This window comes from Brevibacillus soli (assembly GCF_044759095.2).
Taxonomy (GTDB): domain Bacteria; phylum Bacillota; class Bacilli; order Brevibacillales; family Brevibacillaceae; genus JBIYSM02.
In genome coordinates, this window is record NZ_JBIYSM020000002.1 from 115343 (window position 1) to 159119 (window position 43777).

The 43777-nt window shown below is 53.0% G+C and carries 46 protein-coding genes and 1 pseudogene (1 of these 47 only partly in view); 4 read left to right on the plus strand and 43 right to left on the minus strand.

The window, feature by feature from the left end:
* The 9 genes from topA to ACE99V_RS01515 form a co-directional block, all read right to left on the minus strand.
* Positions 1-1453, minus strand: partial view of a type I DNA topoisomerase gene (gene topA / locus ACE99V_RS01475; protein ID WP_400489185.1) — the 5' portion only. 623 nt of this gene lie to the left of the window's left edge; 1453 of the gene's 2076 nt are visible here — the first part of the coding sequence; the start codon lies at positions 1451-1453; its stop codon lies beyond the left edge, outside the window.
* A 124-nt stretch (positions 1454-1577) separates the two neighbouring features.
* Positions 1578-2645, minus strand: coding sequence for a DNA-processing protein DprA (gene dprA, locus ACE99V_RS01480; RefSeq protein WP_400489186.1), 1068 nt, complete (start codon positions 2643-2645; stop codon positions 1578-1580).
* Between the two features lie 110 nt (positions 2646-2755).
* The gene (gene sucD / locus ACE99V_RS01485) at positions 2756-3658 is read right to left on the minus strand and encodes a succinate--CoA ligase subunit alpha (protein WP_400489187.1); all 903 of its coding nucleotides are present in this window, start codon (positions 3656-3658) and stop codon (positions 2756-2758) included.
* Between the two features lie 80 nt (positions 3659-3738).
* A complete protein-coding gene (sucC, locus tag ACE99V_RS01490) occupies positions 3739-4899 on the minus strand; it encodes an ADP-forming succinate--CoA ligase subunit beta (protein WP_400489188.1) in 1161 nt (386 codons plus the stop codon).
* Positions 4900-5089: 190 nt separating this feature from the next.
* The gene (locus ACE99V_RS01495) at positions 5090-6148 is read right to left on the minus strand and encodes a hypothetical protein (RefSeq protein ID WP_400489189.1); all 1059 of its coding nucleotides are present in this window, start codon (positions 6146-6148) and stop codon (positions 5090-5092) included.
* 40 nt (positions 6149-6188) lie between these two features.
* A complete protein-coding gene (locus tag ACE99V_RS01500; RefSeq protein ID WP_400489190.1) occupies positions 6189-7082 on the minus strand; it encodes an AlbA family DNA-binding domain-containing protein in 894 nt (297 codons plus the stop codon).
* Between the two features lie 60 nt (positions 7083-7142).
* Positions 7143-7328, minus strand: coding sequence for a hypothetical protein (locus ACE99V_RS01505; protein ID WP_400489191.1), 186 nt, complete (start codon positions 7326-7328; stop codon positions 7143-7145).
* 108 nt (positions 7329-7436) lie between these two features.
* Positions 7437-7766 (minus strand): SCP2 sterol-binding domain-containing protein, encoded by a 330-nt coding sequence (locus ACE99V_RS01510; protein WP_400489192.1) that lies wholly within the window; start codon positions 7764-7766, stop codon positions 7437-7439.
* Positions 7767-7785: 19 nt separating this feature from the next.
* Positions 7786-8103, minus strand: a complete 318-nt coding sequence (locus tag ACE99V_RS01515) for a YbjQ family protein (protein ID WP_400489193.1) — start codon at positions 8101-8103, stop codon at positions 7786-7788.
* Positions 8104-8249: 146 nt separating this feature from the next.
* Here ACE99V_RS01515 and ACE99V_RS01520 point away from each other — a divergent pair, with 146 nt between their 5' ends.
* Together ACE99V_RS01520 and ACE99V_RS01525 are read left to right on the plus strand one after the other, a co-directional pair.
* Positions 8250-8384 (plus strand): hypothetical protein, encoded by a 135-nt coding sequence (locus ACE99V_RS01520; RefSeq protein ID WP_400489194.1) that lies wholly within the window; start codon positions 8250-8252, stop codon positions 8382-8384.
* A gap of 223 nt (positions 8385-8607) precedes the next feature.
* Positions 8608-9783: a CapA family protein gene (locus ACE99V_RS01525; RefSeq protein WP_400489195.1), complete on the plus strand. Its 1176-nt coding sequence runs from the start codon at positions 8608-8610 to the stop codon at positions 9781-9783.
* Positions 9784-9834: 51 nt separating this feature from the next.
* Here the strand turns inward: ACE99V_RS01525 and ACE99V_RS01530 are convergent.
* Positions 9835-9987 (minus strand): annotated as a pseudogene (locus ACE99V_RS01530) (magnesium chelatase subunit ChlI family protein); the annotation flags it as partial.
* A gap of 352 nt (positions 9988-10339) precedes the next feature.
* Here ACE99V_RS01530 and ACE99V_RS01535 point away from each other — a divergent pair.
* The gene (locus ACE99V_RS01535; RefSeq protein ID WP_400489196.1) at positions 10340-10795 is read left to right on the plus strand and encodes a GNAT family N-acetyltransferase; all 456 of its coding nucleotides are present in this window, start codon (positions 10340-10342) and stop codon (positions 10793-10795) included.
* Positions 10796-11349: 554 nt separating this feature from the next.
* Here the strand turns inward: ACE99V_RS01535 and cyoD are convergent.
* The 5 genes from cyoD to ACE99V_RS01560 form a co-directional block, all read right to left on the minus strand.
* Entirely contained in the window at positions 11350-11673 is a 324-nt protein-coding gene (cyoD, locus tag ACE99V_RS01540) for a cytochrome o ubiquinol oxidase subunit IV (protein ID WP_400489197.1), read from the minus strand.
* 1 nt (position 11674) lies between these two features.
* Positions 11675-12289 (minus strand): cytochrome o ubiquinol oxidase subunit III, encoded by a 615-nt coding sequence (gene cyoC / locus ACE99V_RS01545; protein ID WP_400489198.1) that lies wholly within the window; start codon positions 12287-12289, stop codon positions 11675-11677.
* On the minus strand, positions 12289-14259 hold the full coding sequence (locus ACE99V_RS01550) for a cbb3-type cytochrome c oxidase subunit I (RefSeq protein WP_400489199.1): 1971 nt from the start codon (positions 14257-14259) through the stop codon (positions 12289-12291). Before ACE99V_RS01550 ends, cyoC begins: the two co-directional genes overlap by 1 nt.
* Before the next feature lie 23 nt (positions 14260-14282).
* Positions 14283-15230, minus strand: a complete 948-nt coding sequence (gene coxB, locus ACE99V_RS01555) for a cytochrome c oxidase subunit II (RefSeq protein ID WP_400489200.1) — start codon at positions 15228-15230, stop codon at positions 14283-14285.
* 284 nt (positions 15231-15514) lie between these two features.
* On the minus strand, positions 15515-15727 hold the full coding sequence (locus tag ACE99V_RS01560; protein WP_400489201.1) for a hypothetical protein: 213 nt from the start codon (positions 15725-15727) through the stop codon (positions 15515-15517).
* A gap of 114 nt (positions 15728-15841) precedes the next feature.
* Here ACE99V_RS01560 and ACE99V_RS01565 point away from each other — a divergent pair, with 114 nt between their 5' ends.
* Positions 15842-16084: a cation:dicarboxylate symporter family transporter gene (locus tag ACE99V_RS01565; RefSeq protein WP_400489202.1), complete on the plus strand. Its 243-nt coding sequence runs from the start codon at positions 15842-15844 to the stop codon at positions 16082-16084.
* Between the two features lie 178 nt (positions 16085-16262).
* On the opposite strand, the gene ACE99V_RS01570 is transcribed toward ACE99V_RS01565, so the two are convergent.
* The 28 genes from ACE99V_RS01570 to ACE99V_RS01705 all read right to left on the minus strand — a co-directional run bounded on the left by ACE99V_RS01570 (position 16263) and on the right by ACE99V_RS01705 (position 43346).
* The gene (locus tag ACE99V_RS01570) at positions 16263-17798 is read right to left on the minus strand and encodes a YifB family Mg chelatase-like AAA ATPase (protein WP_400489203.1); all 1536 of its coding nucleotides are present in this window, start codon (positions 17796-17798) and stop codon (positions 16263-16265) included.
* A gap of 296 nt (positions 17799-18094) precedes the next feature.
* Positions 18095-19027, minus strand: a complete 933-nt coding sequence (locus ACE99V_RS01575) for an ABC transporter permease (protein ID WP_400489204.1) — start codon at positions 19025-19027, stop codon at positions 18095-18097.
* Between the two features lie 325 nt (positions 19028-19352).
* A complete protein-coding gene (locus ACE99V_RS01580; RefSeq protein ID WP_400489205.1) occupies positions 19353-19715 on the minus strand; it encodes a YraN family protein in 363 nt (120 codons plus the stop codon).
* Positions 19712-20008 carry an EscU/YscU/HrcU family type III secretion system export apparatus switch protein gene (locus ACE99V_RS01585; RefSeq protein WP_400489206.1) on the minus strand — a complete coding sequence of 99 codons (297 nt, stop codon included), beginning with the start codon at positions 20006-20008 and terminating at the stop codon, positions 19712-19714. Before ACE99V_RS01585 ends, ACE99V_RS01580 begins: the two co-directional genes overlap by 4 nt.
* Complete coding sequence (locus ACE99V_RS01590) at positions 20005-21894, minus strand: TP0910 N-terminal domain-containing protein (protein ID WP_400489208.1); 1890 nt, start codon at positions 21892-21894, stop codon at positions 20005-20007. Before ACE99V_RS01590 ends, ACE99V_RS01585 begins: the two co-directional genes overlap by 4 nt.
* A gap of 32 nt (positions 21895-21926) precedes the next feature.
* On the minus strand, positions 21927-22703 hold the full coding sequence (rnhB, locus tag ACE99V_RS01595; protein ID WP_400489209.1) for a ribonuclease HII: 777 nt from the start codon (positions 22701-22703) through the stop codon (positions 21927-21929).
* 78 nt (positions 22704-22781) lie between these two features.
* On the minus strand, positions 22782-23675 hold the full coding sequence (gene ylqF / locus ACE99V_RS01600) for a ribosome biogenesis GTPase YlqF (RefSeq protein WP_400489210.1): 894 nt from the start codon (positions 23673-23675) through the stop codon (positions 22782-22784).
* Between the two features lie 39 nt (positions 23676-23714).
* Positions 23715-24272 carry a signal peptidase I gene (gene lepB / locus ACE99V_RS01605; protein ID WP_400489211.1) on the minus strand — a complete coding sequence of 186 codons (558 nt, stop codon included), beginning with the start codon at positions 24270-24272 and terminating at the stop codon, positions 23715-23717.
* A 179-nt stretch (positions 24273-24451) separates the two neighbouring features.
* A complete protein-coding gene (rplS, locus tag ACE99V_RS01610; RefSeq protein WP_400489212.1) occupies positions 24452-24799 on the minus strand; it encodes a 50S ribosomal protein L19 in 348 nt (115 codons plus the stop codon).
* A 150-nt stretch (positions 24800-24949) separates the two neighbouring features.
* Complete coding sequence (gene trmD / locus ACE99V_RS01615; RefSeq protein ID WP_400489213.1) at positions 24950-25702, minus strand: tRNA (guanosine(37)-N1)-methyltransferase TrmD; 753 nt, start codon at positions 25700-25702, stop codon at positions 24950-24952.
* Positions 25703-25717: 15 nt separating this feature from the next.
* Positions 25718-26236, minus strand: a complete 519-nt coding sequence (gene rimM / locus ACE99V_RS01620; protein ID WP_400489214.1) for a ribosome maturation factor RimM — start codon at positions 26234-26236, stop codon at positions 25718-25720.
* Positions 26237-26442: 206 nt separating this feature from the next.
* Positions 26443-26670 (minus strand): KH domain-containing protein, encoded by a 228-nt coding sequence (locus ACE99V_RS01625; protein WP_400489239.1) that lies wholly within the window; start codon positions 26668-26670, stop codon positions 26443-26445.
* Between the two features lie 23 nt (positions 26671-26693).
* Complete coding sequence (rpsP, locus tag ACE99V_RS01630) at positions 26694-26966, minus strand: 30S ribosomal protein S16 (RefSeq protein WP_198829599.1); 273 nt, start codon at positions 26964-26966, stop codon at positions 26694-26696.
* 109 nt (positions 26967-27075) lie between these two features.
* Positions 27076-28485, minus strand: a complete 1410-nt coding sequence (gene ffh, locus ACE99V_RS01635; protein ID WP_400489215.1) for a signal recognition particle protein — start codon at positions 28483-28485, stop codon at positions 27076-27078.
* 10 nt (positions 28486-28495) lie between these two features.
* Positions 28496-28834 (minus strand): putative DNA-binding protein, encoded by a 339-nt coding sequence (locus ACE99V_RS01640; RefSeq protein ID WP_400489216.1) that lies wholly within the window; start codon positions 28832-28834, stop codon positions 28496-28498.
* Between the two features lie 134 nt (positions 28835-28968).
* Positions 28969-29970 carry a signal recognition particle-docking protein FtsY gene (gene ftsY, locus ACE99V_RS01645; protein ID WP_400489217.1) on the minus strand — a complete coding sequence of 334 codons (1002 nt, stop codon included), beginning with the start codon at positions 29968-29970 and terminating at the stop codon, positions 28969-28971.
* A gap of 12 nt (positions 29971-29982) precedes the next feature.
* Positions 29983-33555: a chromosome segregation protein SMC gene (gene smc, locus ACE99V_RS01650; protein WP_400489218.1), complete on the minus strand. Its 3573-nt coding sequence runs from the start codon at positions 33553-33555 to the stop codon at positions 29983-29985.
* A gap of 124 nt (positions 33556-33679) precedes the next feature.
* Positions 33680-34381 carry a ribonuclease III gene (rnc, locus tag ACE99V_RS01655; RefSeq protein WP_400489219.1) on the minus strand — a complete coding sequence of 234 codons (702 nt, stop codon included), beginning with the start codon at positions 34379-34381 and terminating at the stop codon, positions 33680-33682.
* A gap of 40 nt (positions 34382-34421) precedes the next feature.
* A complete protein-coding gene (fabF, locus tag ACE99V_RS01660; protein WP_400489220.1) occupies positions 34422-35666 on the minus strand; it encodes a beta-ketoacyl-ACP synthase II in 1245 nt (414 codons plus the stop codon).
* 147 nt (positions 35667-35813) lie between these two features.
* Entirely contained in the window at positions 35814-36047 is a 234-nt protein-coding gene (gene acpP / locus ACE99V_RS01665; RefSeq protein WP_400489221.1) for an acyl carrier protein, read from the minus strand.
* Positions 36048-36146: 99 nt separating this feature from the next.
* Positions 36147-36887 (minus strand): 3-oxoacyl-[acyl-carrier-protein] reductase, encoded by a 741-nt coding sequence (gene fabG / locus ACE99V_RS01670; protein WP_400489222.1) that lies wholly within the window; start codon positions 36885-36887, stop codon positions 36147-36149.
* Positions 36881-37831 carry an ACP S-malonyltransferase gene (gene fabD / locus ACE99V_RS01675; protein WP_400489224.1) on the minus strand — a complete coding sequence of 317 codons (951 nt, stop codon included), beginning with the start codon at positions 37829-37831 and terminating at the stop codon, positions 36881-36883. Before fabD ends, fabG begins: the two co-directional genes overlap by 7 nt.
* A 21-nt stretch (positions 37832-37852) precedes the next feature.
* Complete coding sequence (locus tag ACE99V_RS01680; RefSeq protein WP_400489226.1) at positions 37853-38860, minus strand: beta-ketoacyl-ACP synthase III; 1008 nt, start codon at positions 38858-38860, stop codon at positions 37853-37855.
* 5 nt (positions 38861-38865) lie between these two features.
* Positions 38866-39879 (minus strand): phosphate acyltransferase PlsX, encoded by a 1014-nt coding sequence (gene plsX, locus ACE99V_RS01685; RefSeq protein WP_400489227.1) that lies wholly within the window; start codon positions 39877-39879, stop codon positions 38866-38868.
* Between the two features lie 25 nt (positions 39880-39904).
* Positions 39905-40486, minus strand: a complete 582-nt coding sequence (fapR, locus tag ACE99V_RS01690) for a transcription factor FapR (RefSeq protein ID WP_400489228.1) — start codon at positions 40484-40486, stop codon at positions 39905-39907.
* A 316-nt stretch (positions 40487-40802) separates the two neighbouring features.
* Positions 40803-41765 carry an ABC transporter ATP-binding protein gene (locus tag ACE99V_RS01695; RefSeq protein WP_400489229.1) on the minus strand — a complete coding sequence of 321 codons (963 nt, stop codon included), beginning with the start codon at positions 41763-41765 and terminating at the stop codon, positions 40803-40805.
* Positions 41766-41776: 11 nt separating this feature from the next.
* The gene (locus ACE99V_RS01700) at positions 41777-42565 is read right to left on the minus strand and encodes an ABC transporter permease (RefSeq protein WP_400489230.1); all 789 of its coding nucleotides are present in this window, start codon (positions 42563-42565) and stop codon (positions 41777-41779) included.
* A gap of 1 nt (position 42566) precedes the next feature.
* Positions 42567-43346: an ABC transporter permease gene (locus tag ACE99V_RS01705; RefSeq protein WP_400489231.1), complete on the minus strand. Its 780-nt coding sequence runs from the start codon at positions 43344-43346 to the stop codon at positions 42567-42569.
* Between the last annotated feature and the right edge of the window lie 431 nt (positions 43347-43777).

Consider the following 43777-nt stretch of genomic DNA (forward strand, 5'->3'; position numbering starts at 1 on the left):
TCTCCAGTGTCGGCGCATAGGTAGACGGTCGCCCGATCCCCAGCTCCTCCAGCGTCTTGACCAGGCGCGCCTCCGTGTAGCGGGGTGGAGGCTGGGTGAAGTGCTGATTGGGTTCGATTTCTTGCAGATCGAGCGTCTGTCCTTCTTCAATCGGCGGCAGGAAGCTTTCTTCTTCCTTGCCGTCGTCAGTTCCTTCTATGTATACTTTCATGAAACCCGGGAACTTCACTTTGGAGCCGGTGGCACGGAACGTAACGCCATTTACGTCAATATCGACGCTCATTGTGTCCAAAACGGCGGAAGCCATTTGACTGGCGAGGAAGCGCTCCCAAATCAACCGGTACAGCCGAAGCTGGTCGCGGGAGAGGTATTCCTTGATATCGTCCGGCGTACGCAGCACCGACGTCGGGCGGATCGCCTCATGTGCATCCTGGGCCCTTTCGTTTTTCGCCTGAGTGCGTGGCTCGGAAGGGATATAATCTGTCCCAAAGTTCTCCAGAATATACTCCTTGGCCTCATTCTGTGCCGTCTGCGATACCCGGGTAGAGTCGGTACGCATATAGGTAATGAGACCGACCGTACCTTCCTTTCCCAAATCGATCCCTTCATATAGTTGCTGGGCGATCATCATCGTTTTGGCAGTGCGAAAATTAAGTTTTCTTGCTGCTTCCTGCTGCAGCGAACTGGTGATGAACGGAGGAGCAGGGTTTCGCTTGCGCTCCCGCTTGGTTACTTTTTGAACCACGTACGGCTGCTTATGGATCCGCTCCAGTACCTGCTTTACATCCGCCTCCGACTTCAGTTCCGCTTTTTCGTCGCCAAAGCCTTGAAAACGCGCCTCAAACGCTTTACCCTGACTGAGCAGTTTGCTGGTTATGGTCCAGTATTCTTCCGGTGTGAACGCTTGAATCTCTTTTTCCCGATCGATGACCAATTTTACGGTCACCGATTGTACACGGCCGGCACTCAAACCTTTTCGCACCTTTTTCCACAAAATCGGGCTGATGTTATAACCCACCAGCCGGTCGAGAATGCGTCGGGCCTGCTGGGCATTCACCAAATCCATGTTGATGTGCCGCGGATGCTTGAAGGCTTCCTTGATGGCGTCCTTGGTAATCTCGTTAAAGACAACACGGAGCGGCTGGTTCAAATCAAGTCCAAGGTACTGTGCCAAATGCCAGGCAATCGCTTCTCCCTCGCGATCCGGGTCGGCCGCCAGATATACCTTTTTCACTTTTTTGGCGGCATCCTTCAGCGTCTTGAGAACGTCTCCCTTTCCGCGAATGGTTATGTATTTGGGCTCGAACCCTTGTGAAACGTCAACACCCATTTGACTTTTCGGGAGGTCTCGCACATGGCCCATTGACGCTTTTACTATATATTTGCTGCCTAAGTATTTTCCAATCGTTTTCGCTTTCGCCGGGGATTCGACAATAACGAGCGTATCAGCCAACTTTTTCCTCCCCTTTCAGTTATGAATCTCCCCTATTATTAAATACGGCAATCCAATTTGTCAAACACTTGCCGCTGCCGCTGCATTCGCGTTTAAAAGGGAGGATGGGCAAAGGGCAGGTCCGTTATTTTCGCGAATAGTACCCTCCCGGCAAGCTGCACACCAACCCTTTTGCCTCCAATCGCAGCAAACTGCGATTCAGCGTAGGACGGTCGGCCGGCCCCACCGATGCATACAGCTCATCCCAATGCGCCGCTTCATACGTGAGGCGTTCAAACAGGCGTTTTTCCTCCGGTTCGATGCCATCCAAGCGGTTGTCTGAAGCGACGGGCGCAGCCGGCAAAACCAAGTGCGTACATTCCGCCACGATGTCTGCGCTGCTTGTTACTAGCTTTGCACCTTGTTTTATCAAGTTATGCGGGCCGGCGCTCACTTCCGAAAAAATAGGTCCCGGAACAGCAAACACCTCACGCCCCTGCTCCAGGGCGCAATCGGCGGTGATCAACGAACCGCTTTGCTCTGCCGCTTCTACGATCAAAACCCCGCAGCTCAACCCGCTGACAATGCGGTTCCGTTCGGGAAACAAACCCGGCACGGGAGGAATGCCCGGCGGGTACTCCGAAAGAACCAGGCCTGAAGAGCTAATTTCCCGATAAAGGGCTCGATGGGACGACGGGTACACCTGATCGATTCCGCAGCCAAGCACCGCCACGGTGCCTCCTCCCTGGCGAAGCGCCGTTCGATGAGCTTCTCCGTCTATGCCGTATGCGAGGCCGGAGACGATGACAAAGCCCGCATCCACCAGTTGTTTCACCAGAAACCCGCACGCGGCACGCCCGTACGCCGTCGGCTTGCGAGAACCAACCACTCCGATGCAGGGCTGTTTTAGCAGGGCCAAATCGCCGCGATAGAACAAAAGGAGCGGCGGGTCCGGAATTTCACCAAGCATCTCTGGATATTCCTCGTCCAGAAAGGAGACAAACTCCACTCCGTTACGGAGTCGGGCCTGTTTGTCCAGCACGACTTGTTCACGCGTTATTTGTCCTGTGATGTCGAAGAAATGCTCGGCTACTTCTTGAAAAGAACCTCGTTCGTTGTACATATCCCGCAGCCGCCTGCGTCCCAAGCCCGGTGTGATCACCAGAGAGTACAGCCAGTCTCGTTCCCACAGTTCTGTTATCTCTTCCCGCATTGCCTACGCCTCCCATTCTTTCTCTTCCTTATAATAAAAAGAGACAGAGGCACGCTCAAAAAGAAAAGAGGACGAATGGGCTCGTCCTCTTTCGACAACTGGTTCCGTTTTTATTTGTTCAATACTTTTTCCAGAAGGCCTTTTTCTTTCAGCACCTCTACCAGGGTCTCACCGATCACAGCCGGAGTTTTCGCTACGCGAATACCGCACTCTTCCAGCTTCGCGATTTTTTCAGCCGCAGTACCTTTGCCGCCGGAGATGATCGCACCTGCGTGGCCCATGCGTTTTCCCGGAGGCGCCGTTTGTCCGCCGATAAAGCCTACAACCGGCTTCTTCATGTTGGCTGCAATCCATTCGGCTGCTTCCTCTTCCGCAGTACCGCCGATTTCCCCGATCATGATGACAGCTTCGGTGTCCGGATCTTCATTGAACAGTTTCAGTACATCGATGAACTCCATGCCTTTTACAGGGTCACCACCGATACCGACAGCGGTCGATTGACCGATGCCGCGGGTAGAGGTTTGGTGAACCGCTTCATAGGTCAGCGTACCGGAGCGGGATACAATCCCCACTTTACCCGGGGTGTGAATGTAGCCAGGCATAATACCGATTTTGCATTCGCCCGGAGTGATGACGCCCGGGCAGTTCGGTCCGATCAGGCGGGTTTTCTTGCCTTCCATGTAGCGTTTTACTTTCACCATGTCCAGAACAGGGATCCCCTCGGTGATGCAGATCACGAGATCCAGTTCCGCATCTACCGCTTCCATGATCGCGTCAGCTGCGAACGGCGGCGCAACATAGATAACGGAAGCGTTTGCCCCTGTTTTTTCAACTGCTTCTGCTACGGTGTTGAATACCGGGATACCGTCAACCTCGGTGCCGCCTTTGCCAGGGGTGACACCGCCCACCATTTGTGTGCCGTATTCCACGGCGCCGCGGGTGTGGAACAGCCCTGTTGCACCTGTAATCCCTTGCGTAATCACCTTTGTATTTTTATTTACGAGAATACTCATCGCGTATTTTTCCCACCTTTTCTCACGTATCTAGTCGACTGTTTACTACGAGAGAAGTTTTTCGTTGAAAGCGAAAAACCTTACTTCACCAAAGATACGATTTTTTCTGCGCCGTCAGCCATGGATTCTGCAGCCACGATATTGAGACCGGACTCGTTGAGGATCTTCTTGCCGAGCTCGACGTTCGTACCTTCCAGACGGACGACCAGCGGCTTGTCCAGTTTTACCTGTTTCGCCGCATTGACAACACCGTTTGCGATGACGTCGCACTTCATGATGCCGCCGAAAATGTTGACGAAAATGCCTTTCACCTTTTCGTCGCGAAGGATGATCTTGAACGCTTCCGTTACTTTCTCTTCGGTAGCGCCGCCGCCTACATCGAGGAAGTTGGCCGGTTCACCGCCATAGAACTTCACGATGTCCATGGTTGCCATAGCCAGACCTGCACCGTTTACCATGCAGCCGATGTTGCCGTCGAGAGCGATGTAAGAGAGATCGTACTTGGACGCCTCGATTTCCTTCTCGTCCTCTTCGTCCAGGTCGCGCAGCGCAACGATGTCAGGGTGGCGATACAGCGCGTTGCTGTCGAAGTTCAGCTTCGCGTCGAGAGCCATCACTTCGCCGTCTCCGGTTACTACAAGTGGGTTGATTTCCGCGATGGAGCAATCTTTTTCCACAAACGCCTGGTAGAGGCCCATCATGAACTTGACAGCCTTATTCACCAGTTCGTTTGGAATGTTAATGGCATATGCCAGTCTTCTTGCTTGGAACATATTCAGACCGGTAACCGGATCGATCACTTCTTTGAAGATTTTTTCCGGGGTATGAGCCGCTACTTCTTCGATCTCCGTACCGCCCTCTTCGGAAGCCATCATCACGACACGTCCTGTTGAACGATCCACTACAAGGCCAACGTAGTACTCTTTTTTTATGTCGCAGCCTTGTTCGATCAGAAGACGCTTCACTTCTTTCCCTTCCGGACCGGTTTGGTGAGTAACCAGAACCTTGCCGAGGATTTGTTCGGCGTATGTACGAACTTCGTCAAGATTTTTGGCAACTTTTACACCGCCGGCTTTACCGCGGCCGCCAGCGTGAATTTGTGCCTTCACCACTACGACTTGTGTACCAAGTTCCTTCGCCGCTTCCACCGCTTCATCGACGGTGAAGGCTACGCGTCCTTCCGGAACTTTTACACCGTACTGCTTAAGTATCGCTTTGCCTTGATACTCATGAATGTTCATTCTCCATCCTCCTATGGCAGATAAAGATCGGCAGATTTTGACCAATGAGAGGATTTCTGCTTCCATTGATCAAATCAACCACTATCAGTGCAACATTTCTATTCTACGACAAATTTCGCAAAAGTGGTAGTGCAATGATACTTTCTCTTTTATCCTCACCAGAAGAATGGAAGTTCATAAGAACATTCGATTATTTTCTTTTTGCATTCAGCAGGTCCAACACGCTCTGATCGACACCGCCATGGGTGTACACCTTGCCGTCGTAGACAAAATACCGATCGTACATCTGTACCGTACTTTTCGTTTCACCGCTGACAAAGATGATGCGATAGTTCTCCTGCCGCGGAAGCGCGGTCGGTTTGCTCTGGAGGATCCCGCTCTTCAAGAGACGGATGCACTGATGAGACATCCCCAGGTCAATGGTGGAGTCGGACATCTTGCGAACCTGCTGCTGAATCGCAAGGTTGGCCATCGGCTGAATGTGGATTTCATCCGCTTTGAACAGGGATTCAAATGGATCCGTGCTGACGTGATTTGGCGGCAACCACTCTGTCAATGTGGAGAACAGTGACCCTTGAATTCGGTAATAATGCGTCTCTTTTCCAAACGGAATGGACACCATCGTCGGAGTCAGAACGGTAGCCTCCAGATGTCCTGCTCCCATGTCCAGTTTCAAGCGGTAGCGGGGGTACAGCGGGTACTGTTTTTCCTCGACTGTTTCCAGATAATCCGCGGACTGAAGTGTCTGCCAAAGGGAAGCCGCTTCCTGTTCCGTCATCGATACCGAGCGGCCCAAGTCGTCTGCAACAAGGTCAGCCGTGCGTACGCTGGATTGGAGCAGCGCTTCCCCCGTCAATTGACGTACCCACCTGTAAAAATTTGCAGCACCGCTTCCCCCGTAGGTTTTGTCACCAAACCGGCTGGCTCGCTCGCCCACCTCCAGCACCAGAGGCGCTTCTACTTTCCTGTACAGGATCAGGGTATATCGAACATCTTCCCGCTCGAGCGGCGTATCCGAAAGCTCCAGCTCTTTCCCTTCAGCAGGAAGATCGTTGAGAAACGCCGCAGGGTCCAATGCGACCTCTTGTCCATCTGTTGACAGTACCGCGACTTTCTGAACTGCTCCCACTTCCAGGTCTATTTGTTCTTTCATTTCGGACAACTGGCGCTCAGATGAAGCAGAGCAGCCGGTCAATAACAAGCCGACCAACAAAACCGGATACAGGAACAGACGTAAACAAGTTCTCATGAAGAAATCCTCCCATTCGTATTCGCTGCCCATACGAATTTTACAGAAGTCCCAAGCGGCGGCTGATTTCGCTGCCCAATTTGCGCTTGACGTAGATTTCCCCAATCTGGTGTGGATCCTTAACGATGACGGAGCGATTGTTTGTACGGATGGCAACGTACTTTTCCCCATTCTTATCCAATCCGCAGATCAACTCCGATCCGACCTCGACAAAAATGGCCACCACATGCTTGTCTCCCACCTTTTTTAGCGAAATTTTCGGGAATGGCGTAAGCATTGGGGTTGTCTTGTCTTGAATATATTGTGTAAGTGCGAGAATATACTTGTCTGGATCGCCATATTGTTCCAACTCTTGGTTGACCCCGATGATCTCCCCTTCATCGGAGATACCGAGAAACAAATTCCCATTGTTGGAGTTGGCAAAAGCTACGACTGTTTTAATGATGCCGTTTTTGGAATACAAAAAGTCCCGTTTAAATTCGATCATGTCGTTTTCGCCCAGTTCGGTCGCCACTATCGGATCCTCTATCCGTCCCAGGTAGCGGAAGCGACTGATCGCCCCCAGCCGGTAGACGTATTCTTCAAATATATCGGCGGGCAGGGTAATTTCCTCGATAAACGCGTCGGCATTCTGCCACAACTTGTACGTTTGCGCAGAAAAGCACATATCGAACAGCACGTTGCTGCCCAACGATTTGATGTTCATGCCAATAGCGGCGGATTGAAGCGTCGACGGTTCATAAGATTCAGCCGCTTCTACTTCCAGAACTCCGCTGTGCAACAGAAAATCGAAGTAGTGACGCGGCAATGAAACTCCAGGTTTCAACAGTTCACGCTGTTCATCCCGCCGCTTCAGCAGATGGTACAGATCAAACTGAACCTCATGCTCACTGACTCGGTTGATGGCGGCAAGAAAATTACAGAAATATCGCATAATTCCCCTCGTTCTATTGGTGTAGTTCTTTGGTCTTATTGTAATGGGACTTTCACTTATTTACCACTTTTTTTCGTTGAGCAGAAAACGTTCTTTTACCTGGTTCATTGGAATCAGGCGTTGTTCCTCTTGACTGGGATGGATGAGAAGAATATAACGCGCATGTTCGTTACGCTGTAACAGGCGTTTGATCAGCCGGCCTGCTGTAAAGCCGGGAAAACCGGTAAAAAAATAGGTTTGGCTCATGACTGCCCTCCTGACAAGCGAATCCTTTCTCCCCCTACATTATATGCAATCTTCTAAAAAATCAGCAAGCGGCATGCCTGAATGCACAGGATGCCACTTGAAATGTTGTTATTGATATTTTTGCAAAATGGACTGGAGCTTCAAGGAAAGGGACAGGTCTCCCTTTACTTTCAGTTTGCCCATCATGAAAGCGGAAGTGGGGTTGAGTTCACCCTTGACCAACTTGATAAAGTTGGCGTCAGACATCTCCAATATGCACTTTGGTTCATCCAAAGTCCCCTGATGGAAGGAGACTTGATCGTCCGCAAATTTCACCTGGTACGTACCTCCGTCCTCTCCGCTCAAGTGGAACTGGTAGACGGCCTGAAAGCCGGATATGCCTTTCGGATTTTCATTTATTTTTTCTGCAAGTACAGACAACGTCGCTTGCACGGACATCGCTTTCTCCTCTGTAGATTCATTTTTTAAGTTTTACCGCGGTTCCCGTGGCGACGCAAATCATCATGCCGTCACGCAGTGTTTCAAAATCGAGATCAACGCCGATTACCGCGTCGGCCCCCATGCGGCGGGCCTTTGTCTTCATTTCTTCAATGGCAAGCTCACGCCCTTCGGCCAGTTTGCTCTCGTAGGCGCCGCTTCGGCCACCGATAATGTCTGTAATGCCAGCCAGGAAGTCACGAACCACGTTGGCCCCCATAATGGTTTCTCCGCTGACGATTCCAATGTACTGTTCAATCTCCTTGCCCTGAAGTGTGCTGGTGGTGCTCACGATCATGTTGATTCCCTCCTTCTTCCTTTTCCGATTCCTCTTTTCATTATGGCTGAAATACCAAAAAGATACAAAAGTTTTTCTCTACCGGTTATGATTAGGAAAAACGGTTCAACCTACGACTAACCTCACAATGAAGGTGGAGAAGCGATATGACAAGAGAAAACGACCGGCAAAGAGAGACGGAAGCATTGACACAGCTGGTGGAGCTGATCAACGCCAAAGGGGACACGGGCGAAATCAACGCCATCCTGGAGAAAGGCGACCAAAAGGAACAGGACCAGTAACAAATTGGCCAGATAGAGATACAGACACAGGCCCTCTGTCGTGTTCATTCGGCAGAGGGTCTTCGCCTCTTCCAGAAATTCATGTTGATGATAGTCATTTCTCCCCAGTCATTCTTTGACAAACTGTGGTATTTTGAACGTGGCGGATGAAAAATGGAAACATGTTGTCCATGGGAAGACAAATAGAGACAGAAGCGTTTCATTACATAAAAGAGGGAGAGCCATGTATCGAACGAGAACGGATCGAATAAAAGCCGAACGCAAGCAAAAACGACGCAGACAAAGCTGGTTGATGGTGCTAACGGGAACCTTGCTGGGTGTATTTCTTCTGATTGCCGCCTATCTGAATCTCCCTGCAAATCCTCCTAACGAGATTTCTCAACCGGGCGAAACGGATCACCCTCCTCAACCGATTGAAAACGGAGCCCTGCCAGGCAGCGAGACGCAAGCCGGCAGCGTGGAGCCGCAAGTCAATCTGACGTTTGTCGGAGATGTGATGATGTCAGGCAATGTAGAAACCATGCTGAAAGAAAACGGGTACGATTACCCGTATGCGCATGTGAGCTCGATCTTTCAGCGCGATGATTATACGATTGCCAATCTGGAAACACCAGTGACGAAAATCGGTACGCCGGCGAATAAAGAGTACGTGTATAAATCGCCTCCGGAGGCAGTCCCTCCGCTAAAAGCAAGCGGTGTCGATCTTGTGAATCTGGCAAACAACCATTCGATGGACCAAGGTGTGGATGGTCTGCTTGACACGTTTAAGGTACTGGATGCGAACGATGTGAAATACGTCGGTGCAGGTACCGACGCAAACCGAGCGTACGAACCAGTCCTGGTTGAGCGGAACGGCATCAAGCTGGCTTTCCTTGGATTCAGCAGGGTTGTCCCTGAAGTGAGCTGGTATGCCGGCAAAAACAAGCCGGGCCTCGCCGTTTCCTACGACCCGACACGGGCGATCGAAGCCATTCGAAGAGCAAAAGAGAAGGCAGACCTCGTTATTGTCATAGCGCATTGGGGCAAGGAGAAGGAGGATTATCCCGTTGACCACCAGAGGGATCTGGCCCGCCGGTACATTGATGCAGGCGCCGACCTGATCATCGGCGGACACCCGCATGTGCTGCAAGGATTCGAATGGTACAAAAACAAGTGGATCGCGTACAGCCTGGGCAACTTCATTTTCACCCGTTCCAGCTATGCAAAAACTTGGGAAACCATGGTGCTGCAGGCAACGTGCACCAAACAAAGCTGTGATTTGAAAATGCTCCCGTACCGTGCGGAGCTGGGGAGATCGGTACCGATGAACGAAGAGGACGGCAGAAAGCTGCTGGAGCGCGTAGAAGCAATCTCGACGAACGTGCGCATCGAGTCGGATGGAACGGTAAAAAAACCTTGAAATAACGGTTCGGGGTGTAGATAGAACGAAGATAGGACCCTTCGCATGGCTTCACCCCACCACTCCCCGATCCAACGCCCGGTAACGGATCGCCTCCGCTACATGAGAAGCCTCGATGCGTTCGGACTGCTCCAGATCGGCGATGGTGGGGGCTCCTTTCATGATACGGTCGTAGGCTTGGGAGCTAAGACCCAACGTCGCTGACGATAGCGTTCCAGCTGAATCTCCCGTTCTCGAAGATTTCTTCGTTTTACATATTCTTTGCTTCGCTAAAAAACCTTTTTCGCAAGTTACCTATCCTGTCTTCCAAACAATCATGGCCGTTATCTGCCCATCCCCCTACAGCTCCGCGATTGTCACGGTGTATACCCGATCCGATAGCCGTACGTCGTCGCAGATAGACGAAGATTGTGGACGATTTCAAAAAAACGCGAAACCTTGCGAGAATCGCAGGATTTTAGAGAAAAGTGAACCTACATAGAGGGAGGATGGTTGAGTATGAATAGATAAAACGTATATTAGTGATTAAAATAATAGAGACTGTGGAGTGATTTTTTTGGATATGAAACTAGATGATTTAACTGGATCTGAAGTGGCGGCATTAATCGGGGAACATCTTCAGAGTATGGCACTTCATTCCCCGCCAGAAAGTAGACATGCCCTAAATCTTGAGGGATTGAAAAGTCCAGAAATTACATTCTGGAGTGCATGGGAACAAGATGAATTAGTTGGTTGCGGGGCACTTAAGGAACTTGATGGTCAACATGGAGAGATAAAATCAATGCGAACTTCTTCATCACATCTAAGAAAGGGTGTAGCGAAGCGAATCCTTGAACACATCATTGAAGAAGCCAAGCGACGTGGCTATCAGCGGCTAAGTCTGGAAACTGGCTCAATGGATGCTTTCGAACCAGCTAGAAGACTATATGCAAGTTTTGGGTTTCAATATTGTAAGCCGTTTTCGGATTACATTGAGGACCCAAATAGTGTATTTATGACAAAGGAATTATGAGTTCGTTCTTGTGCGTCCATCCTTTTGGGGCGTTGTAAAAACTAACAGATAGCTATGTGAGGGTTAACAACTGGCTAGAAGTTTGGGATTATTTTTTGAGTTGATGTTGAACGCTTATAAACCTCGCCGCAAGCGTGCAGCGAAGACCTGTTTGCAATTCGATTTGAAATGGTCTGGACATTCTGATCCTTCCCGCTATTTCTAACAGGCGGGGTTCCGAAATCAAGTAAAAAAAGCTTCGATTGAAGCCCTCTCGAAGAAGCTGGTTCTTCGTTAGAGGAAACTTTTTATGCGTTCCGGAAAGTTTATTTCAGGACGCTTTCACACGGTGAAGCCCTTAAACTTTCCTACACGATAAGAAAACCCACCCGGCATTAGCTATCCTCAACCCACTCGGCGTTAGCTATCGCTGAGCCGAGTGGGGTCCCTTTCTTCGCCGGGCGGGGCCCCGAACACTTTCCTAGTGGCTGTATGGGATGTCCAATTTTATAAATTCCTTTATGCTAAAAAAAGCTCACCCTCGTTAAGGGGTGAGCTTTTCTCTTCCTGTCATCCTATTGAACCTGTGAGTTGAACGTCATGATCCACATGGAGCCGGCCACGATGGTAAAGACAATCACTGCCCCCAGGATCAACGCCTGCACATTGTAGCGCGGCTTTTCCCCTTCGCGGATGTGCATGAAGAAAAACAGCTGGACGAAAAGCTGCAGCACAGCCATCACCATGATCGCAACAACCAGCGCCGTACCGCTCAGGACGTGATTCATGACGAGCACCAGCGGAATAATGGTCAGCACAATCGACAAGACAAAACCGATGACATACGACTTGAGGGAACCGTGGTTCCCTCCTTGACCGTGACTGTTATGATGCGTCATCTTACATCACCCCCATCAGGTAAACAACGGTGAACAGGAAGATCCACACGACGTCGAGGAAGTGCCAGTACAGACTGAGGTTGGTTACCTTGCGGCGGGTGACCGGTGTAATGCCGCGGCGGGCGAGCTGGATCATCAAGGCAGTCATCCAGAACAACCCCAGCGACACGTGCAGGCCGTGCGTTCCGACCAGCGTGTAAAACGCGGAGAGGAACGCGCTGGTGGAGATGGCTGCTCCCTCCGCCACCATGTGCATGAACTCGGTAACCTCCAAACCGATAAACGCCAGACCCAGCAGGGCGGTTACGACCAGCCAGCCGATCAGCTGCTTCACGTTTCCTTTGTGCATGGCCAGTGTAGCCAGGCCGCTGGTGAAGCTGCTTGTCAACAGAATAAATGTCTCCGCGATAACGCCCGGCATCTGGAACAGCTCTTTTCCAGTCGGGCCGCCGGCGACATTGTTCATCAACACAACATAAGTGGCAAACAACGTACCGAACAGGATGCAGTCGGTGACCAGGAAGATCCAGAACCCGAGAACCTTGAGAGATTCGTGGTCCTCGTGCCCGTGGTCATGAGCATGCCCGTGTTCGTGATGCGTCAAGACTTGTTGCATTACACAGCCCTCCCCAGGGAAGCCTCCGTGCGTCTCACTTCGTCCACCGGGATGTAGTAATCCGTGTCATATTGGAAGGAGCGCGCCCACATGCATGCGCCCACGCCTGCCAAACCGATCACGATCATCCAGGTCCAGCCCCATACGAAGCCAAAACCGGCAATAAACCAGAAGACGGACATGATAAACGGAATTCCCGAGTTTTTCGGCATGTGGATCGGTTCGAGATGAACCGGCTCCTCTTTTGCCGTGCCATTGGCTCTTGCCTGTTTCGTCACCCACCAGTCGTCCGCTTCTTTTACCTGCGGAACGACGGCGAAGTTGTACAACGGTGCCGGAGACGGAATCGACCATTCCAGCGTCCGGCCGTTCCACGGGTCGCCCGTGGTGTCGCGCTCCCCGTGTTTGATGCTGTACGCGATCTGCCATACCTGGAAGACGAAGCCCGCCCCCATCAGGAATGCACCGATCGTGGAAACCAGGTTGAGCGGCGCCCAGCCCATGTCCCAACCGTACGTGTAGTAGCGGCGTGTCATACCCATGAAACCAAGCGCGTATTGCGGCATGAAGCACACGTAGAAACCGATGTTCCAGAACCAGAAGCCCCATTTGCCGAGACGCTCATCCAGCTTGAAGCCGAACATCTTCGGCCACCAGTAGTAAATCCCTGCGAGGTATCCAAACACGACCCCGCCGATCAGCACCTGGTGGAAGTGGGCGATCAGGAAATAGCTGTTGTGGTACTGATAATCCGCCGGAGCGACAGCCAGCATGACACCGGTAGCCCCCCCTACCAGGAAGCAGGGGATAAAGGCAATCGTCCACAGCATCGGCTGTTGGAACGAGATCCGTCCTCGGAACATGGTGAACAGCCAGTTGAATACCTTCACCCCGGTCGGAATCGCAATCGCCATCGTCGAGATCGCGAAGAACGAGTTCACGTCAGCGCCTGCACCCATGGTAAAGAAGTGGTGAACCCAGGTAAAGAACGAGAGAATACTGATGATGATCATGGCGAACACCATGGATTTGTAACCAAAAATCGCTTTCTTGGAGAACGTGGCCACGATTTCGGAGAAGATCCCGAAGGCCGGCAGAACCACGATATACACTTCCGGGTGTCCCCACATCCAGATCAGGTTGACATACATCATCGGGTTCCCGCCGCCATCCATGGTAAAGAAATGGGCGCCCAGGTAACGGTCGATGAAGAGCAGCGCCAGGGTTACCGTCAGGATCGGGAAGGCGAAGATGATGGTGATGCAGCTGGACAGAACCGACCAGGTGAACAGCGGCATCTTCATCAGCTTCATGCCCGGCGCGCGCATTTTCAGGATGGTAACGAGGAAGTTGATCCCAGTCGCCAAACTTCCGATACCGGAAATCTGAATCCCCCAGATGTAGAAGTCCTGCCCGACACCGGGGCTAAACGCCTTCTCTGACAGCGGCGGATAGGCAAGCCAGCCGGAATCCGCGGAACCCCCGATGACAAATGACAAGTTGAACAGCATCGCGCCGAAGAAGAACAGCCAGAAGCTGACGGCATTCAAAAACGGATAGGCGACGTCGCGCGCGCCGATCTGCAGCGGGACGACAATGTTAAAGAGCGCAAACATCATCGGCATCGCCATGAACAGGATCATGATCGTCCCGTGCGTGGTAAAGATGGCATTGTAGTGATCGGAGTGCAAAAACTGTATTTCGGGAAGCGCCAGCTGCAAACGCATCAAGAGCGCGTCCACCCCGCCGCGGAACAGCATCAGAAGCGACGCGATCAGGTACATGATCCCGATCTTTTTGTGGTCAACGGTTGTCAGCCATTCACGCCACAGCCATCCCCACTTTTTGTACTTGGTCAGAACAAAGATGATGGCTGCCATGGTGAGGACGATAGAAACATCCGCCCCGTAGATCAGCGGGTCACCAGTGACAAAAAACGTGGATGCGAAAGACTTGATGTTCTCCCACATTCGGTGTTCCTCCTCCCTCTCGGTTAATGATGATTCGTGTGTGTCATTCCGGACGTGTCATGCTGGTTGGCAGCTCCGGTTTCAGACTTCAGGTTGTTTTTGTAATGGTTCATGTGTTCATGGCCGTGCCCGTTTTTCTTCACGATTTCTTCAAACAATCCCGCAGGGAACGATGAGAAGGTCAATCGTTCAGACAAGCCTGGCTTGGACAGCTTCTCGTAATCGGCTTTTGTCATTGCCGGAGAAGTGTTTTTCGCCTGCTTCACCCATTCATCAAACTCGGCCTGCGGTTTCGCAATTACTTTGAACTGCATGTGCGCAAAGCCTTCACCCGTAAAGTTGGCGCCCGATCCGTAGTACTCGCCCGGTTCGTCCGCTTGCAGCCAAAGGCCCATCGCCATCCCCGGCATCGAGTAGGTCTGTCCGGCGAGCTGCGGCACCCAGAAGGAGTTCATCGGTGCATCGGATGTAAGCTCAAACTGGACGGGCACCCCGGCCGGAATCGGCACATAGTTGACTGTGGCAATATTTTGTTCAGGATAAGTAAACAACCATTTCCAGTCGAGCGATGTAACTTGAATCGTGATCGGCTTGGTTTCCTTGTTCGGCGGTTCAGTCAGTGCATAGGTATCCCTCACCGTGAAATAACCCAACAGGGCAACGATGACAACCGGAATCCCCCACCAGACCACCTCAAGTGTCGTATTGTGCGTCCAGTTTGGCTTGTAGGGAGCCTTGTTGTCCGGTGTGTCCCGATACCGCCAGACGATAAAGGCGGTAAGCGCCAGTACAGGTACCACGATGAGCGCACACAGAATGACAGAGATTTTGATGAGATTGTACTGCGTCTCGGCTACAGGTCCTTTTGGATGCAGCACCAGATATTCGCTCCCGCATCCGCTCAACAGGACGCTGGCCCATATGGCCATGCTCCAGAAAAAGACCTGTCTACCCAGCTTTTTTGTACTCATTTCTCCTCCCCCTTCTTCAATCGGGCAAGTCTCTTCTTCTATTGGTATAAAACAAACACCATGTCTTTGCTGCACCTACATCCTATCAAAGAGGGGGCATTTTGTACGTCAGTTCAAGATTTCGTTGTTTTTCTGTAACAAGGCGTTCACCAAGCATTCACAAGTTGATCAAAAGTTTGTTATGAAGTTCTTCTGCTGGCTGATCTTATCCATTACTGGGTGTTTTTTGAACAAAAAAAACCTCCCAAGAAATCTCTTGAGAGGCTGGATCTTAGATTGTTCGTTTACACTTCCTGCTTGCCGATATGCAGCAATCGGAAAACCGTGCTCAACAGGAAGATGTTCATCCCCGCGATCAAAAATCCGATTGACATCATCAGCAGGAAATTCTCGGACCTGAAATCGGTAACATTAAAAGCAAACAATACGAATCCGATCATGATGGACGTCCAAGCCATCCATCTTAGTGTGTCCGCTGCTTTTTTATCATGATTCATGGCCTATGACCCCTGTCATTGTATTTTCGTTCAACATGTTGTTTCCATTGTAACACAAAATTCACTTGTTGTTCACTTTTTGTTCAAATTATCGTTAAAAAATTGTCGTTTTTTGTGTACAGCCCTATTGAAACGGGAAAACAGCGCTACCGATGGCGGGTCGCGCTGCCGCTGTACACACCTGCTGAAGGTGTAACCCTCATGATTGGGATCGACCGAATCATTGACATGGTACGTACATCAGTGAATGTGATGGGGCCTGTATTTTCATCCGTAGCCGAGGCAAAATGGGACGAGTATGCTCTTCCCGGAAAGGGCACGGGAATGTTACGATTTTTGGTTTATCCTTATTCATAAATGCAGCTACCAAGTCCTTTACCTGCCTCACTGCTCTTGTAAAAGACTAGCGAGTTATCCTTTTCTCTGCCTACTTACCAATGATCTTCTCCCTGTTTACGGTAATTCAACTCACACAAGTCACTGATTCCGCCGAGTTTGATTTGTAAATCCAATCCCGAGCCTTTCTTCGGACAGCTCACCCCGCCACCCCGCGATCCAACGCCCGGTAGCGGATCGCTTCCGCCACGTGCGAAGACTGGATGTGATCTGACTGATCCAGGTCGGCAATGGTACGTGCCACCTTGACGATCCGATTATACCCACGTGCACTGAGTCCCAGCGTTTCAAAAGCAAGACGAAGCATATCCCGCCCATCACCGTCGATTTGGGCATGTCGTCGCAGTTCCTCCCCGTTCATCGCGCTGTTAAACGGACAGGCCGGCCGATGGGAAAACCTCTTCAACTGGATGGATCGGGCTATTTCGACCCGTTTCCGGATGGTTTCCGATGACTCCGCGTCGGTACGCTCATGAAGCAGAAGAACGGGGACACGCGGCACTTCCAGATGAAGATCGATCCGGTCCAGCAGCGGTCCGGACAGTTTGGACCGGTACTTCTGAATTTGTTGAGGCGTACACGAGCACTCGCGCTGGTCGCGCGAACCGTAAAAGCCACACGGACACGGATTCAGCGACCCTACCAGCAGGAATCTTGCGGGGAAGGTAAAAACCTGTTTGGAGCGACCAATGGTGACCAGCCCGGACTCCAGCGGCTGTCGCAGCACCTCCAAGACATGTCGGGAAAACTCAGGCATTTCATCGAGAAAGAGGATTCCGCCGTGAGACAAACTGCATTCGCCGGGCCGGGGAATTTGTGAACCTCCCCCAATCAGCGCCGTAGCCGTTATGGTGTGATGGGGCGCACGAAACGGCCGCTCCCGGATGAGTCCGCTTTTGCTCGTCAAATGACCGGCTATGCTGTATATTTTCGTCACTTCATACGACTCGTCTGTTGTCATTTGAGGCATAATGGTGGGCATGCAATTGGCCAGCATCGTTTTACCCGAACCTGGAGGGCCGACCAGCAACACGTTGTGGAAGCCGGCTGCCGCTACCTCCAATCCCCGTTTGACGTATGCCTGTCCATAAACATGACCGAAGTCGGCACGAGCGGTGCGAGAGTCGGCATGCTCACGGCAGCAGTTTGCCGGTCGTTGCGGCACCTCCCGTTCCTGCTTCCAATAGCTTACGGCTTCGGACAAGTCACTGGCTGGCATGACGATAAGATCTACGAGATAAGCCTCTGCTGCATTGGGGGTCGGCAGGATGACGTGAGTAAATCCCTGATGCTTTGCGGCAAGCAAGATGGGCAATACGCCGGAAACCGGACGCAGCGCTCCGTCAAGCGCCAGTTCGCCTAGTACAAGAACCGCTTCCGGACGAGGCGGCATTTGCTCTGAGGACAGCAGGATCCCCAAAGCGATTGCCAGGTCAAAGCCTGAGCCCTCCTTGCGCAAGTCGGCCGGTGCCAGATTTACCGTGATCCGCTGCATCGGAAACTCGAATCCGGCATTTCGCAAGGCTGCCCGCACACGGTCTCTCGCCTCTTTTACCGCCGACCCTCCCAATCCTACCAGATCGAACTGCGGCAACCCGTTCGCAATATCAATTTCCACCGTAACGACCATTCCGTCAATTCCAAAAACTGTCCCGGAATAACTGCGCGCGTACATCGCTCTCCCCCTCATCGTGGCGAAACTACGTCGAATTCGCACCCATGCGAAGCCATACCCTGATCCCCGCAGGGGGCTTTCTCCCAGCCTAAACCATGACAGCAAGCGACGCAAGAAAACCCACCCGGCATTAGCTATCCTCCACCCACTCGGCGTTAGCTATCGCTGTGCCGAGTGGGGTCCCTTTCTTCGCCGGGCGGGGCCCCGAACACTTTTCTAGCGGCTGTATGGGATGTCCAAATTTTTAAATTCTTATACGGCAAAAAAACTGGGGATCAACCCCCAGTCCTTGAAGATTACTCTTTGCCAGTATCAGACAGCTTGATCCGCGGATCGATCAGCGTGTAAGCAATGTCTACCAGAAGTACCATTACGACGAGGAAAATGGCATAAAAAACGGTTGTTCCCATGATGACAGTATAGTCTCGGTTGGTAATGGAGAGGACGAATTCGCGCCCCAGACCGGGTACCCCAAATATACGTTCCACCACAAACGTACCGGTGACGATTCCCGCGGTGAGCGGCCCCAAAAAGGTGATGACCGGCAATAAAGCGTTGCGAATCGCGTGTTTTGCCACGATGGAAAGGCTGCCAAGTCCCTTTGCCTTTGCGGTTTTGATGTAATCCTGGTTCAGCACCTCGATCATATTGGAGCGGATCAGCCGGGCGATAAACGCCATCGGTGCGGCCGACAACGCGAGTGAGGGGAGAACGGTATGTTCGAACGTCTCCCATTTTGCGATAGGAAAGACTCCCCATTTGATTGCAAAAAAGTACTGGTAGAACGAAGCGAGGATAAACGCCGGAACGGATAAACCGAGAACGGCAACCATCATGGCTGTGTAGTCCTGCCACTTGCCGTGCCGAAGAGAAGCCAGTACTCCGAGTGATATCCCGCCAAAGATGGCGATCGCCAGCGCCTGCAGCCCCAGATGTGCCGAAACCGGAAAACCTCGGTTGATCATGTCGTTGACAGTCGAAGATTTTTCCGTGAAGGACGGTCCCAAGTCCCAGGTTACGACTCGGACCAAATAATCCGTATACTGTTCAAACAACGGTTTGTCCAACTCGTAATACCGCTCCAGAGCCGCCTTGATTTCGTCGGGTACATTTCTTTCCCGCGTGAACGGCCCGCCGGGGACTGCTTTCATCAGAAAAAACGTGGCAGTGACAATTAAAAACAAAGAGAGCAGCATGAACAGAACGCGCTTGGCCAAATACTTGACCATATGAAATTCCTCCCTCTTAGTGGCGATACTGCGCCGAATTACTTCCTTGCGAAGCCACACTCAGGTGCCCGCAGGGTACTTTTTCCATTTTTCACCACAACGAGTGTAAGATATTTCATTTTAAAAAACACAGTATTTTTTAAATATTAATTTTATTTTATCTTTTTACACAAAAAAAACCCTTCCAGCTGCTCTGGAAGGGAAAGAAATGATGATTGGAGGAGTTTCATCGCGTCGAGTACACTACATCGTACGCGCATTCAACTTTCTCTGCTGTAGACGTATCCCCAGTGGGCCAGCCTATTTCTTGGATTCGTCCGGCTGCTCAAAAGGCGTGGATGATGTGGTCAATCCGGGGCTGAAGAGCCGCGGGGACGTATACAATGCCGATTACGTCGAAGCGAAAATGCTTTACCGGCTGGCTGCAGTTTTGCAAGTATGCGAGGGCCAGTTCCTGCAGTTTCCTGCGTTTCCTCCAGGTGACGGACTCTGTCGGTGTCCCGTACGCAAAACCGGAACGGGTGCGAACCTCCACAAATACGAGGGTATCTCCGTCCATCGCAATGAGATCGATTTCTCCGTGCCGGCTCCTCACATTACGGGCGACAGTCTGGTACCCCTTACTTTGTAAAAAACGCTCAGCCACACTCTCCCCTTTCTGGCCCAACTGTTTTCTCCGCAAGCTCATCGTTTCGCCGCGCCTCCTTTGTCCAATCGGTAGACGAACGCGAGGATCTCCGCCACCACTTGATACAGCTCGGGCGGGATTTGCTGCTGGACATCCAGTTTTCCCAACACTTCGACCAGGGAAGGGTCTTCCTGAACGGGAATCCGGTTTTCCATCGCAGTTTTTAAAATATTTTCCGCGACGTATCCCTTTCCTTTGGCGATCACGGTGGGAGCTTCCATCAAACCGGCCTGATAGCGCAGTGCTACCGCCTGTTTACGTTTGGGAACGTTCTCCTTGGGAGACTGGTTCATATGCGGATGTCCACCCCTTTGTATTCGCCGTACAGACTGGCTCCCGTCACTGGCTTACTGCCGGCCATGCCTCCCGTGTCGGGAATGCTTTGCACCCGCATGCCGGACAACTGGTAACCGACGTCACGGAGCTGTCCGGCCAAATAGTCCCTCATCTGAAGGGCCGCTTCCTCTACCCACGGGGTGTCGTTGTAGACTTGCACATTTACGATGCGGTTAACGATTGTGACGTCGACCATCGTAGCCCCAATCTGCTGCAGCTGCAGGTGGAAAAAGAGACGGCAGTTCTCGGGGTCCAACTGACCGCCGGCTCGCTTCTTGGACTCCACCTGAACGTAGGCCGTCTCCTCCCCCTGCTGTGTACGGATTGGAATTTGCATGACCAACTGGGATAGGAGCTGCGCAGACGGCTGGACCAACATCAACTGCTGTCCGGTTACGTGCTGCAAAAGCGTGTCCGCCGCTTCACGCAGACTTGCCGGCACCGCCTGGACGGGAGCCTGAGACAGTTGCAGCAAAAGCGACTTGACGTTCTCCAACTGCTTGCCTGCATCCGACGCCCCTGCCAACAGTCCCTGTCCCAAAATCTCCCGTTCATGGGAAAGGCCAAGCACGCGAAACAGCTCTTGAATGGGATTGGCCCGTCCGACACCACTTTGCTGCGGTTCCGTCGACATAAAAGCGGGAGGGTCTGTTGCCTGAAAAAATACCGGTACAGGAGCCTCTTGTTTCACACCTGTGCGTTCCGTCGCCGGATGGCTCTTATTCGCCTGAACATGGGCTTGCCCCGGAACATCCTTTGGGAGGTTGACAGGAGTCGGGTCAGGCGGAAGTCTCCTTCCTGCTTGAGCGGTGTTTCCTGATGGATGGGAAGACTCAACTGGCGGTTTGCCATTTGCCTTTCCCTGGATCTGGGTGCCGTCTTCCGACAGACTGTCTGCTAGAGCTGGATCGGAGGGAGGGAACGGCGGTGCTGCCGCTTTTTGATTCGTCCCTGCAGACTCCGGTACCGTTTGCTGCAACGACCTATCAACGGATGCTGCCTGTGTGCCCACTGATGCTGTTTGAGAGGATCCAGCCAAACGTGCTGCAAAGGCTGGTGCCACATTCCTGTGGCCGGTCACGGCACCATCCCCTGCCGCTTCTTCACCAGGGATCCATTCCGGCAGGGCAAGCGGCAAACCGGCTATCTTTTCCGACAGCTGTCTCACGATCTGCTGGACGGGAAGCTGTTGCGGGACCTGCTGTGTCCGGGGAACTGCTGATTGTTTTGCGGCAAGCGATTCGGCTGGTGGTATCTCGTTCTGGAGGAACAGATCCGCTTGCCGGAGGAAGGTTTGTATGGCATGGGACAGCGGCTTCTCTGACAAAAACGCCTTCAAACCGGCTATGGTCTCGGTGGTTAGTGGCAACCCGCGCTTGATGGCAAACAGAAAGGCATCTACCGTGGCGGGATCGGATCCCCCAATGCTCTTTGAGACGGCTGTAAACAGCTGTGCGATCTCTTTTCCCACAGGCAGATTGGCTTGGACCAACGCCTGCACCAAACTTCGGTTTTCTTTTGTATCCGTTATCCCAAGTGTGCGCATCAGCCCTTCAAGGGTTGCTTCCTGAACTTCGGATGACTGACCTGGCGCTGTCAACACTTTCAGCGTAACGACACCGTTCGAAGGCTGAACCTGCAGCCACGCTTTTTGCCCCACTTCCAGGTTGGTTTCCAGTTTCGCCTGTACCTCTTTGCCGCCGATCTGAACAAGCGCCATGTTGTCCGGATACAGCTTTAGCACGGTACCCTTGAACACCTGCCCGGGCTGAAGCTCAACAGGTTTAGGCGGTACGGTACCGCTCCTCGTCATGGAATGTACAAGCTGCGAGGCAAAAAACACGATCGACTCCTCCTCCTTTAATGGCACGCATGTTAAGCCTGTTGAATTACGCCGGTAAACGTCCGTCTGTGTATGGGGCATGGCCCGTAGGTTTGCAAAGCTTGCAGATGCTCGGCCGTCCCGTAGCCAGCATTTTTGTCAAATCCGTACTGCGGATACTGTCTGGCGTACTCGGCCATCATCTGGTCGCGGGTTACTTTGGCCACGATGGAAGCAGCCGCGATAGAGACGCTTTTCGCATCCCCTCCGATTATCGGCAGCTGCTCGTATGGAACGTCCGGAAGCTGAACCGCATCGATCAGACAGAGATCCGGGGAAACGGTCGCATCGTCAATCGCTTGTCGCATGGCCTCGCGCGTCGCCTGCAAAATGTTGATTTCGTCAATGCGTTCGGCAGTAACGACACCTATGCCTACAGCGACAGCCTCCCGCATGATCACATCATAAAACGCCTCGCGCATCGCTGGCGGCACTTTTTTGGAGTCGTTAAGCCCCGGCAGGATGAAATCAGCCGGAAGACATATGGCACAGGCGACGACCGGGCCTGCCAGCGGGCCTCTCCCCACTTCGTCCACCCCAAACACGTGCGTCTTCCCCTGTGAACGGTACAATCGCTCGTACTTCGTCATCTCTTCCCACTGAGCCGCAAGTCTGGCCTGCCTGGCTTGAGCAGCTTCTACCTGCCGAGCCAGTTCGTGCACGCCTTTACGCTTGTCTGCTTGAAGCAATTGTAAAAAATCTTTCGGCACTTCGTCCATTTTTTCTATGAGGTTCCGTATTTCCATTATCGACAGTTCCGCTATGTTCATTGACTGCTTTCTCCTCTTGGTATGTATGAAAAAATCCGCCTACCCTGTTGATAGACGGATATCACCTGAATACGCAGCTTACTCTGCCAGGGGAGTCGGTTTTCCGATCGGCTCCTCCATTTCCCAGTCGGCTGGACGCTCCAGTGAAATCGTACCCAGTTTTCCGGAGCGGAGTTCACGCAAAAAAATTTCCGCTGCCTTGTCGTAGTCGATCTCGCCGCCGGATACAAGACATCCCCGTTTTTTCCCGATTTCCTCCAGCATCCGGATCCGGTCTTCCGGGAGTTCCTTCAGCTTGAACCGCTCCACCAGCCGCTCCGGATAGTAATGCATCATGTAACGGATCACAAACAGGGCCACTTCAGTGAAGTCGATCAGTTCGTCTTTTATGGCGCCGCTTGCCGCCAATCGCAGACCCACCATCTGGTCTTCAAACTTCGGCCAGAGAATACCGGGAGTGTCCAACAGCTCCAGGGTATCGCCCATTTTTACCCACTGCTGAGCCTTGGTTACAGCCGGACGGTCGCCGGTTTGCGCAACAGATCTTTTGGCCAGGCGGTTAATCAACGAAGACTTGCCTACGTTGGGGATGCCGAGAATCATAATGCGGATCGCCCGCGCCTGCATGCCTCGCTCGGCCCGTTTGTTCAGCATGTCTGCCGCCAGTTCCTGACACATCGTCGGAAGCTTGTTCACGCCTTTTCCGCTCAATGCATCAATCGGCAGCGTACGAATTCCCTGTTCACGGAAGTACTGCATCCACTCTTCCGTCACTGCCGGATCGGCCAAATCCGCTTTGTTCAGCAAAATCAAACGCGGTTTGCCGCTGACGATTTCGTCAATCATCGGGTTACGGCTGGAGAGTGGCAGACGGGCATCGAGCAATTCAATCACGACGTCAATTTGCTTCAGTTTTTCCGTTACCTGTCTGCGCGCCTTTGCCATATGTCCAGGGAACCACTGAATCGTCATTCTTCTCACCACCCTTGCACTATGATTGACGCTGTCAGGTTATCGCGTTATGCGAGCCTGGTTCAACGGCCAAAAAACAAATTCTGCCCGTCCGACCACTGTATCTAGATCCACGGGGCCAATCGCCCGGCTGTCCCGGCTGTTCTGACGATTGTCACCCATCACGAAGATTTGCCCCTCCGGCACTTTCACCGGACCGAAATCCTCGGTTAGGGGAACGCCTTCTTTTTCAGCCTGTTTTCGTTTCTCTGCCAGATAAGGTTCTTCTACCGGTTTTTCATTCAGGTAGAGCTGGTCGTTACGCACTTCCACCGTGTCACCGGCAACGGCGATGACCCGCTTGATATAATCGCGCTTCGCTTCCGCGTGAAAAACGATAATATCGCCCCGCTCTGGCTCCTGCAGAAAGTAGATCGCTTTGTTGACCACGAGCTTTTCTTCGTTATGTAAGGTCGTTTCCATCGATTCGCCCTCGACGATAAACGGAGCAAACAGGAATGTGCGAATCAAAAACGCTAATGCGATGGCAATGCCGAGAGCCTTGATCCATTCCCAGGCTTCGTTTTTGCCACGGCTGGAGGTGACTTCTTCACTCATCGTTATTATCCTCCTGCTTTTGGCCTGCGTATTCTCTGCCGTTGGTTCGTATGGAGAAGTGTTCATAAATGGGAAATAACCCACCCGGCAATAGCTACCGCTGCGCCGGGCGGGGCCCCGAATTCGAAAAAAGAGGTCTGGATATCAGACCAGACCCCCTTTTTATGGGAAACAACTGCTTATCGACGAATTTCCTTAATACGTGCCGCTTTACCCACGCGGTCACGCAGATAGTACAGCTTCGCACGACGCACTTTACCATGGCGCACGACTTCGATCTTGTCGATCTTCGGAGAGTGCACCGGGAAGGTACGCTCAACGCCAACGCCGTAAGAGATCTTACGAACGGTAAACGTTTCGCTAACGCCTGTGCCGCGACGACGGATCACAACGCCTTCAAAAAGCTGAATACGCTCGCGCTGACCCTCGATAACCTTTACGTGAACACGAACGGTGTCACCAGGTCGGAACGCAGGAATGTCCTGTTTCAATTGTTCTTTTTCCAATTCACGGATCATTTGATTCATCTCAATTCCCTCCTTCCGATCAGACGTTCTTACTCGTCTCCATTACGGCTCAGTTATGTAAAACTGAGATACGAGTAGCGGACCGCCTTAGTCAGCGGGCAAAATTGCCACAAGAAGTATAATAGCATACAGTACGTTCAACTACAAGAGTTATTCCATAGATTGTCCCTGTTTTTTTTCTTCCTGTTCCAGCTCAGCCAACAGCTGCTTCATTTCCTCAGTCAAGTCCAGTTTCTCCAGCAGTTCCGGCCTCCGTTCACGGGTACGCCGCAGTGACTCCTTCAGACGCCAGCGCTCAATGTTGGCATGGTGGCCGGACAGCAAAATATCGGGCACTTTCCAGCCGCGGAACTCGGCGGGACGGGTGTAGTGGGGATACTCCAACAGTCCGGTAGTAAAGGAATCCGTTTCCGCCGACATCTGATTGCCCAGCGCCCCCGGCTGCAGCCGGACGATACTGTCGATCACAACCATCGCAGCCAGCTCGCCGCCGGTCAATACGTAATCGCCAATCGATATCTCATCGGTTACGAGAAATTGGCGGATTCGTTCATCGTACCCCTCGTAATGACCGCAGATAAAGACGAGATGCTCTTCCTTGGCCAGCTCCTCGGCCAGCCTTTGATTGTACGGCTTCCCCTGCGGACACATCAGGATGACCCGCGGCTTGGTCCCGCTTTCAATCGCTTCCACGGCACGAAAAAGAGGCTCCGGTTTCAGCACCATGCCGCCTCCTCCGCCGTAGGGCGTATCATCCACCGTCCCGTGTTTGCTTTCCGAGAACTCTCTGAAGTTGGTCACATGAATATCCACGATTCCTCTTTCCTGCGCCTTGCCCAGGATACTGGAAGAGAAGACGCCGGAGAACATCTCAGGAAACAGGGTAAGTACGTCTATGCGCATACAGGAGTCCTCCTTCTAGAGCAAGCCTTCCATCAAGTGGCAAACGACCCGCTTGCCCTCGATATCCACTTCCTTGATGCAGTCGTCGATAAAAGGGAGCAGGATCTCTCCGCGCTTGCCTTTTACCACCCAGACGTCATTGGCTCCTGGCTGCAGGACATCGACAATCTTGCCCAGCAATTCTCCTTCGTCCGTAAACACCTCACAGCCAACCAGCTGGTGTATGTAGTATTCGTCATCCTCCAGCTCCATCAGCTGTTCTTCCGAGATTTTCAACTCGCCGCCCTTGAACTTTTCCACATCATTGATCGTTGGGTATCCCTGAAAGCTGATAATTTCAAAATCCTTGTGCGACCGACGGGAAGCCACCGTCAGTTTTACAGGTTGGGAGAGGGACGGGTGAAACAAATACAGCTCGCTGCCTTTTTGAAACCGCTCGTCGGGAAAGTCGGTCGTCGAGAGCACTCTGACCTCTCCCCGCAGGCCGTGCGTGTTGACCAGCTTGCCTACCGTATAAAAACGCGTTTGGCTCACGCGTGTCTACCTCCTTGCACATCGTGCCGAATATCGAAAAGGATGCCGTCTTCTAACATGATTTCCACTGCGCCTATCCTTTCATCCCGCATTTCACCGATTTGGATCGACCCAAAATAACCCACCCGACTATAGCTAACGCTTCACCCACTCGGCGATAGCTATTCTTATCCATAAAAAAGGCTGGGAGAGCTCCCAGCCTTTTTTCATACAATTTCAACCGTGACGCGCTTGTCGGTATCGACGGAAGCGGCCGTCACTACGGTTCGCAGCGCCTTGGCGATGCGTCCCTGTTTTCCGATGATCTTGCCCATGTCGTCAGGATGCACGGACAATTCGTAAACAAGGGTACGCTCTTTCTCCACTGCGTTAACCCGAACCTCATCAGGATGATCTACGAGAGCTTTTGCGATCGTTTCGACCAACGCTTTCATCATCAGACCCCCGATTGAGTGGCTTACTTACCGTATTTGGTTTCGTGTACTTTCGCAAGAACACCGGCTTTGGAAAGCAGGTTGCGAACAGTATCGGTTGGAGCGGCGCCGTTCAAAATCCATTGAACAGCTTTCTCTGTGTCGATGTTGACAACAGCCGGTTGAGCAACCGGATTGTAGTAACCGATTTCCTCAATGAAACGGCCATCACGCGGGGAACGGGAGTCAGCCACTACGACACGGTAGAAAGGAGCTTTCTTGGAACCCATGCGCTTCAGACGAATTTTCACTGCCATGTTGTTTCACCTCCTGTATGGATCAACGCCGTAACCAACGTTGTTGACTCTTTATATCTGAACCATCACACCACGGCGAATGCGGGCGTGAAGAGAGTTCAAGCACAGATCATTTAAACGGCGGTTTGTTGTTGAACGGGAAGTTCATGCCTCCCGGGGGATTTCCGCCTTTCCCCATGAAGGGAAACCCGAAGCCTTTTTTCTTCGCCTTCTTTTTCATCTTGTCGGCCACGCCGGTGAACTGTTTCATCATCTTTTTCATTTCTTCAAACTGCTTGATGAACCGGTTCACTTCCTGGATCGAGGTGCCGCTACCGGCCGCGATCCGCTTGCGCCGGCTGGCGTTCAACAGATCGGGGTTGGCGCGCTCCGCCTTGGTCATCGACTTGGCGATCGCTTCCACGCGGGCAATTTGCTTCTCGTCCACCTTCAACTGGCCCTTCATTTTGTTCATGCCGGGCAGCATACCCAGAATGTCTTCCAGGGGTCCGAGGTTGCGCATCTGCTGCATGGAGTCCAGGAACATGTCAAAGGTGAACTCCCCTTGACGCATCTGTTTCTCCATTTCCCGCGCCTTCTCTTCATCGACGGAGGCCTGTGCTTTTTCAATCAGGCTAAGCACGTCGCCCATGCCGAGGATGCGGGACGCCATGCGGTCCGGATGGAACGGCTCCAGCGCGTCCAGCTTCTCGCCCATCGCAGCGAACTTGATCGGCTTGCCGGTCACCGCTTTGACGGAGAGGGCGGCACCGCCGCGCGTATCGCCGTCCAGCTTGGTGAGGATCACACCGGAGATCTCCAGCTGGCTGTTAAAGCTTTCCGCCACATTGACCGCGTCCTGACCTGTCATCGCGTCGACGACGAGCAGGATCTCATCGGGCTTGGCTACCTCGCGCACCTGCTTCAACTCGTCCATCAAGGCCTCGTCGATGTGCAGGCGGCCGGCGGTATCGATCAGCACGTAATCGAGGTGGTTTGCCTTGGCATGCTCAATGGCCTGCTTGGCAATCTCCACCGGACTTACCTGATCTCCCAGCGAAAAGACGGGAGCTTGCACCTGTTCACCCAGCACCTGCAGCTGCTTGATCGCAGCAGGGCGGTAAATATCGGCCGCAACCAAGAGCGGTTTGCGGTTCTGCTTTTGAAGGTACTTGGCCAGCTTACCGGTCGTGGTTGTCTTACCGGCCCCCTGCAGACCCACCATCATCACGACGGTCGGCGGTCGGTTGGCGACGGCAAGCTTGGCTACATTGCCGCCCATCAGTTCCGTCAGCTCTTCGTTGACGACCTTGATCACCATTTGACCAGGGGTCAGGCTCTTCATTACCTCTTGTCCAATCGCCCGCTCCTTGACGCGAGCGACGAACTCTTTTACTACTTTAAAGTTAACGTCGGCTTCCAACAGGGCCAGTCGAACTTCCCGCATCGCTTCGTTCACGACGGTTTCATCGATCTTGCCTCTGCCGCGAAGTCTGTCAAATGCACTCTGCAGCCGACTTGCCAAACTTTCAAACGCCATACGAGCCCTCCTAATCCATCTCTGACAGTTGGCGGAGCAAAGCTTTCAGTTCCTCTCTTGCGGCACTTTCGCCGAGCCCTTGGACCACGTGCTCCATCCTTTTCAGAATGGCGAGACGCTGCTCGTGCTTGGCTGCCAGCAACAGCTTTTCCTCGTATTCAAAAAGCTGTTTCTCAGCACGCTTGATATGGTCGTATACGGCCTGGCGGCTGACCTCATGCATCTCGGCGATTTCTCCGAGCGAGAGATCGTCGAGATAGTACAGCTCCAAATACTCTCGCTGCTTGCCTTTCAATAGCGAGGCGTAAAAGTCGAACAAGAGATTCACTTGATTGGTCTTCTCCAGCATGAAACCAATCCTTTGCCTGAGAGGTACTCGAATCGAACCTGTAAAGCTTTTTCCTTTACAGCCCGATAACTATACTACTCAATTCCCGATGCACTGTCAAGGATTTTTGTTGACAAGAGTTTTTATCTGACGAATCACGCCTGTTCTTCCTGAACTTCCTTCTCAATCAGACCGGCGAACAGCGCATGAACGAACTGCTCCGGATCAAACGGCTGCAGGTCATCCATTTTTTCTCCCAGCCCCACGTATTTCACCGGAATGTTCAGTTCGTTGCGAATGGCGATGACGATACCGCCCTTGGCAGTTCCGTCCAACTTGGTCAGCACGATGCCGGTGACACCTGCGGACTGGCCGAACGTCTTGGCCTGGGACAGAGCGTTTTGACCTGTGGTGGCATCCAGTACCAAAAGCACCTCGTGCGGAGCTCCCGGCAGTTCCCGCTGAACCACGCGATGCACTTTGCTCAGTTCTTCCATCAGGTTTACCTTGTTCTGCAGACGACCCGCCGTGTCGCACAAAAGGATGTCGACTCCGCGGGACTTGGCTGCCTGTACGGCGTCGTAAATGACCGCCGCGGGGTCGGCACCCTGTTGGTGTTTGATTACCTCGACGCCGACGCGCTGGCCCCATACCTCCAGTTGTTCAATGGCAGCCGCGCGGAAGGTATCCCCCGCGGCAAGCAGCACCTTTTTTCCTTGTTGTTTGAACATATGCGCCATCTTGCCGATGGTTGTCGTTTTCCCCACGCCGTTTACGCCGACGAACAGGATGACATTGAGTCTCCCGTCCTGTACGTTCAGCGTCGCATCCTGGGCTTCGTCGTTTTTCAGGAGGGCCACCAGCTTCTCGGAGAGAACCGGCTGCAGGTCCATCGCGTTTTCAATTTTGTGTTTTCGCACCTCGCCGCGCAGGTCGTCGATCAATTCCATCACCGTGTTGACGCCAACGTCTGCGGAAATCAAAATCTCTTCCAACTCTTCAAAGAAGTTCTCGTCAATTTTTTTATAGCGGCGAACCAAATCCTCCACTTTTTCCACCAGCAGGTCTCTGGTTTTGGTCAATCCTTCGGTGAACTTTTGCGTGACGGCTTCCGACTTTTGCACGATCGCGTCACGCAGTTTTTTGAAAAAGCTCATGGTCATCTTCCTTTATGATGCAGATTCAATCAGTTTTTTCGTATCTTCAAGCTTCACAGAGACGAGCTTGGAGACGCCACCCTCCTGCATGGTGATGCCGTACAGCACGTCTGCACTTTCCATCGTTCCCTTGCGGTGGGTGACACAAATAAACTGGGTTTGCTTGCTGAACTGGTGCATGTATTCGGCGAAGCGGTTTACGTTGGCTTCGTCCAGCGCGGCCTCCACCTCATCCAGCACGCAGAACGGCACCGGCTTCACCCGCAGGATGGCAAACAACAGCGCCATGGCGGTCAACGCCCGCTCGCCGCCTGAGAGCAAGGCAAGGTTCTGCAGCTTTTTGCCCGGCGGCTGGGCCACGATATCGATCCCGGTCTCCAGCAGGTTATCCGGCTGGGAAAGCACCAGATCAGCGCGTCCACCGCCGAACAGCTGTACGAAAACATCACGGAACTGCTCCTGAATCGCATCAAAGGTTTCTTTGAAACGCCGGGACATTTCCGTATCCATCTCTTCGATCACCTGGTAAAGCATGGCCTTTGCTTCGTTCAAATCAGCTTCCTGGGCACTGAGAAACTGGGAGCGCTCCGACAGCCGCTCAAACTCCTCAATCGCCCCCAGGTTGACGTTGCCAAGCGCGGCAATCTCCTTTTTCAACCGGTTGACGATTTGCTGCTCCGCCGCCATCTCGCCGCGGGGCGGATATTTCTGCTTCGCCAGATCATAGCTGATTTCGTATTCCTCGGACAGCTTGTTCAAGAGGTGGTCCAGCTCCACGTCAAAGCGGTTCACCTTTACTTCTTCCTGGTGCAGCTTGTCTTCCAGCGTCTTTACCTGCTTGCGGATCTCCTTCACCTCGAGCTCCACCTGTTCCTGACGGGCGAACAGCGTCGCCCGATCACCGCGCCGCTCTTGAATCAACGCTGCTACACGGTCCTTATCCTGGCGCAATTCTGCGATTTTGGCTTCCAATTCGGCGCTGGACGTTTCGTTGGTCGATTCCAGTTCGTCAAAGGAGGCGAGCATGCGGTTCAGCTCTTCCCACTCACGCAGCAGGGACTCGCGCTGTTCGTTCAGTCGCTGCACCTGCTCCATCCGGGATTGATGCTCCTGCTTCACCTGGGCGTCGAACACCTTCAGGCTGGTAATTTTTTGGTTCATCTCTTCCTTGGACTCCAGCTGTTCCTGCCGCTTGGCTTCCGCGGAAGAAATGAGTTCAGCCAGCTCTTTTTCCTCGCTTTCCAGCTGAATCAGCGCCGTTTCCAAGCCGGAGAGCTTTTGTTTGGCCTCGTCGATCTCGCGCAGGTAACCGTTGATATCCTGCTCCAAGAGCATGGCCCGCTCGGCAATGGAGCGTCCTTCGGCTTCTGTCTGCTGGAAGAGTCCTTTAACCTCCTGCTCCTTGAGACGGAGTGATTCGCCGCGGGAGCGAAGCTGTTCCTGCTCCTGTTCCATTGCAGCGAGCTCACTGGATATTTGATCCATATGTGTAGTATGCCCGGATATTGCCTGTTCGATCTCGGCCATGGCCGCTTCCAGCTCTTCCGCCTGGCGGCTGCGCCCCAACAGGTTGGCCGTATTTTTCTTCAGGGCGCCACCTGTCATGGAACCGCCAGCATTGACGATGTCTCCGTCCAGTGTCACAACGCGGTAACGGTAGCCGCAGGCACGGGCCACACGGTTTGCCTGATCCAGCTTCTCGGTGACGATGACATTGCCCAGCATGGACTCGATAATCGAGCGGTACTTCTCGTCGAAGGTGACCAATTCACTGGCGATTCCGACTACGCCCGTCTCTTTGGCAATGAGCCGCTTGTCCTCTGCCTGAATGTGTCGGGAACGAATGACATCCAGCGGCAAAAAGGTAGCGCGGCCGGCGTTGTGCTGCTTCAAGTAGGCAATCGCCGCCCGTCCCGCCGCTTCGTTTTCCACGATGACGTTCTGCAGAGCGCCGCCGAGAGCCACTTCCATCGCCGTCTCATACTTCTCTGGCACAACCAGGAGTTCGGCGACAGCGCCGTGGATACCCTGGAAGCCTTTTTCCCGCGCTTTGAGGATCTCTTTTACACCTTGCTGGAAGCCGGCAAACTCCGATTGCATTTCCTTTAGCAGATCGAGGCGGGACTTGGTCGCCTCCCGCTTTTGCTCCCACTGACGCTGCTCCCGGCGGGCGGCTTCCAGACGAGCTTGTCCTTCCCGCACGCCGTCAATCAGCGACTTGTACTGCTCCAGCGTCGACTGAATGGTCCGATCGATCTTTGCGAGCTGTTCCTGAAGATCAGCCAGTTTTTGCTGTCGTGCTGCCTCTTCCTGATCCAACCGCTCCTTCTCCTGCAGCAGGCGGTCCACCCGCGCCTGATTGGTCTGGGTCAACTGCTGCTGGTGGCGAATCTCGTTGCGAAGGTTGGCCATCTCGTTCAGCTTTTCGAAGTAGTCGCCCTTCAGCCGCTCTACGTCATCGGTCAACGACTGCACCATGGCGCTGAACTGGTCTTCCGCTTCCTTGAGGGAGTTATGCGCTTCTGCCATGCGCTGTTTGGTTTCGTCCACACGCTGCTGTTCCTCCGTCAGCTGGGCTTCCACCGCATGCTGCTTTTCGGTGATGCGATGCATCTGCTCCATCGTCTGCTGACGGTTGGCGGCCAGGTTGCGCAGACGCTCCTTCAAGACCTCCCGCTGTCCTTCCACCTTTTCCGTTTCTTCACTGACTGAAAGCAACACCTGCTGCAGCTCCTCGATCGATTGATCGATCTGGCTGACTTGAAACCGGGCTTGCTCCAGGTCGGCTTCACGCTTGGATGCCTCCGTGGAATGCTCAACCAGTCGCTCCTTAAGCTCATTAACCAGCCGACTGGACGCCTCCCACTTCTCGTGCGTGGCTTCAATCTGCTGCACGTAGAGAGAGACCTCGTGTTCCTCCAACTGCTTCTTTAGTTCCTTGAACGTTTTTGCCGTCTCCGCCTGTTCCCGCAGCGGGCCGATCTGCTCGTTGATTTCGCTGACAATATCGTGGATGCGAACGAGGTTTTGTTCCGTTTCATCCAGTTTCTTTTCCGCTTCCCGTTTACGGGTCTTGTATTTGACAATACCGGCCGCTTCTTCAAAAATGCCGCGGCGGTCTTCCGGTTTGGTGCTGAGGATCTCCTCGATTTTCCCCTGTCCGATGATGGAATACGCTTCCTTACCCAAACCGGTATCCATGAACAATTCCATGATGTCTTTCAGCCGACAGGGGCGTTTGTTTATGTAGTACTCGCTTTCGCCGGAGCGGTAGACGCGCCGGGATATGGACACTTCGGAATACTCCAAATCCAGCGAGCGATCCGTATTGTCCAACGTTAACGTCACTTCCGCAAAGTTAACCGGCTTGCGCGTGTCACTTCCGGCGAAGATGATGTCTTCCATCTTCGCTCCGCGCAAAGACTTGGCGCTTTGTTCGCCCAACACCCAGCGGATGGAATCGGAGACGTTGCTTTTGCCGCTGCCGTTTGGTCCGACGACAGCGGTGACACCCGGAACGAATTCCATTTCTGTTCGGTCGGCAAACGACTTAAACCCTACCAATTCGAGGCGTTTTAAATACATGGAAGGATCCCCCTAGAAATTGGCCAAAGTGGCTAAACTGCTATAACTGTCTTATTTTATCACAGAACAAGGATTCGCGCAGAAAAAAGAAAAAGAGCGGGAATCGTGCCCCCGCTCCTGCTATTCACTTTGCTCCCAGCTTGATCAGCGCACGCGCTGCTGCCTGTTGCTCCGCTTCCTTCTTGGAACGGCCGGTGCCGATGCCGAGCGGACGATTGTTCAGCAGCACTTCAGAAACGAATTCCCGGTTGTGAGCCGGCCCTTTCTCTTGGACGATGCGGTAATGGATTTCGCCGAGGTTGTCCTGCTGGACAAACTCCTGCAGCTGGCTCTTGAAGTCGGTTACCTGGGTAAACTCGCCCTTGTCGATGCGGGGATAAACGTACTTCTCCATAAACTGGAAGACAGCTTCCAACCCCTGATCGAGGTACAGGGCGCCAATAAACGCTTCAAACACGTCCGCCAACAGGGCAGGCCGCTGTCGGCCACCCGTCAGTTCCTCTCCTTTTCCCAACAGGACCAGATCCCCAAACTGCAGCAGTTCGGCAAATTTGACAAGAGAAGGCTCGCAAACGATCGCAGCCCGCAACTTTGTCATCTCACCTTCGCTCATCTTGGGAAACGTCTTGTAAAGAAACTGGGAGACGGTCAGCTCCAGCACAGCGTCACCGAGAAATTCCAGCCGTTCATTATCCTGAATGCGTTTGCCACGCTGTTCGTTTACGTAGGAAGAATGGGTGAATGCTTGCCGCAATACGTTTTCGTCGCGAAAGTGAATGCCGATATTCTCTTGCAGCTCCGCAAAATTCATCACCCTCACCACCATTCTTGAAAACTTCCTACTCGAATCCATCCGTAGGAATGAGTTATGCTTTGTATCGCTTCAATATAATCGTTGCATTGTGTCCGCCAAACCCAAACGTATTGGAGAGAGCCACGTCCACTTTTGCGCTGCGGGCCTTGTTCGGCACGTAGTCCAAATCGCACTCCGGATCCGGGTTCTCCAGATTGATCGTCGGCGGCAGGATTTGATCCCGCAGGGCAAAGGCAGACGCAATCGCCTCGATACCGCCTGTCGCCCCCAGCAGGTGTCCCGTCATGGATTTGGTAGAAGAAACAGCAAGTTTGTAAGCATGTTCACCGAATACGCTCTTGATTGCCATCGTCTCAGCGATGTCACCCTGATCCGTTGAGGTGCCGTGCGCATTAATATAGTCCACTTGCGTCGGATCTATACCAGCATCACGGAGTGCATTTTTCATGCAGCGGGCCGCGCCTTCTCCTCCCGGTGACGGAGAAGTGATATGGTGGGCATCGGCACTCATCCCGTAGCCGATCACTTCCGCGAGAATGGTCGCACCGCGTTTTTTGGCGTGCTCCAACTCCTCGAGCACCAAAACGCCGGAGCCTTCCCCCATGACAAAACCGTCACGGTCTGCATCAAACGGGCGGCTTGCCTTTTGCGGCTCTTCATTGCGGGTAGACATCGCTTTCATGGAACAGAACCCGGCAAACGCCATGGGACGAATGGTCGCTTCCGCTCCGCCCGTAATCATCACGTCCGCATAGTCATGCTGAATCAGGCGGAAGGCATCCCCAATGGCATTGGTACCGGTTGCACAGGCAGTGATGGCGGAAGATGTCGGTCCCTTGGCTCCAAATTCCATGGAAACCGCTCCCGAGGCCATATTGGCAATCATCATCGGAATGAAAAACGGACTCACGCGGCGCGGACCTTTTTCAAGCAGAACCTGGTGCTGCTCTTCCCATGTACCCAAGCCGCCGATGCCAGAACCGATGTATACCCCTGTACGCTCAGCCAGCTCTCCCGTGATTTCCAAGCCGCTGTCCTTCAACGCCATTTTCGCTGCCGCCATCGCAAACTGAACATAGCGGTCCATGCGACGCGCTTCCTTTTTGTCGATGCCAAACGCTTCCGGATCGAAGTCTTTCACTTCGGCTGCAATCTGTGTGGGATAATCGGACGCATCAAATGCTGTGAGACGATCCACGCCAGACTTGCCTTCCAGCAAGCTGTTCCAGAAGGTATCGGCATCGTTTCCCACCGGAGAAATGACACCAACGCCGGTAATCACCACTCTTCTTTTCATCACGATTCACCTCTATATAAAATCAGCTATCTGCTTCCTTTTTATGCCATGAAACCATATGAAAAAAGAGCAGCAAAAATGCAGATCAACAGGTTCGTTGTGAAGGGAGAAGTCCCGCATCGCACGGGACTTCCACTGCAATCTTATCTACTTGTGAGATTCTATGTATTTTACAACCTCACCCACAGTAGAAATCTTTTCAGCGTCTTCGTCGGAAATCTCCATATCGAACTCGTCTTCGAGTTCCATCACGAGCTCCACTACATCCAGGGAGTCAGCGCCCAGATCTTCCTTGAAGGAAGCCTCCAGCGTGATCTTGGATTCGTCTACGCCCAGACGGTCGACGATGATCTTCTTCACACGATCAAATGTATCTGCCATTTTGCTTCACCCCCTCTCCAAGTATTATAGTGGATGAGCCCATGAAAAACCAGTTTCCCGTATTGCGTGAAAACTCCGTTTCTCCCCTTCGGGCGTGAATCACATGTACATGCCGCCGTCCACATGCAGGGTTTGCCCTGTCATGTAGCTGGCCGCATCCGACGCGAGAAAGACGACGACCTTGGCAATCTCGTCCGCCTGTCCCAAACGGTTCAGCGGAATTTGTCCCAGCATGGCGGTTTTTACTTCTTCCGGCAGGCCCAGCGTCATATCGGTATCGATAAAGCCTGGCGCCACCGCATTAACCCTGATGTTGCGGGATGCAAGCTCACGGGCGCTCGTCTTGGTCAGACCGATTACCCCCGCTTTTGCAGCCACGTAGTTGGCCTGTCCTGCGTTGCCGATCACACCCACCACAGAGGTGATGTTGATGATGCTGCCGGAACGCTGTTTCATCATCGGACGAGTGGCCGCCTTGATGCAGTGAAACACGCCCTTGAGGTTGGTGTTGATTACTTCGTCCCACTCTTCCTCTTTCATCCGCATGATCAGGTTGTCGCGAGTGATCCCTGCATTGTTAACCAGGATGTCAATGCTTCCAAAGTGATCGAGTGCTTGTTTAAACATCTCATTTACTTCTTCCGCACTGGCTACATTGGCCTTGATCATGATCGCGTCGCGACCCCGTTCCTTTACTTTCGCCACCGTCTCCGCGGCAGCCGCTTCACTTCCCGCGTAGTTGACGACGACATTGGCCCCCGCTTCCGCCAAACGAAGCGCAATCGCTCTTCCAATCCCCCGCGATGCGCCGGTTACCAGGGCTGTCTTTCCACTTAGCATAAAACCCCTCCGTTTACCACATCATCTAGCGACTCCATGTCCTGAACCGAATAAATGGCGACATCAGCAGGCGCGATCTTCTTGATCAGTCCAGCCAGCACTTTGCCCGGACCGATTTCGACAAATGTCGTGACGCCTTGTTCCACCATCCACTGGACGGAATCTTCCCACAGCACCGGAGAAGCCACCTGTTGTACCAGACTTTCCACTATGGCGCCTGCCTCCGACACCGGACGGGCAGTCACGTTGGCAACTACCGGTACAGAAGCGTCTTTCACGTCGACGCCGGCGAGAACTTTTTGCAGCTTCTCTGCTGCCGGCTGCATCAGGCTGGAGTGGAACGGGCCGCTTACGTTCAGCGGCAATACCCGTTTGGCTCCGGACGCTTTTGCTTTTTCCCCCGCCTGCTTTACACCTTCTGCCGAACCGGAGATGACAATCTGACCCGGCGAGTTCAGGTTGGCCAACTGCACCGGATGTCCCGAAGCCGTCACGTCTTCACATACAGCGTGAAGGGCTTCCCGTTCCAATCCCAGAACAGCAGCCATGGCCCCCTGGCCAGCCGGTACTGCCTCTTCCATAAACTGTCCGCGGGCACGCACGGTCTTTACCGCATCCGCAAAGGTGATAGACCCGGCAGCCGTCAGCGCGGAGTATTCCCCAAGACTGTGACCGGCAACGAAGTCCGGTACGTAAGCAGGCAGTTTTTCGCGAAGAGCCGCCAATACGGCCATGCTCATGGTAAGAATGGCCGGCTGAGTATTGGCCGTCAAACGAAGTTCTTCCTCCGGTCCCCCAAAACAAAGCGTGGATAATGAAAATCCCAACGCCTCATCAGCCTGTTGAAAAATGTCTCTGGCTGCCGAGGACTGGTGCACCAACTCGGCGCCCATGCCGACAAACTGCGAACCCTGTCCCGGAAAAACAAATGCGACTTTGCTCATGGTGGATACTCCCTCCGATCCTTACACGTGCTCGTTTGTCGACCATTTGCAAAGGGTTGCTCCCCACGTCAAACCTCCGCCGAATCCGACAAGGATGACATTGTCCCCTTCTTTCAGGCGCCCTTCTTCCAACGCCTCATCCAAGGCTACCGGGATGGACGCAGAGGACATGTTGCCGTAGCGATCCAGATTGATCGCTACCTTGTCTTCCGACAGTCCAAAACGCTGGATGGCCGCGTCAATAATTCGTTTATTTGCCTGATGAGGTACCAACAGGTCGATCTCTTCCTTATGAATTCCTGATTTCTCCAGAACCGCTTCCGTTGCGGAGTTCATCACGCGCACGGCAAATTTGAATACCTCTTTTCCCGCCATGGAAATGTAGTGGAGATTTTGTCCAACCGATTCCGCAGAAGCAGGGATGCGAGAGCCCCCCCCCGGTTGGCAAAGCAACGAACTGCCGGAACCGTCCGCCCCCAGCTCAAAAGCCCGGAAGCCGTAGCCTTCCGCAACGGGACCCAGCAGCGCTGCGCCGGCGCCGTCTCCAAATAACACGCATGTATTGCGGTCTTCGTAGTTCGTAATCTTGGAAAGTGTCTCCACTCCGACCACGAGGACGTATCGGTACATGCCGTTGGCCACAAACTGGCTGCCGGTAGCGATTCCGTACAGGAATCCGGTACACGCAGCGGAAACATCCAACGCGGACGCTTTTTTTGCCCCCAGCTTCTCCTGCAGGATGCATGCGGTGGATGGGAACGGCATATCAGGCGTCACCGTCGCCACGATGATCATGTCCAGCTCCTCCGCGCTGATGTTTGCTTTGGCCAGCGCTTTCTTCGCCGCTTCGTAAGCCAGGTCGGAAGAAGCCTGCTCAGGAGAGCAGATTCTGCGTTCGCGGATACCGGTACGGGTCACGATCCACTCGTCCGAGGTCTCCACCATTTTTTCCAGATCAAAATTGGTCAGTACTCGTTCTGGCATGTATGAACCAGTCGCCAGAATTCCCACGGAACGCAATCCCATCATCGTCCTCACTCACTTTCTTTTTCTTTCGGTGCGTATTTGATCAATTCGGTTTGAATAAAGCCGTTGACGTCGTGTTTGACGAAGCGCGCCGCAACAGCGACGGCGTTTTTGATAGCCCGTTCGTTTGACGAACCGTGCGCCTTGATTACCGGATGGCGCAAGCCCAGCAGCGGAGCTCCGCCGTATTCGGCGTAATCCAACCGGTTTTTGAAGCGGATCAGACTTGGTTTGAGGATGGCCGCTGCTACCTTATTCAAGAAACTGGAAAAGAACTCCTGCTTCAGCTGCGAAAAGATCGTGGAAGCCGTTCCTTCGATGGACTTGAGCAGCACGTTACCGGCGAAGCCATCGCACACGAGGACGTCGCACGCCCCCTGCATCACATCACGAGACTCCACGTTGCCCACGAAGTTCAGGCCCGTTTCAGCCAGCATCGGATAGACAGCCTTGGTCAACTCGTTACCCTTGCCCTCTTCCGTACCGACATTCAGCAGCCCCACGGACGGGTTTTCGAAACCCAGCACTTTTTCCGCATAAAGGCTGCCCATGACGGCGTACTGAAGCAGGTGATGAGGCTTTGCATCCATGTTGGCACCCACGTCCAGCGTCAGGGTGGCTCTGCCTTTTACGTTCGGGATAAATGCGGCGAGGGCCGGACGTTCGATGCCCTCCATGCGTCCTGCATACAGCGTTCCCGCAGTCATCAAGGCCCCGGTGTTGCCTGCAGAAATGGCTGCGTCCACTTTTCCTAGTCGAGCCAGTTCAACTGCCACGACCAAAGAAGAGTCCTTCTTTCTTCGTACGGAACGCACGGGTTCATCGTCAGCTTCAATCACTTCTGTCGTGTGGTGGATTTCAATCCCCTTGGGCAGTTCCGCAGGCAAGTGCGAGCGAATCGTCTGTTCGTCACCCACCAGCACCACCGTTATTGACGGATCGGCAGAAACGGCCTGCACAGCACCCAAAACGGTACTGCGCGGCGCGTTGTCACCGCCCATCGCATCCAATGCAATACGCAAACGAATTTCCTCCTTACCAGATCAATCACTGACGCTCGGCGACGCCGGACATGCGAACGACGCGAAACGTGGCTGTGAAGACCAGTTCTCCGTGTACCTTGGTCTCGACGCGCACTTTGCATTCATCGCCATTTGCGCTGCGTACGACAGCTTTGGCTACAAGCTTTTCTCCCAGCTTGACGGGGCGGATGAAACGGATGCGGGCGGTTGCCGTCAATGCCACATCCGCGTCGATGACCGCTACTGCAAGAGAGTTTGCCTGTGCAAATATATAATGTCCACGAGCGATCTGCGTCCGTGAAAAGACGTGTTCTTGCTTGATTTCCAGCACGGAAATCGCCTGATCGTCAAGCTGAAGGTCAATCACTTCCCCAATCACTTCATCAATACCAAGCGATTTGACGGGATCCAGACTTTTTTCAGCAACCGACTTGATTCGCTCGCGCAATTCCGGTATCCCCAGTTCCAGTCGGTCTAGACGTATTGTTTGGATACTGACCTGAAATAACTCTGCGAGATCCTCGTCCGTGGCGAAGGGATTTTCCTGCAGCGACTGAACCAGCCGGAATTGACGGTCTTTTTTGGGCATGCGGGCGATTGTTGACACCCCCTACACTTCATCACTACATAAGATATGTTTTGCGATCAGTTTTTAATACCAGGTACTAAACATAGTATAGGGGAGAAGCGAGGGAAAAACAACCTTTTTAGTGGGCGTTTAAAAAGGAGGACAAACAGAGCCAAGTAGATCGAGGCGCGGAAGTCGCGAGGTCGGCTAAGAGCTCCCCGTCCTGGGGCCACGCCGACACTTGCACGTCCTGTGCTGCGCAGCGGAGCGTAGGTACGTCTACGCGAGCAGCGGAGCGACGACGCAACGAAGAGATGCGACGGCAATGTTTCCCGGACTTTTTAAACATCCTCTATTAGTAGATCCGGCGAATCACTTCTTCAATATCCGGTTCCTTCATCTGAATATCCAGCGGTTCCCCCCAGTTGCCCAGCTCTGCCAATAGCTTGGGCGACGTGGTCCTGCTTTTGTCAAAATACAGCGTTACCTTGTTTCCGTTCCGCTCGATCCTTTCTACACCCTCAACAGGAGCGACGACGGGTTCCGTCCGATACTCCACTTCGATCATGCTGGGCAGTCCAATCTGCCCGCGCAGGTCGGACAGGCTGCCGTCGAGGATCTTCCTTCCGTGATTGATGACGATGATCCGGTCACACAGCTGTTCGATGTCGTCCATATCGTGGGTGGTAAGCAGGATCGTCTTTTTCTCGCTTTTGTTCACCTCTTTTAAAAAGGAACGGATTCTTCCCTTGGCCACCACATCAAGACCTATGGTCGGCTCGTCCAAAAACAGAATCGGCGGATTGTGCAGGAGAGCTGCAGCCAGATCGGCGCGCATTCGCTGTCCCAGAGAAAGCTTTCGCACGGGTGTATCGAGAAAATCCTGCAGGTCCAACAGCTCGTTGTAGCGCTCCATCGCCCTGCGGTACGAAACCGAATCGATCTTGTACATCGCCTGCAGGATCTCAAACGAATCACGCACGGGCAGATCCCACCAGAGTTGGGTACGCTGGCCGAACACCACCCCGATCATCCGGGCCACCTTTTGCCGCTGTTCCTGCGGACTGAATCCGGCAACTTCAATTCGACCGCGGGTGGGATGCAGAATCCCGCACAGCATCTTGATCGTCGTAGACTTGCCTGCGCCGTTTGGTCCAATGTAACCGACAAACTCTCCTTCCGCAATGGAAAAGGAGACGTCGTCCACCGCTTTCACCTCTTTTCGGTCACGGGCAAACAGGGAACGCAGCGACGCGAAGGCACCCGTTCTGGTCGGAGAGAGAAAAAACGACTTGCCTAGTTCCATAGCTTGAATCATGTTCAAACCTCCTAGCTTCCGGTACTGTGGTAATGACGGATGCCCAACGTCCAAAAGCGGTAAGCAATGAGCAGTGCCACGCCGGCTACAAGCGGCGTCAGAAGCAGGTAGTACCACTCCCCGCCTTTTTGCAACAGATAAAGCATCGGCATGTAGTTGACATACGCGATCGGAATGACAGAGAAAAAGAGCAGCTTGAGCCATCCGGGATACAGACTGTTGGGATAATGGGAGGCGTTGGCCGGCGCGTAAATCGTAAACGTTTGCAGCTCTTTCAGCTGGGACGACCAAAACGCCACGGTTGCGGTACAGAGTGAGATGGAAAAAAAGATGACCGGACCGCATACGAGCACCACCGGGATGTAGAGCAGGATTCCCCACAGTTCACACCCCAGTTGGTATAGCCCATAGATCGAAACCAAAAGGACGGCAAGCCCTTGAACGATTCCGCCGATGCGGCCGAGCTCCAGGTTTCTGGTGAGAAGTAGGACAAGCGGCGGCACGGGCCGCACCAGCAGCTGGTCAAACTCGCCGTGGACGATATAGCGTTCAAAGTCGTGAATCTCCGGAGCAAACATCCGATAGAGCGACATGGCGACTGAGGACAATCCGTACAGCATGCCCACTTCGTACAGGTTCCACCCTTTTACGTGATCGAAGCGGTACAAAATGGCGGACAAAATGAAAAAGTCGATGACCATGATCAGTCCGGTGGTCACCGCTGTCGTGAGAAAGTTTAATTTATACTGCATTTGCGCCCGAATGCTGGCGGCGATCAGCTTGCGATAGAGTTGAAACATGCTACCCTCCCTGAATCTCGATTTTTCGGCGGGCTTTCTGTGTAACCGCCAACGCGGCGATGGTCAGCGCGAGTCCCCAGCCCAGCTGGATCAGCAATCCGGATGGCGAAACCTGTTCCAGATAGATCATCACGGGATAGTACAAAACTCCCGCAAACGGTAAATAGGGTGCAATCTCTCCAAGCCATCCGGGGAGCAGGTTGACCGGGATCATTTGACCTCCGAGACCAAAGATCAGAGTGATCACGATGTAGTGGGCCCAGCGAATTTCCGTCGTCCAAAACGAAGTGATGCCGGTGAGGAAAAACAATAGAAGGCCCAGGTAGACGGCAAGCAGCAGCGACAGGCTTGCCAAGAGATATGTGACGGGTTGATCAGGGAAGGAAAAACCGACGAACAGGCCAAGGACGCCGCCGATCGGGATGCTGCGATAGAGTGCGTTGTACCCGACTTTGCCCAGTTCGTGACTGATGACGTAGAGAAAGTAATGGACCGGCCGCATCAGATCCAGGCTGACTGCCCCGCTCCTGACGCCGGTCTGGATTCCCAGACCTGGTGTCAAAAAGGTACTGACCCATAGGACGCACTGGCTTAAGGTTATGTAGTGTCCCATCGTTTCCATGCTGTAGGGACTGTCAGCTTCCCGCCCTTCCAGCACCCCTGCCCAAATGGCGATGAAGACCAGGCCGAAGATGGAACTGGCGATGTTGTTGATGAAATGGGACAAACGATACTGAAGATTGCGACGATAGCTTTTCTGGATAATTCGCCAGTAAACCACATCCTCACTCCTTTCCAGAGAGTCAGATTAAAAATTTTACTTAAAAACGGAAATGGCGTCAATTCCCAATCCACTTTTCATAAGAAAAGAGTGGGCTTACTGTCATTCGATCCTCTCAGCATGGTGGTACATCGATGACAACAATGACGGCGCCGAAGATCGCATTCGAAACACATATAAGAAAACCCACCCGGCATTAGCTAGTTTCCCCTGAAAAATTCCTGGGGTAAGTCAAAAACAAAAGGAATTCAGCTCTCTAAATGGAAGTAGTTGTTGACGAGGCAATACATCCAAAAAGAGGGACTGAATTCCTTTCTTCTTAAAGAAATTCAACAGTGCTCCTCGAAAATCCTTTTTGAGGTGAGCGATTATGTTAAAACTTCGTAACGAGCAAATCACATTGTGGGATACCCTTCTCCCTGAACCAATCC

What these genes read in the sequence shown, in the direction of transcription:
- dprA (WP_400489186.1), bottom strand. Translation starts at nt 2,645, where the DNA reads ATGCGGGAAGAGATAACAGAACTGTGGGAACGAGACTGGCTGTACTCT.
- sucD (WP_400489187.1), bottom strand. Translation starts at nt 3,658, where the DNA reads ATGAGTATTCTCGTAAATAAAAATACAAAGGTGATTACGCAAGGGATT.
- sucC (WP_400489188.1), bottom strand. Translation starts at nt 4,899, where the DNA reads ATGAACATTCATGAGTATCAAGGCAAAGCGATACTTAAGCAGTACGGT.
- ACE99V_RS01495 (WP_400489189.1), bottom strand. Translation starts at nt 6,148, where the DNA reads ATGAGAACTTGTTTACGTCTGTTCCTGTATCCGGTTTTGTTGGTCGGC.
- ACE99V_RS01500 (WP_400489190.1), bottom strand. Translation starts at nt 7,082, where the DNA reads ATGCGATATTTCTGTAATTTTCTTGCCGCCATCAACCGAGTCAGTGAG.
- ACE99V_RS01505 (WP_400489191.1), bottom strand. Translation starts at nt 7,328, where the DNA reads ATGAGCCAAACCTATTTTTTTACCGGTTTTCCCGGCTTTACAGCAGGC.
- ACE99V_RS01510 (WP_400489192.1), bottom strand. Translation starts at nt 7,766, where the DNA reads ATGTCCGTGCAAGCGACGTTGTCTGTACTTGCAGAAAAAATAAATGAA.
- ACE99V_RS01515 (WP_400489193.1), bottom strand. Translation starts at nt 8,103, where the DNA reads ATGATCGTGAGCACCACCAGCACACTTCAGGGCAAGGAGATTGAACAG.
- ACE99V_RS01520 (WP_400489194.1), top strand. Translation starts at nt 8,250, where the DNA reads ATGACAAGAGAAAACGACCGGCAAAGAGAGACGGAAGCATTGACACAG.
- ACE99V_RS01525 (WP_400489195.1), top strand. Translation starts at nt 8,608, where the DNA reads ATGTATCGAACGAGAACGGATCGAATAAAAGCCGAACGCAAGCAAAAA.
- cyoD (WP_400489197.1), bottom strand. Translation starts at nt 11,673, where the DNA reads ATGACGCATCATAACAGTCACGGTCAAGGAGGGAACCACGGTTCCCTC.
- cyoC (WP_400489198.1), bottom strand. Translation starts at nt 12,289, where the DNA reads ATGCAACAAGTCTTGACGCATCACGAACACGGGCATGCTCATGACCAC.
- ACE99V_RS01550 (WP_400489199.1), bottom strand. Translation starts at nt 14,259, where the DNA reads ATGTGGGAGAACATCAAGTCTTTCGCATCCACGTTTTTTGTCACTGGT.
- coxB (WP_400489200.1), bottom strand. Translation starts at nt 15,230, where the DNA reads ATGAGTACAAAAAAGCTGGGTAGACAGGTCTTTTTCTGGAGCATGGCC.
- ACE99V_RS01560 (WP_400489201.1), bottom strand. Translation starts at nt 15,727, where the DNA reads ATGAATCATGATAAAAAAGCAGCGGACACACTAAGATGGATGGCTTGG.
- ACE99V_RS01570 (WP_400489203.1), bottom strand. Translation starts at nt 17,798, where the DNA reads ATGTACGCGCGCAGTTATTCCGGGACAGTTTTTGGAATTGACGGAATG.
- ACE99V_RS01575 (WP_400489204.1), bottom strand. Translation starts at nt 19,027, where the DNA reads ATGGTCAAGTATTTGGCCAAGCGCGTTCTGTTCATGCTGCTCTCTTTG.
- ACE99V_RS01580 (WP_400489205.1), bottom strand. Translation starts at nt 19,715, where the DNA reads ATGAGCTTGCGGAGAAAACAGTTGGGCCAGAAAGGGGAGAGTGTGGCT.
- ACE99V_RS01585 (WP_400489206.1), bottom strand. Translation starts at nt 20,008, where the DNA reads ATGAACCAGTCTCCCAAGGAGAACGTTCCCAAACGTAAACAGGCGGTA.
- rnhB (WP_400489209.1), bottom strand. Translation starts at nt 22,703, where the DNA reads ATGAACATAGCGGAACTGTCGATAATGGAAATACGGAACCTCATAGAA.
- ylqF (WP_400489210.1), bottom strand. Translation starts at nt 23,675, where the DNA reads ATGACGATTCAGTGGTTCCCTGGACATATGGCAAAGGCGCGCAGACAG.
- lepB (WP_400489211.1), bottom strand. Translation starts at nt 24,272, where the DNA reads ATGAGTGAAGAAGTCACCTCCAGCCGTGGCAAAAACGAAGCCTGGGAA.
- rplS (WP_400489212.1), bottom strand. Translation starts at nt 24,799, where the DNA reads ATGAATCAAATGATCCGTGAATTGGAAAAAGAACAATTGAAACAGGAC.
- trmD (WP_400489213.1), bottom strand. Translation starts at nt 25,702, where the DNA reads ATGCGCATAGACGTACTTACCCTGTTTCCTGAGATGTTCTCCGGCGTC.
- ACE99V_RS01625 (WP_400489239.1), bottom strand. Translation starts at nt 26,670, where the DNA reads ATGAAAGCGTTGGTCGAAACGATCGCAAAAGCTCTCGTAGATCATCCT.
- rpsP (WP_198829599.1), bottom strand. Translation starts at nt 26,966, where the DNA reads ATGGCAGTGAAAATTCGTCTGAAGCGCATGGGTTCCAAGAAAGCTCCT.
- ffh (WP_400489215.1), bottom strand. Translation starts at nt 28,485, where the DNA reads ATGGCGTTTGAAAGTTTGGCAAGTCGGCTGCAGAGTGCATTTGACAGA.
- ACE99V_RS01640 (WP_400489216.1), bottom strand. Translation starts at nt 28,834, where the DNA reads ATGCTGGAGAAGACCAATCAAGTGAATCTCTTGTTCGACTTTTACGCC.
- ftsY (WP_400489217.1), bottom strand. Translation starts at nt 29,970, where the DNA reads ATGAGCTTTTTCAAAAAACTGCGTGACGCGATCGTGCAAAAGTCGGAA.
- smc (WP_400489218.1), bottom strand. Translation starts at nt 33,555, where the DNA reads ATGTATTTAAAACGCCTCGAATTGGTAGGGTTTAAGTCGTTTGCCGAC.
- rnc (WP_400489219.1), bottom strand. Translation starts at nt 34,381, where the DNA reads ATGGTGGTGAGGGTGATGAATTTTGCGGAGCTGCAAGAGAATATCGGC.
- fabF (WP_400489220.1), bottom strand. Translation starts at nt 35,666, where the DNA reads ATGAAAAGAAGAGTGGTGATTACCGGCGTTGGTGTCATTTCTCCGGTG.
- acpP (WP_400489221.1), bottom strand. Translation starts at nt 36,047, where the DNA reads ATGGCAGATACATTTGATCGTGTGAAGAAGATCATCGTCGACCGTCTG.
- fabG (WP_400489222.1), bottom strand. Translation starts at nt 36,887, where the DNA reads ATGCTAAGTGGAAAGACAGCCCTGGTAACCGGCGCATCGCGGGGGATT.
- fabD (WP_400489224.1), bottom strand. Translation starts at nt 37,831, where the DNA reads ATGAGCAAAGTCGCATTTGTTTTTCCGGGACAGGGTTCGCAGTTTGTC.
- ACE99V_RS01680 (WP_400489226.1), bottom strand. Translation starts at nt 38,860, where the DNA reads ATGATGGGATTGCGTTCCGTGGGAATTCTGGCGACTGGTTCATACATG.
- ACE99V_RS01695 (WP_400489229.1), bottom strand. Translation starts at nt 41,765, where the DNA reads ATGATTCAAGCTATGGAACTAGGCAAGTCGTTTTTTCTCTCTCCGACC.
- ACE99V_RS01700 (WP_400489230.1), bottom strand. Translation starts at nt 42,565, where the DNA reads ATGTTTCAACTCTATCGCAAGCTGATCGCCGCCAGCATTCGGGCGCAA.